The 56,535-nt window shown below is 74.8% G+C and carries 50 protein-coding genes and 1 riboswitch (2 of these 51 running past the window's edge); of the genes, 33 read left to right on the plus strand and 17 right to left on the minus strand.

The features are described 5' to 3' along the window. Both ACF1ED_RS18640 and ACF1ED_RS18645 read right to left on the minus strand, forming a co-directional pair. Positions 1–2,137: the 5' portion of a TOMM precursor leader peptide-binding protein gene (locus ACF1ED_RS18640; protein ID WP_391761689.1), read on the minus strand. Its footprint begins 47 nt before the window's first position; 2,137 of the gene's 2,184 nt are visible here — the first part of the coding sequence; it begins with the start codon at positions 2,135–2,137; the stop codon falls past the left edge of the window. Between the two features lie 48 nt (positions 2,138–2,185). Then, positions 2,186–2,440 (minus strand): hypothetical protein, encoded by a 255-nt coding sequence (locus ACF1ED_RS18645; RefSeq protein WP_391761691.1) that lies wholly within the window; start codon positions 2,438–2,440, stop codon positions 2,186–2,188. Positions 2,441–2,840: 400 nt separating this feature from the next. Here ACF1ED_RS18645 and ACF1ED_RS18650 point away from each other — a divergent pair, with 400 nt between their 5' ends. Continuing rightward, on the plus strand, positions 2,841–3,992 hold the full coding sequence (locus tag ACF1ED_RS18650; RefSeq protein WP_391761693.1) for a sensor histidine kinase: 1,152 nt from the start codon (positions 2,841–2,843) through the stop codon (positions 3,990–3,992). Between the two features lie 74 nt (positions 3,993–4,066). Continuing rightward, entirely contained in the window at positions 4,067–4,735 is a 669-nt protein-coding gene (locus ACF1ED_RS18655) for a hypothetical protein (protein ID WP_391761695.1), read from the plus strand. A 261-nt stretch (positions 4,736–4,996) separates the two neighbouring features. On the opposite strand, the gene ACF1ED_RS18660 is transcribed toward ACF1ED_RS18655, so the two are convergent. Further along, positions 4,997–5,752, minus strand: coding sequence for a BTAD domain-containing putative transcriptional regulator (locus ACF1ED_RS18660; RefSeq protein WP_391761697.1), 756 nt, complete (start codon positions 5,750–5,752; stop codon positions 4,997–4,999). A 530-nt stretch (positions 5,753–6,282) separates the two neighbouring features. Here ACF1ED_RS18660 and ACF1ED_RS18665 point away from each other — a divergent pair. Next, on the plus strand, positions 6,283–8,247 hold the full coding sequence (locus ACF1ED_RS18665) for a BTAD domain-containing putative transcriptional regulator (protein WP_391761699.1): 1,965 nt from the start codon (positions 6,283–6,285) through the stop codon (positions 8,245–8,247). Here ACF1ED_RS18665 and ACF1ED_RS18670 read toward each other — a convergent pair. Next, positions 8,237–9,544, minus strand: a complete 1,308-nt coding sequence (locus tag ACF1ED_RS18670) for a cytochrome P450 (protein WP_391761701.1) — start codon at positions 9,542–9,544, stop codon at positions 8,237–8,239. The two genes, ACF1ED_RS18665 and ACF1ED_RS18670, sit on opposite strands and share 11 nt — an antisense overlap. Positions 9,545–9,721: 177 nt before the next feature. Here ACF1ED_RS18670 and ACF1ED_RS18675 point away from each other — a divergent pair, with 177 nt between their 5' ends. Further along, the gene (locus tag ACF1ED_RS18675; RefSeq protein WP_391761703.1) at positions 9,722–11,524 is read left to right on the plus strand and encodes an FAD-dependent monooxygenase; all 1,803 of its coding nucleotides are present in this window, start codon (positions 9,722–9,724) and stop codon (positions 11,522–11,524) included. Positions 11,525–11,867: 343 nt separating this feature from the next. Here the strand turns inward: ACF1ED_RS18675 and cydC are convergent, their stop codons facing one another. Then, positions 11,868–13,730 (minus strand): thiol reductant ABC exporter subunit CydC, encoded by a 1,863-nt coding sequence (gene cydC, locus ACF1ED_RS18680; RefSeq protein ID WP_391761705.1) that lies wholly within the window; start codon positions 13,728–13,730, stop codon positions 11,868–11,870. A gap of 77 nt (positions 13,731–13,807) precedes the next feature. After that, positions 13,808–15,562, minus strand: a complete 1,755-nt coding sequence (gene cydD, locus ACF1ED_RS18685; protein WP_391761707.1) for a thiol reductant ABC exporter subunit CydD — start codon at positions 15,560–15,562, stop codon at positions 13,808–13,810. 354 nt (positions 15,563–15,916) lie between these two features. Here cydD and ACF1ED_RS18690 point away from each other — a divergent pair, with 354 nt between their 5' ends. From ACF1ED_RS18690 to ACF1ED_RS18705, 4 genes are all read left to right on the plus strand, one after another. After that, entirely contained in the window at positions 15,917–16,891 is a 975-nt protein-coding gene (locus tag ACF1ED_RS18690; protein WP_391761709.1) for a phosphotransferase enzyme family protein, read from the plus strand. 274 nt (positions 16,892–17,165) lie between these two features. After that, positions 17,166–18,602 (plus strand): glycosyltransferase 87 family protein, encoded by a 1,437-nt coding sequence (locus tag ACF1ED_RS18695; protein ID WP_391761711.1) that lies wholly within the window; start codon positions 17,166–17,168, stop codon positions 18,600–18,602. An 11-nt stretch (positions 18,603–18,613) separates the two neighbouring features. Continuing rightward, positions 18,614–19,594, plus strand: a complete 981-nt coding sequence (locus ACF1ED_RS18700) for an ATP-binding cassette domain-containing protein (RefSeq protein ID WP_391761900.1) — start codon at positions 18,614–18,616, stop codon at positions 19,592–19,594. Next, the gene (locus ACF1ED_RS18705; protein WP_391761713.1) at positions 19,591–20,496 is read left to right on the plus strand and encodes an ABC transporter permease; all 906 of its coding nucleotides are present in this window, start codon (positions 19,591–19,593) and stop codon (positions 20,494–20,496) included. Before ACF1ED_RS18700 ends, ACF1ED_RS18705 begins: the two co-directional genes overlap by 4 nt. An 80-nt stretch (positions 20,497–20,576) precedes the next feature. Here ACF1ED_RS18705 and ACF1ED_RS18710 read toward each other — a convergent pair whose 3' ends face one another. The 3 genes from ACF1ED_RS18710 to ACF1ED_RS18720 form a co-directional block, all read right to left on the minus strand. Beyond that, a complete protein-coding gene (locus tag ACF1ED_RS18710; RefSeq protein ID WP_391761715.1) occupies positions 20,577–21,755 on the minus strand; it encodes a macrolide family glycosyltransferase in 1,179 nt (392 codons plus the stop codon). Between the two features lie 216 nt (positions 21,756–21,971). Further along, positions 21,972–22,928, minus strand: a complete 957-nt coding sequence (locus ACF1ED_RS18715; protein WP_391761717.1) for a cytochrome d ubiquinol oxidase subunit II — start codon at positions 22,926–22,928, stop codon at positions 21,972–21,974. 61 nt (positions 22,929–22,989) lie between these two features. Next, positions 22,990–24,345: a cytochrome ubiquinol oxidase subunit I gene (locus ACF1ED_RS18720; protein ID WP_391761719.1), complete on the minus strand. Its 1,356-nt coding sequence runs from the start codon at positions 24,343–24,345 to the stop codon at positions 22,990–22,992. Positions 24,346–24,548: 203 nt separating this feature from the next. Between ACF1ED_RS18720 and ACF1ED_RS18725 the strand changes: the two genes are divergently transcribed. The 10 genes from ACF1ED_RS18725 to ACF1ED_RS18770 all read left to right on the plus strand — a co-directional run bounded on the left by ACF1ED_RS18725 (position 24,549) and on the right by ACF1ED_RS18770 (position 31,020). Beyond that, a complete protein-coding gene (locus tag ACF1ED_RS18725) occupies positions 24,549–25,346 on the plus strand; it encodes a hypothetical protein (protein WP_391761721.1) in 798 nt (265 codons plus the stop codon). Between the two features lie 117 nt (positions 25,347–25,463). After that, complete coding sequence (locus tag ACF1ED_RS18730) at positions 25,464–25,799, plus strand: TcmI family type II polyketide cyclase (RefSeq protein ID WP_391761723.1); 336 nt, start codon at positions 25,464–25,466, stop codon at positions 25,797–25,799. Next, entirely contained in the window at positions 25,796–26,224 is a 429-nt protein-coding gene (locus tag ACF1ED_RS18735; protein WP_391761725.1) for a cupin domain-containing protein, read from the plus strand. Before ACF1ED_RS18730 ends, ACF1ED_RS18735 begins: the two co-directional genes overlap by 4 nt. Then, complete coding sequence (locus ACF1ED_RS18740) at positions 26,221–27,489, plus strand: beta-ketoacyl-[acyl-carrier-protein] synthase family protein (protein ID WP_391761727.1); 1,269 nt, start codon at positions 26,221–26,223, stop codon at positions 27,487–27,489. The genes ACF1ED_RS18735 and ACF1ED_RS18740 overlap by 4 nt, the downstream gene beginning before the upstream one ends. Further along, on the plus strand, positions 27,486–28,751 hold the full coding sequence (locus ACF1ED_RS18745) for a ketosynthase chain-length factor (RefSeq protein ID WP_391761729.1): 1,266 nt from the start codon (positions 27,486–27,488) through the stop codon (positions 28,749–28,751). Before ACF1ED_RS18740 ends, ACF1ED_RS18745 begins: the two co-directional genes overlap by 4 nt. Before the next feature lie 68 nt (positions 28,752–28,819). Continuing rightward, entirely contained in the window at positions 28,820–29,080 is a 261-nt protein-coding gene (locus tag ACF1ED_RS18750) for an acyl carrier protein (RefSeq protein WP_043223687.1), read from the plus strand. A 1-nt stretch (position 29,081) separates the two neighbouring features. After that, the gene (locus ACF1ED_RS18755; protein ID WP_391761731.1) at positions 29,082–29,543 is read left to right on the plus strand and encodes an SRPBCC family protein; all 462 of its coding nucleotides are present in this window, start codon (positions 29,082–29,084) and stop codon (positions 29,541–29,543) included. Between the two features lie 18 nt (positions 29,544–29,561). Continuing rightward, on the plus strand, positions 29,562–30,314 hold the full coding sequence (locus ACF1ED_RS18760; RefSeq protein ID WP_391761733.1) for an SDR family NAD(P)-dependent oxidoreductase: 753 nt from the start codon (positions 29,562–29,564) through the stop codon (positions 30,312–30,314). Then, a complete protein-coding gene (locus ACF1ED_RS18765) occupies positions 30,314–30,709 on the plus strand; it encodes an antibiotic biosynthesis monooxygenase family protein (protein ID WP_391761735.1) in 396 nt (131 codons plus the stop codon). The genes ACF1ED_RS18760 and ACF1ED_RS18765 overlap by 1 nt, the downstream gene beginning before the upstream one ends. Continuing rightward, entirely contained in the window at positions 30,706–31,020 is a 315-nt protein-coding gene (locus tag ACF1ED_RS18770) for an antibiotic biosynthesis monooxygenase family protein (protein WP_391761737.1), read from the plus strand. Before ACF1ED_RS18765 ends, ACF1ED_RS18770 begins: the two co-directional genes overlap by 4 nt. A 143-nt stretch (positions 31,021–31,163) precedes the next feature. On the opposite strand, the gene ACF1ED_RS18775 is transcribed toward ACF1ED_RS18770, so the two are convergent. The 3 genes from ACF1ED_RS18775 to ACF1ED_RS18785 form a co-directional block, all read right to left on the minus strand. Further along, entirely contained in the window at positions 31,164–32,663 is a 1,500-nt protein-coding gene (locus tag ACF1ED_RS18775; protein ID WP_391761739.1) for an FAD-dependent monooxygenase, read from the minus strand. Beyond that, the gene (locus tag ACF1ED_RS18780) at positions 32,660–33,400 is read right to left on the minus strand and encodes a SchA/CurD-like domain-containing protein (protein WP_391761741.1); all 741 of its coding nucleotides are present in this window, start codon (positions 33,398–33,400) and stop codon (positions 32,660–32,662) included. Before ACF1ED_RS18780 ends, ACF1ED_RS18775 begins: the two co-directional genes overlap by 4 nt. Positions 33,401–33,485: 85 nt before the next feature. After that, positions 33,486–33,944, minus strand: a complete 459-nt coding sequence (locus ACF1ED_RS18785) for a DUF1772 domain-containing protein (RefSeq protein ID WP_391761743.1) — start codon at positions 33,942–33,944, stop codon at positions 33,486–33,488. Positions 33,945–34,132: 188 nt separating this feature from the next. Here ACF1ED_RS18785 and ACF1ED_RS18790 point away from each other — a divergent pair, with 188 nt between their 5' ends. The 8 genes from ACF1ED_RS18790 (at position 34,133) to ACF1ED_RS18825 (ending at position 40,908) form a co-directional block, all read left to right on the plus strand. Further along, positions 34,133–34,597 (plus strand): anthrone oxygenase family protein, encoded by a 465-nt coding sequence (locus ACF1ED_RS18790; RefSeq protein ID WP_391761745.1) that lies wholly within the window; start codon positions 34,133–34,135, stop codon positions 34,595–34,597. A gap of 10 nt (positions 34,598–34,607) precedes the next feature. Continuing rightward, on the plus strand, positions 34,608–35,393 hold the full coding sequence (locus ACF1ED_RS18795) for an SDR family NAD(P)-dependent oxidoreductase (protein ID WP_391761747.1): 786 nt from the start codon (positions 34,608–34,610) through the stop codon (positions 35,391–35,393). Next, positions 35,390–35,776 carry an antibiotic biosynthesis monooxygenase family protein gene (locus tag ACF1ED_RS18800; protein ID WP_391761749.1) on the plus strand — a complete coding sequence of 129 codons (387 nt, stop codon included), beginning with the start codon at positions 35,390–35,392 and terminating at the stop codon, positions 35,774–35,776. The genes ACF1ED_RS18795 and ACF1ED_RS18800 overlap by 4 nt, the downstream gene beginning before the upstream one ends. A 13-nt stretch (positions 35,777–35,789) precedes the next feature. Next, positions 35,790–36,890: a sugar phosphate nucleotidyltransferase gene (locus ACF1ED_RS18805; protein WP_391761751.1), complete on the plus strand. Its 1,101-nt coding sequence runs from the start codon at positions 35,790–35,792 to the stop codon at positions 36,888–36,890. Then, positions 36,890–37,492, plus strand: coding sequence for a GtrA family protein (locus ACF1ED_RS18810; RefSeq protein WP_391761753.1), 603 nt, complete (start codon positions 36,890–36,892; stop codon positions 37,490–37,492). The genes ACF1ED_RS18805 and ACF1ED_RS18810 overlap by 1 nt, the downstream gene beginning before the upstream one ends. Continuing rightward, positions 37,422–38,420 (plus strand): dTDP-glucose 4,6-dehydratase, encoded by a 999-nt coding sequence (rfbB, locus tag ACF1ED_RS18815; protein WP_391761755.1) that lies wholly within the window; start codon positions 37,422–37,424, stop codon positions 38,418–38,420. The genes ACF1ED_RS18810 and rfbB overlap by 71 nt, the downstream gene beginning before the upstream one ends. Continuing rightward, positions 38,417–39,277, plus strand: coding sequence for a sugar nucleotidyltransferase (locus tag ACF1ED_RS18820; RefSeq protein WP_391761757.1), 861 nt, complete (start codon positions 38,417–38,419; stop codon positions 39,275–39,277). The genes rfbB and ACF1ED_RS18820 overlap by 4 nt, the downstream gene beginning before the upstream one ends. A gap of 188 nt (positions 39,278–39,465) precedes the next feature. Beyond that, positions 39,466–40,908 (plus strand): GuaB1 family IMP dehydrogenase-related protein, encoded by a 1,443-nt coding sequence (locus ACF1ED_RS18825; RefSeq protein WP_391761759.1) that lies wholly within the window; start codon positions 39,466–39,468, stop codon positions 40,906–40,908. 84 nt (positions 40,909–40,992) lie between these two features. Here ACF1ED_RS18825 and ACF1ED_RS18830 read toward each other — a convergent pair whose 3' ends face one another. Next, the gene (locus tag ACF1ED_RS18830) at positions 40,993–41,988 is read right to left on the minus strand and encodes a GDSL-type esterase/lipase family protein (RefSeq protein WP_391761761.1); all 996 of its coding nucleotides are present in this window, start codon (positions 41,986–41,988) and stop codon (positions 40,993–40,995) included. Between the two features lie 366 nt (positions 41,989–42,354). Here ACF1ED_RS18830 and ACF1ED_RS18835 point away from each other — a divergent pair, with 366 nt between their 5' ends. The 4 genes from ACF1ED_RS18835 (at position 42,355) to ACF1ED_RS18850 (ending at position 47,207) form a co-directional block, all read left to right on the plus strand. Continuing rightward, entirely contained in the window at positions 42,355–43,821 is a 1,467-nt protein-coding gene (locus ACF1ED_RS18835) for an amino acid permease (RefSeq protein ID WP_391761763.1), read from the plus strand. Positions 43,822–43,831: 10 nt separating this feature from the next. Continuing rightward, positions 43,832–44,287, plus strand: a complete 456-nt coding sequence (locus ACF1ED_RS18840; RefSeq protein ID WP_383459568.1) for an Lrp/AsnC family transcriptional regulator — start codon at positions 43,832–43,834, stop codon at positions 44,285–44,287. 350 nt (positions 44,288–44,637) lie between these two features. Further along, positions 44,638–45,444, plus strand: coding sequence for a carbon-nitrogen hydrolase family protein (locus ACF1ED_RS18845; protein ID WP_391761765.1), 807 nt, complete (start codon positions 44,638–44,640; stop codon positions 45,442–45,444). Positions 45,445–45,506: 62 nt separating this feature from the next. Then, the gene (locus ACF1ED_RS18850) at positions 45,507–47,207 is read left to right on the plus strand and encodes a flavin monoamine oxidase family protein (protein WP_391761767.1); all 1,701 of its coding nucleotides are present in this window, start codon (positions 45,507–45,509) and stop codon (positions 47,205–47,207) included. A gap of 44 nt (positions 47,208–47,251) precedes the next feature. On the opposite strand, the gene ACF1ED_RS18855 is transcribed toward ACF1ED_RS18850, so the two are convergent. The 3 genes from ACF1ED_RS18855 to ACF1ED_RS18865 all read right to left on the minus strand — a co-directional run bounded on the left by ACF1ED_RS18855 (position 47,252) and on the right by ACF1ED_RS18865 (position 50,787). Beyond that, positions 47,252–47,959, minus strand: coding sequence for a DUF5995 family protein (locus tag ACF1ED_RS18855; protein ID WP_391761768.1), 708 nt, complete (start codon positions 47,957–47,959; stop codon positions 47,252–47,254). Between the two features lie 73 nt (positions 47,960–48,032). Further along, positions 48,033–49,454 carry a uracil-xanthine permease family protein gene (locus ACF1ED_RS18860; protein ID WP_391761770.1) on the minus strand — a complete coding sequence of 474 codons (1,422 nt, stop codon included), beginning with the start codon at positions 49,452–49,454 and terminating at the stop codon, positions 48,033–48,035. Between the two features lie 112 nt (positions 49,455–49,566). After that, positions 49,567–50,787, minus strand: a complete 1,221-nt coding sequence (locus tag ACF1ED_RS18865) for an MFS transporter (protein WP_391761772.1) — start codon at positions 50,785–50,787, stop codon at positions 49,567–49,569. Between the two features lie 129 nt (positions 50,788–50,916). Here ACF1ED_RS18865 and ACF1ED_RS18870 point away from each other — a divergent pair, with 129 nt between their 5' ends. Further along, positions 50,917–52,041 (plus strand): ROK family transcriptional regulator, encoded by a 1,125-nt coding sequence (locus tag ACF1ED_RS18870; protein WP_391761774.1) that lies wholly within the window; start codon positions 50,917–50,919, stop codon positions 52,039–52,041. A gap of 117 nt (positions 52,042–52,158) precedes the next feature. Here the strand turns inward: ACF1ED_RS18870 and ACF1ED_RS18875 are convergent, their stop codons facing one another. Continuing rightward, complete coding sequence (locus tag ACF1ED_RS18875; RefSeq protein ID WP_391761776.1) at positions 52,159–54,528, minus strand: chitinase C-terminal domain-containing protein; 2,370 nt, start codon at positions 54,526–54,528, stop codon at positions 52,159–52,161. A gap of 245 nt (positions 54,529–54,773) precedes the next feature. Beyond that, positions 54,774–54,904: riboswitch (FMN riboswitch) on the plus strand. Positions 54,905–55,077: 173 nt separating this feature from the next. Between ACF1ED_RS18875 and ribD the strand changes: the two genes are divergently transcribed. Together ribD and ACF1ED_RS18885 are read left to right on the plus strand one after the other, a co-directional pair. Next, positions 55,078–56,154: a bifunctional diaminohydroxyphosphoribosylaminopyrimidine deaminase/5-amino-6-(5-phosphoribosylamino)uracil reductase RibD gene (ribD, locus tag ACF1ED_RS18880; protein WP_391761778.1), complete on the plus strand. Its 1,077-nt coding sequence runs from the start codon at positions 55,078–55,080 to the stop codon at positions 56,152–56,154. Between the two features lie 2 nt (positions 56,155–56,156). Beyond that, a protein-coding gene (locus ACF1ED_RS18885) for a riboflavin synthase (protein WP_391761780.1) crosses the window boundary here: on the plus strand, positions 56,157–56,535 show its 5' portion. It continues 230 nt past the right edge of the window; the window shows 379 of its 609 coding nt (coding positions 1–379); the start codon lies at positions 56,157–56,159; its stop codon lies beyond the right edge, outside the window.

Raw genomic sequence — 56,535 nt, forward strand, 5'->3', positions numbered from 1 at the left:
GGGACAGCCGGCCGAGCGCCACGGGGACGTCGAAGAGGCGCCCGGGCGCCAGCCGCGCCCAGAAGTGCCGCATGCCCGGCACCAGCACCTTGACCACCGGAAGCCCGATGTCCGGCCGGGTCTGGTCGAGCACGAGCAGCTCCATCCCGCGCTCGGCGACGGCCTGCCGGGCCGCCCGCACGTCGTCCAGGAGGTCGGTGCGCTCGGGCACCGGGAAGTCGGCGGCCGTGGCGGCCGGGACGCCCTCCTGGGGGAGCAGGTAGGGGTGGTCCTCCACGGTCGCCCCGCGCCACCAGGCCAGCAGCCGCTCGTCCGGGCAGCCGTAGCCCTCGCCGTCCCGGGTGACCCCGGCGACCGCGGGCAGCATCTGGTTCACCTCGGCCAGCGCCCGGCAGAGCGCCACCCGGGCGTCGAAGTGCGCGCCGAAGCCGAGGACCACGTCCTGGGCCGGCTTGTCCGTGCGGCGGGAGACGGCGGCGAAGACCGGGATGCCGAAGTCCGAGGTGACGTCCAGGACGTGGACCTCGCGGTGCAGGGAGGCGTGCAGCGCCGCCACCTCGGCCGTCCACGGCTCGCCGAACGCCGCCGGGTCCACGGCGCGGTGCCGGGTGCGGTTGTACCACCACAGCGCCACCGCGTCGCGCTCCACCAGTTCCAGGAAGCCCTGGACGACGGCGTCCTCCAGGCTCGATCCGGCCGCGTTGCCGTTGGAGTCCGCCCGGACGTGGCCGAGACCCGGGGTGCGCGGGGCCTCGAAGTACAGCAGGGCGGTGGGCAGCAGCACCTGCCGGTTCCGGGTGAGCGACCAGACCGGCGTCCAGTCGACGGGCGCGGACGGGTCGAAGGGCACCACGCCCTGCCGGGGGTCGTACAGCGTGCACCGCTCCGGGTGGACCGCCCGGTCGGCGACCTCCGCCCAGGAGGCCCGTACGGTCGGCTCGTCGCCCTGGTACATGCCGCTGTGCCGCTCCAGCGCCTCGCACAGGGCGCCGGCGCGGGCGTCGCGCTCGGTCATGCCCTTGCCGCCGGACTCGCTGCGCAGGTGGCGGGCCGGATCGGTGAGCGAGCGGGGACCGAGGGCGTGGTTGTGCCCGGCCCGGAAGGCGTGCAGGCCGTCCGGGACCCGGTCGTCCCGCTCGACGCCCTTGACGACGCCGGTGACCGGCGAGACCAGGTGACCGTACCGGCGCAGCACCTCGGCGGCGGGCACCGCCCGGTGCCCGGAACCGGTGCGCTCCCCCTTGGGGCGGGAGCGGAGCACCACCGGTTCGCGCACCCGGCGGGCGACCAGGTCCGGACTCCCACAGCTCGGGCACTGCGGGCGGGCGCGCAGCGGATGCAGCACCGACGACAGGGTCAGCGTGTCGAGGGCGAGCACCCCGTCCTGGCCCGGATGCCGGTGTCCCGCCAGCCACTTGGCGCACTCCAGCGCCGCGAGGTGGTGCCCGAGGCCCAGGCTGGCCCCGGTCTCGGCGGCGGGGCGCGGCGCCGGCCGGCCGAGCGCGCGGCGCAGGTGCAGCTCCGGTCCGCGGTGCCCGGAGAGCCGGTGGGTCAGGCAGGTGTGGCAGACCGCCCGGCCGGGGGCGTGGACGGGACCCACCCACACGGTGGTGCCGTGCGGCTTCACCGGCAGCCAGGCGGCGTCTCGGGCCGTCAACTCCGCTGCGACATCGGCGAGTTCAGGGCTCAGGTAGTCCTCGCAGACCACCAGGGTGAGTGCCGCGGCGGCCGCCTCGTCCGGTGTCGCGATCTCCAGTCCGGCGGCGGCGCAGGCACGCTCGGCGGCACGGGCGTCACCGCCCGCGGCGCGGACCGCGACCGGGCCGGAGGGGCCCGTGCCGGGGGTGCCCGCGAGCTCCCAGTAGGCCGCCTCGGCGCGGCCTCCGGAGGGGGCCGGGCCCTGGTGGAGCAGCCCCGAGCGGTGCAGGCTGCCGACCACCGTGGCCACGTCGTCGGGGGAACAGTGCGGGGCGGCGGCGGTGACCAGGCTGCGGAAGTCGGTCGGTCGGTCGAGCAGCGGGGCCACCACGGCGACCCGGGGGTCCTCGAAGGCGGTGATGGAACGCTCCGAGAGGACGTAGGTGCCCTCGCCGGGCACCACCTCGACCCTCAGGTGCTGCTTGAGTCCCAGTTGCATGTCCGCCTCCGTGGGTGGGGGGTTGATGGCCGTCCGGTGGGGGCCGGCTCAGCGGCCCGCGGTGGTCTCCGCCTCGGCGGCGATGCACAGCGTGAGGGCGTGGTGGGCGGCCGGCCCGAGGCCGTCGAAGTCCTCCCGGACCGCCTCCAGCGCCTCGCAGCGCGCGGCCACCGCGCTGCCCGGGGCCGGGGCGACGAGCTGCATGCTCAGCAGCCGCTCGGCGCGGCGCAGGTCGGCCTCGGTGAAGGCGGGAGCAGCGGAGGCGGGGGCGCTGGAGGCGGTGAGGAGCGGGGCCTGACGCATCGTGAACTCCGTTTTCTGGAAGATGAGTTGGGGGGGGTGGCGGTGCCCAGAAGTAAACGCGGGAGCCCGGAGGCGGGACAAGTGAATGCTTCACGAATGCGACCGTGAACTCCTCACCCCCCGGCGGGCGTAGGGCCGACCACGGGATAAGTGGCCCTCCGTGTCCGGCAACTGACGTAGACATGGCTGAGGAGCTACGATCCCCGGGATGCACGCACGCTGTGTGGTTCGGCGGATGGTGCGAATGGGGGATCGAGTGCCGCAGTGGCATGTTTTCGGAGGCAAGAGACCCGTACGGACGAAACAGGGGGCCGGGGGGAGCGGGGACGCGGAAGCGTCCGAACCCTTCGGATCCGGCCCGGACCTCTGTGCCGTGAGCAACAACTCACCGAGTCCGGGCATGGCCTCGCTCATCTCCTTCGTGGTCCTGATCGGCTACTCCCTCATGCAGACGGTCAACGTCCTGGAGGCGGCCACCGGTTTAGCGGAGCTGGTGTGCAGCATCGCGGTCGTCCCCGTGGTCGCCGCCCTCCACTGGGTGCACTCCGCACCGAACCTCGCCGCACTGCGCGGCCGGATCCTGGCCCAGACGCTGTCGCTCCAGGCCCTCATCACCTTCGTCCCGTTCGTCGTCTACGGCTGGCGCTGGGGCGGCATGGGCGGCTTCCTCGCCGCCTCCGTCCTCCACACCGTGCACGGAGTGCTCGGCCGGGTCCTCTTCGTCCTCGTCGTCCTCGGGATCGTGGCGCTCTCCGCCTTCCAGCAGCTCGCCCCCGTCAACATCGTGTACATGGGCGTCTCCACCCTGCTGACCGGCCTGGTCCTCTTCGCCCTCGCCCGGCTCACCGCACTGGCCACCGCCATCCATGACACCCGCGAGGAGCTGGCCCGCATGGCGGTCGCCCGGGAGCGGCTGAGATTCGCCCGGGACCTCCACGACCTGCTCGGCTACAGCCTCTCCTCGATCGCGCTGAAGAACGAGCTGATCCAGCGGATCGTCCTGAAGAACCCCGAGCTCGCCCGGCGCGAGGTCGAGGAGGTCCTCGTCATCACCCGGCAGGCGCTCGCCGACGTGCGCGAGGTGGCCCGCGGCTACCGCGACCTGTCGCTCCTGGTCGAGGTGGAGTCCGCCTGCTCGGTGCTGCGCGCCGCCGGCATCACGGTCACCAGCGACGTCTCCGTCACCGGACTGCCCTCCGGCGCCAACACCCTGCTCGCCACGGTGCTGCGCGAGGGGCTCACCAACATCCTGCGCCACAGCCAGCCCAGCACCTGCGTGATCGCCACCCACACCGATTCCGAGGCCGGCACCGTCGAACTGCGCCTGGTCAACGACGGCGCCGACGTCGAGGGCGTCGTCTCGCCCGGCCGCGCCTCGGCCGGCACCGGCCTCGGCAACCTCACCGCCCGCGTCGGCGCGGTCGGCGGCCGGCTGAACATCCGGCGCGGCCCCGCGGACGTCTTCGAGCTCGTCGCCCGGGTGCCGCTCTCCACCGAGGCGTACGCCTCGGTCACCCGGCCCGCGGACGCGCGGCAGCCGGTCGTGCTCTAGGCACCGGGCGGCGCGTCCTGACACCACGCGGGGGTCTCGACCAGGAGTCGAGCGGCGTCCGCCAGGCTGTCGCCATGAGCACCAGTGACGAGGGTGCGGTCCTGCCGGGCACTGTCCCGGGCCCTCCGGGAAGCCCCCTCGTGATCGTCGTCGACGGCAGCCCCGCCGGACACCGCGACGGGCCGCGCCTGCTGCGCCGGCTCGCCCGCCGCGGCTACCGGGTGGCCGTGGTCGTCCCGTCCGCGGACGCCTGGCGTTCCGCGGCGGCCGGCACCTGGCTGGCCGGCCTGGCGGGACCCGGCGAACGGGCCGTCGAGGCCCACCTGCTCGGCGTCGGCGCGGCCGGCGGCCTCGCACTGCGCGCCGCCGCCCACGACCGCGCCTTCCGCACGGTCCACCTCCTCGGCACCCCGGTCGGACTGCCGCGGCTCGACCCGCGGCCCCGCTCCGGCGACCCCGAGCCGCTGTCCCTCCCCACCGGGGAGACCGTCCCGCGCCGGCCGCCGTTCGCCCCGCCGCTCACCGCCGCCGAACTGTTCGAGATCGAGGCCGCCGTCCGCTACGCCTACGCGCCGGACGACCCCCTCACCCCGCCGCGCGACGTGGCCCTGATGAAACTCGCCGTACGCCGCTGCGAACTCACCGCCCTGCCGGCCTCCGGGGGCTCGACCCCGTCCGGACCGGCCGTGCGACGCTGGGCGTCGGCGGGCTTTCCGGGGCGGCGGTTCCTGCGGGGGTTCTGAATCCCGGATCCGATCTCCTGGATCCAACCTCCTGGATCCAACCTCCTGGATCCAACCTCCTGGATCCGATCTCCTGGATCCGATCTCCTAGATCCGAAGTCTTGGGTCCGGCCTTCTGGATCCGAGGTCTCGGATCCGACCTCTGGGATCCGAAATCTTGGATCCGACCTCCTGGGTCCGACTTCCCGGATCCATGCCCCGACCAGCACGAAGAGCCGGGTGGCACAAGACCACCCGGCTCTTCCTGTCCGGTACGGGAGTTCAGGCCGCCGGCGCGGCCAGCAGCGGGGCCCGGCCCCCTTCCAGCTCGCTGGAGGAGTCCAGGACCGCCCGCTGGAGCTCGCGCAGGCGGGGCGAGGGCTCCACGCCCAGCTCGTCCACCAGGACCCGGCGCAGTACGGCGAACGCCTCCAGCGCGCGCCACTGCTGGCCGGATCGGTACAGCGCCAGCATGTACTGGGCGCACAGCCGTTCGTGGAGCGGGTGGCGGGCGGTCAGGGCGGCCAGTTCGCCGAGGAGCGCCTGGTGGCGGCCGAGGGCCAGGTCGGACTCGATCCGGTCCTCCAGCACGCTGAGCCGGGACTGTTCGAGCCGGGTCACCTCGACGGAGAGCCGCGAGCCGATCGGCACGTCCGCGAGGGCACGGCCCTGCCACAGGTCCAGCGCTCCGCTCAGTTCGCGGGCCGCCTGCGGCCAGTCGCCGATCTCCATCGCCAGCCTGCCGCGGGACGAGCGCCGCTCGAAGGTGAGGGCGTCCACCGTCTCGGCGGGCACGTCCAGGAGGTAGCCGTTGTAGCGGGTGGCCAGCACCCGCTTGGCGGCCTCCGGGCCTCCGGGCAGCGCCGCGCCGAGCAGCTTGCGGAGGTGGAGCACGTACGTCTGGAGCGTGGACTGCGCGCTGCGCGGCGGGTCGTCGCCCCACAGCTCCTCGATGAGGGCGGTGACCGGCACGAGCTGCCCGGGGTGGACGGCCAGCAGCCCGAACACCTGCCGCGGCTTGCCGGCGGTGGGAAGCACGGAACTGCCCCCCTCCGTGGCCTCGAGTGCCCCCAGAAGCCTGACGTCCATTCCGGTCTCCTCCCCGTGATCACGAACCTGACACTCCAAGAGTCGCCGAGCGGAGGTCCGGACGACAGTGCGCAGGACACCGGCCGCATGTGAATCCGCACCGCCGGACCATGAGGAATTCACGGGTGCCCCGGTCCGCCCGCTTCCCCTCCCCTCCCCTCCCCTCCCTTCCCCTCTCCTCCCTCCCTTCTCCTTCCTTCTCCTTCCTTCTCCTCTCTTTTCCGGTCCTTTCTTCTCCCTTCTCCGCACCGGAACCGCCGTGCGGCGGGGCGGGGCTACCAAAGGGGCGTCGAGGCCGGATCGAGGCCGGATCGGGGGAAGAGCGGGAAGAGAGCGGGAGGACAGCGGGGGGAGAGTGGGAATCCAGATCGGCTCGACCGGACGTCTACCGAACCCCTTTAGCCTCGCCGAACGAGAATTCGATCGGTGATGATTCGGAAGGGGGAGCAGTGGAAATCAAGGTTCTGGGTCCTTTTCAGGTGCTTCAGAGGAGCGCGATCGCCACACCGACGGCGCCCAAGCTCCGCACCGTCATGGCGCTGCTCGCGATGAACGCGGGATCGGTCGTCGGCACGCACCAACTGGTGGAGGAGCTCTGGGGGGAGAACCCGCCGCCGAGCTCCACCACGACCCTCCAGACCTACATCTACCAGCTCCGCAAGACACTCGGACTCGGGGGCTCCGGCACCCCGGCCCAACTGCCCGGCGATCCCGCGGCGGCCGGCCGTGACCCCGTCCTGCACACCATGATGAACGGCTACCTCCTGGGGCTGCCGGAGAAATCCCTGGATTCCCAGGAATTCGTCGCCCGGGCCCGCAGGGGCCGGGCGGAAATGGCCGCCGGCGAATTGGAGAAGGCCGCCGTCACCTTCCGGTCCGCCCTCGCGCTGTGGTCGGGCGCGGCCATGACCGGCGTCACCGCGGGCCCCATTCTCCAGGCGGAGGAGGTCCGTCTCGAAGAACTGCGCAAGACCGTACTGGAACAGCGCATCGACATCGATCTGCGGCTCGGCAGGCACCGCGAGGTGATCGGCGAACTCATCGCCATCGTCGCCCAGCAGCCGATTCACGAGGGATTCCACGCCAAACTGATGCTCGCCCTCTACCAGGCCGGCCGCCGCTCCGAGGCACTGCTCGCCTACCAGGGCGCCCGCACCGCCCTGGCTCGTGAACTCGGCCTGGAGCCCTCGGCGGAACTCCGCCGCCTCCAGCAGAAGATGATCGCGGGCGAACCCGTCATCGAGAATCCCGCCCGCGCCTCCGCCTTCCCCGCCTCCCGCACCGACCCGGTGACCCGGCTGCCCCCGGGCCTGCCCCGGCTGGTCGGCCGCGACGCGGAACTGGACCAGGTCGGCGCGGCGGTGGCCGACCGGCTCGCCTCCGCGCCCGCCGTGCTGGTCCTCGGCCCGCCCGGCAGCGGCAAGTCCGCCTTCCTCACCTACACCGCCCACCGCCTGCGCTCCGCCTATCCCGACGGGGACCTGTACGCGCGGCTGCTCGGCCCCGACGGCACCCCCGTGCCCCCGGAGACCGTCCTCAACGACTTCCTCGGCGCGATCGGCGTCCGCCCGGAGCGGATCCCGGCCACCCTGGAGGAGCGGGCCAGGATGTTCCGGAGCTGGGCCGACGGCCGCAAGGTCCTCATCGTCCTGGACGACGCCACCGACACCACCCAGCTGCGGCCGCTGCTCACGGCGGGCCCCGGCAGCGCCGTCCTGGTCGCCTCGCGGCGGCGGCTGGTCGACCCGGGGCTCACCGCCACCGTCGAACTGCCCCCGCTCTCCCCGGACGCGGCCCGCCGGATGCTCGCCGACGCCTGCGGCGACCACCGGCTGTCCGCCGACGCCGCCGCCACCCAGGGCCTGCTCGACCTGTGCGCCCGGCTGCCCGTCGCGCTCCGCGTCGTCGCGGACCGGGGGCGGCTCCGGCCGCACTGGCCGATGGCCCGGCTGCTGCGCTCGTACCGCACGGCCCCCGACCGGGAGGCGGGTCCCGAGGGCCCCGCCCTCGCCGAACTGGGGCTGCTGGGCAGCGTCGACCTGACCCGGAGCCTGCTCGGCGCGGAGGAGCGGCGGGCGCTGCACCGCCTCGCGGCGGCGGCGGACGCCACCGTCACCCCCGAGGACGCGGCCGGCATCCTCGGCGTCGTGCCGGGGGACGCCGAGTCGTTCCTGGAGCACCTCGTCGAGCACTATCTGATGCGCCCGGACCCCGATCCGGCCCCCGGGCAGCCGTCCGGCTCCGGCGCGGGAACGGACGACCGCTACCGGTACCGCTTCTCCCCGGCGGTCCGCGCCGCCCTCGCCGCCCTCGCGGACCCGGCCGGGCCCCCCGGCCACGGACCGGCGGCGCGCGGCCACGGGACCGGGACCGGGCCGTCGGTTCCCGCGCCCCGGAGCGGGGCCCCGGCGCTCTCCGGCGGCCCGGTGCTCGTCACCAGGTGACCGGCAGGGCCAGCGGCCCGCGGATCATCTTGCGCTCCTCCCAGCGGAGCCGCTCCGGCGGCTCCGCCGGGGCGAGCCCGGGGAAGCGGTCCAGCAACGCCTCGAAGGCGGCCGTGAGTTCGAGCCGGGCCAGATTGGCGCCCAGGCAGTAGTGCACCCCGTGCCCGAAGGCCAGGTGCGGATTGTGCGCCCGCTCCAGGTCCAGGACGTCCGGGTCGTCGAAGACCCGCGGGTCGCGGTTGGCGGCGGTCGTCGCCGGCTGCACCGCGATGCCCGACGGGACCGTGCCGCCGGGCAGTCCGACCTCCTCCACCGTCACCCGCAGGGTGCCGCCGCCCACCGAGATCGCGGTGTACCGCAGCAGTTCCTCCACCGCCCGCGGCGACAGCCCGCCCGCGGTCCGCACCGCCGCCCACTGTTCCGGATGCGTGAAGAGCGCCACCGCGGCGTTCGCGATCAGGGCCGCCGTCGTCTCGTAGCCGGCCACCAGCAGGGTCGTCCCGAAGGTCACGATCTCCGCGTCGGACAGCGCGGTCGCGCCCCCGTCGGCCGCCAGCACGCCCAGCACGTCGTCCGTGGGCTCCGCCCGGCGCCGCGCCACGACCTCGCCGAGCAGCTCCTTCAGCCCCGCCACCGCCCGCAGCATCTCCTCCGGCGTGTGCCCGTCGACGCTCAGGTACGCCTCCGTCATCGCCCGGAAGGCCGGCAGATCGGGCACCGAGACGCCCAGCAGGCCGCCGATCACCCCGAGCGAGAACGGCCGGGTGAACCCCGCCACCAGGTCGGCGGGCCGGCCGGCCCGCGCGAGGCCCGCCGCCCACCGGTCCGCCTCGGCCCGCACCACCGGCGCCAGCGCCTTCACCCGCCGGTGGGTGAAGGCCCGCGCCACGGCCGAGCGCAGCCGCGCGTGCTCCGCGCCGTCCAGCGTCGTCAGCGAGGTCGAGTCGAGCGGGATGCGGCGCGCCCGGGGCGCGCCCGCGCGGGCCGCCGCCGCCCGGCTGAACCGCTCGTCGGCGAGGAGCGCCCGGTTGTCCGCGTATCCGGTGACGAGCACCGCGTCGCTGCCGGTCGGCAGCCGCACGGGGCACAGCGGCCGCTCCTCGCGCAGCGGGGCGAAACCGGGGGCGGGTAGCCACGGCGTGGTGTTGGGGAGGGGGAACCGCGGCGGCTCCCCGGCGCCGCCCCCGGAAGGACCGGGGAGCCCGGGGGAGTCAGGGGCCTCGGAGCGCCCGGGGGCCTCGGGGTCCCCGGGGCGCTCGGAGCGGCCGCGGTGGTCGGGCACGGTGGTCTGGGGCACGGGCGTCCTCCTGGGCCTCGTCCTGGCGCGGCTCCTCCGCGACGCCGCCCAGCGTCACGAGCCGCGCTCGACACCGGCTGGGGCCCCGGTGGTGCGGACGGGACAACTCCCGCTCTCCCTGCCTACGTTCACCGGCGGGGGCCGACCCGGGCCCCTCTCGGCCGAGGGAGAGACCACATGGGACAGGCGACACCGGAGACCACCCCGCACGACAGCAGCGCCCCGGGGTCGCCGGGCCTGCCGGACGGGACCGAGCGGGCCGACGTGCTGATCGTCGGCGGCGGGCTGGTCGGCCTGGCCACCGCCGTCTTCCTGGCCCGCCAGGGCGTACGGGCGGTGCTGGCGGAGCGGCACCGCTCGCTGGCGGTCCACCCCCGTGCCCGCGGCGTCAACCCGCGCAGCATGGAACTGCTCCGCGGCGTCGGGCTGGAGGAGGCCGTGCGCGACACGGTCTCCGCCCGCGCGCTCGCCGACAACGCCGGCGTCATCGCCGTGGAGAGCCTGGCCGGCCGCCACCTGGGCGAGCTGCGGCAGTCGTACCACCAGGACAGCGGCGCCGACTACAGCGTCCTCAGCCCCTCCCCGTGGAGCCTGTGCCACCAGGACGAGCTGGAGCCGCTGCTCCACGACAAGGCCCTGGAACTCGGCGCCGACCTCCGCTTCGGCCGCGAGGTGTCCTCCTTCACCCAGGACGCGGACGGCGTCACGGCCGTCCTGCGGGACCTCGACGGAGCCGAGGGCGACGGCGCCGCCGAACACCGCGTCCGGGCCCGCTACATGATCGCCGCCGACGGCGCGGGCAGCCGCGTCCGGAGCGCGCTGGGCATCCCCACCCACGGGCCGGGCACCATGGCCCGCTTCGTCAACATCCGCTTCGACGCCGACCTGCGCGAGGTGCTGGGGGACCGGCGGTTCATCATCTGCTACACCACCGCCGCCGGCGCCCGCTGCGCCCTGCTCCCGATCGACAACGCCGACCGCTGGCTGCTGCACGTCATCGACGACCGGGAGGCCGGCTCGCCCCGGCTGTCCGAGGAGCGCTGCGTCGAACTCGTCCGCGCCGCCGCCGGTCTGCCCGACCTCGACGTCACCGTGCACGACGCCCTGCCCTGGGACGCGGCCGGGCTCCTCGCCGGACGGTTCCGGCAGGGCCGGGTGTTCCTCGTCGGCGACGCCGCCCATCTGATGCCGCCCAGCGGGGCGTTCGGCTCCAACACCGGGCTCGCCGACGCCCACAACCTCGCCTGGAAGCTGGCCGCCGTCCTGCGCGGCCAGGCCGGCGAGGCCCTGCTGGACAGCTACGACGCCGAGCGGCGGCCGGTGGCCCGCGCCACCGTGGAACAGGCCGTGCTGCGCTCGAAGGACCGCCCCCGCCTGGTCGGCCAGGGCACCGCCGAACCCGACCCGAGGCTCCGTCCCGACCCCGCCGTGATGTTCCACTACCGCTACCGCTCGGAGGCCGTCGTCGCGCCCGCGCCCGTGGCCACGGACCCCGGAGCGGGCGCGGACGGCGCCCCGGACCTGTGGGAGGACGACCCCCGGGCCGTGCCGGGCACCCGCGCGCCCCACGTCGAGGTGGAGCTGGACGGCGAGAAGCTGTCCACGGTCGACCTCTTCGGCGACGGCTTCGTACTGCTGGCCGCGCCCGGCGCGGACTGGACGACCCCGGCCCGGGCCGCCGCCGAGGCCACCGGCGCCGCCGTGCGCGCCCTCACCGTCACCGACGCCGCCACCGCCGGACCCGGCGAGGCACGGGCCGTCTCCGCCTCCTGGAGCGAGCGCTACGCCGCCGCCCCCGGCCAGGCCGTGCTCGTCCGCCCCGACGGCTTCGTGGCCTGGCGCTCGGACACCGCGGCGGACGCCCCGGCCCCGGAGGGCACCGGCGCCCGGACCGCCCGCCTCACCGCGGCGCTCCTGCGCGTCCTCGCCCGCGACGGCGGGCAGGGGGCGGAGCCCGCGCAGGACGCGCGCGCGGCGTGACGGCTCGGCGGGCGTCGTGACGGCCGGCCGGGCGGAAGGAGCCGGGCGGAAGGAGCCGGACGGAAGGAGCCGGACGGAAGGAGCCGGACGGTCGTATGAGCTCGGGCGGGCGGACGTGAGGGCTCGGACGTGAGGGCTCGGGCGGCCGGGAGCGGGGTCCGTACGGCGACGGCGAGGCCCGCCCCCTCCGTTCCGTACCCCGTCCAGCGGTTCTGGACGGGGCCTGGAGGGGGCGGGGCCATCGTGGAGCCGTGCGGGTCCGAGTCCCGCCGGGGCGGCGCGCCATCCCCCGTCGCGCCGCCCCGCCCCGCTCGCCCTCCGCTCCGTCACCCCTCCGGCCGGTTCAGGCCCGCTGGGCAGCCGCCCCCGCGAGGCCGCCGGCGAGGAGTTCGCACTCCCATGCGTCCCGGTAGTAGCCGGGCCCCGCGACCAGTTCGTCGTGGGTCCCGTGCTGGGTGACACGGCCCCCCTCCAGGACCACGATCTCGTCCGCCGCCGCGAGTCCGCTCAGCCGGTGGGTCACCCACACCGTCGTACGGTCCCCGGCCGGGCGCGCCAGCAGCCGCGCGGTGACGGCGTCCGCCGTCTCCGGGTCCAGCGCCTCGGTCGGCTCGTCGAGCAGCAGCACCGGCGGGTTCCGCAGCACCGCGCGGGCCAGCGCCACCCGCTGGAGCTGGCCGCCGGAGACCGAACCGCCGTCCTCCCGCAGCACGGTGTCCCAGCCGGTGCGGCCGGCCCATTCCGTCAGCCCCGCGACCGCCAGCGCCTCCGCCACCTCCGCTTCGTCCGCGTCCGGCCGCGCCAGCACCAGGTTGTCGCGGAGCGAGGCCTGGAAGACGTACGGCTCTGTGACCAGACCGGTCATCACCCGGCGCACCGCCTCCCCCTCCGGACCTGCGCCGGCCCGGTGGTCCCGCCCGTCCCCGCCGGTCAGGATCACCCCGCCGCGCTCCGCCGTCACGAGTCCCGCCAGGGCACCCAGCAGCGTGCTCTTCCCCGAGCCGCTCGGCCCGACGACCGCGATCCGGCGGCCGGGCCGCAGCATCAGGCCGACGCCGTCGAGCGCCGGCGCGGCGCCCGGCCGGTACCGGACCGTCAGGTCCTCGACCCGGACCGTGCAGGGCCCCTCCGGCACCGCCCCGGGCACGGCCGGGAGACCGCCGTACGAGGACTTCGAGGACCGCGGGGTTTTCGCGGATTGCGGGGACTCCGGTGTCTCCAGGGTCTCCAGGGACTCCAGGGAGTTCGGCGAGGTCGGCTCGGGGGCCGCCGCGCCCGTGCCCCGCAGCCTGCGCAGCGCGGCCCGGGCCGTCACCCAGTCCTCCGCGGCGCGGGGGAGGGGCAGGACCGGCTCGAAGCCGACCAGCGTCGCCAGGGCGAGGACCGCCGTGGTGACCTGCCCCGCGTCGTGCCGCCGCGCGAGCAGGACGACCGCGAGCACCGTCAGCCCCTGGACGAGGACGGCCACCGCGGTGGCCGCCGCCTGCGCCCGGGCCCGGCGGCGTTCGAGCGCCGTGAGGCGCTCCGCGGCCCCGGCCGCCGCCGCCAGGGCCCGCCCGGTCGCGCCGTACGCGGCGAGGTCGTCGGCCCCGTGGGCCAGGTCGGCGGTGCGGGCGGCGAGTTCGGCGCGGGCCGGAGCGGTGCGCCGCGCCCAGCGGCGGGCGGTCGCCGCCGCGACGGCCGGCACCAGCAGCGCGGCCGTCAGCAGCCCCGCCGCCACCAGCGGCACGGCGGCCGGCAGCAGCCACACGGCGACGGCCAGCGCCCCGGTCACGCCCGCCGCCGCGCCCACCGCCGGCAGCAGGCACCGCACCAGCAGGTCCTGCACCGCGTCGCTGTCACTGACCATCCGGCTCAGCAGGTCGCCGCCGCGGCGGACCGGTCCGGCGGGGGCCAGCGCCGCGAAGAGCCGCCCGCGCTCGGCGGCCTGGGCCCGCAGCGCCACGTCGTGTCCGGCCAGCCGCTCGCCGTACCGGAAGACGCCCTTGAGCGTGGCGCAGGCGCGGACGGCGACGATCGCCAGGCTGAGCGCGGACAGCGGGGGCTGCCCGGCCGCCCGGGTGATCAGCCAGGCCGCCGCCGCGGTCAGTCCGAGCCCGGTCCACGTGGCGAGCACCCCGCACGCCACCGCCCAGACGGTACGCCCCCGGTATCCCGGGCCCGCGTGCCTCACGTCCGCCGTGCCGGGCCTCTTCGTCCGTACCATGCTGCCGGCCTCCGCCGTGGGGGTCGTGGTCGTGGTCGCGCCAGGGATGGGACCGGGGCCGGGGTCCTGGTGCCGGTTCACCGTGCCGCCTCCGCCGTCCGGGCTCCTGCCGTTCGGGCCTCCGCCGTGAGGGCTTCCGCCGTGAGGGCTTCCGCCGTTCGGGCCTCCGCCGGCCGCGCTCCGGCCGTTCGCGTTCCGGCCGGGGGCGGGTTCCCGTGCGGCGCGGTCCGCGTGCGGGTGTCGGACACGACGCGGCCCTCGTGGAGCCGGATCACGCGGTCGGCGAGGGCGATCATCGCCGGGCGGTGCGCCACGATCACCGCGGTGCGGCCGGCGGTCAGGGCGCGGGCCGCGGCGACCACGGCCCGTTCCGTACCGGCGTCGAGCCGCGCCGTGGGCTCGTCGAGCAGCACCAGCCCGGCCGGCGGGGCGCAGAACGCCCGGGCGAGGGCGACGCGTTGGCGCTGCCCGGCGGAGAGTTCGGTGCCGCCCTCGCCGAGCCGCGTCCCGTGGCCCTCCGGCAGACGGGACAGGAACTCCTCCGCCTGCGCGGCGCGGACCGCCGCCCGGACCTCCGCCTCGCTCGCGTCCGGCGCCCCCAGCCGTACGTTGTCGGCCACGGAGCCCGCGAAGAGGTGGGGCCGCTGCGGCACGTACAGCGGGCGCTCCCGCCCCGCCACGCGCACGCTCCCCCGCTCCGGCGTCACGAATCCCATGAGCAGGCGCAGCAGGGTGCTCTTGCCCGCGCCGCTCTCCCCGACGAGCGCCACCCGCTCGCCCGGCGCGATCTCCAGGCTCAGCCCATCCAGCACGGCGGGCCCGTCAGGGTGGTGGCGCACCGTCACCTCCGTCAGCGAGACGGCCGACGGCCGGTCCGCGGAGCGCGTCGGCGCCCCGTCCTGCGCCCCCTCGCGCCCGTCCTCCTCGTCCCGGTCCAGCACCTCGAACACCGCGTCCGCCGCCGCCACGCCCTCCATCGCCGCGTGGAACTGGGCGCCGAGCTGGCGCAGCGGCAGATACGCCTCGGGGGCGAGCAGCAGCACGAGGAGCGCCGTCGACAGGTCGAGCGTCCCCGACATCAGCCGCAGCCCGACCGGCACGGCGACCAGGGCCAGCGACAGCGACGCCGCCAGCTCCAGGACCAGGGAGGAGAGGAAGGCGACGCGCAGCGCCCGCATGGTCGCCGTCCGGTGCCCGTCCGCCATCCGGCCGATCACCTCGGCCTGGTGCCGGACCCGGCCGAAGGCCCGCAGCGTCGGCAGTCCGCGCACCACGTCGAGGAAGTGCCCGCCCAGCCGGGTCATCTCGCGCAGCTGCCGCTCGGTGGTCGCCTTGGTGTGCATGCCGACCAGCGCCCCGAAGAGCGGGATCAGCGGCAGCGTCACCAGGACCACCAGCGCGCTCGTCCAGTCGGCGCCCGCCAGCCGGATCAGCACGGCCACGGGGACGACCGCGGCCACGGCCGCCGCCGGGAGGTAGCCCGTGAGGTAGGCGTCCAGCGCGTCCAGGCCCCGCCCGGACAGCGCCACCAGCTCGCCCGAGCGCTCCTCGCCGCGGGCCGCCGCGCCCGGCCGGGCCAGCCGGGCGGCGAGCCGGGCCCGCAGCCCGTTCTTCACCGCCGAGGCGGTGCGCGCGGCGGCGGCCGACTGCCCCCACCCGAGGGCTGCCCGGACGGCGACGACACCGGCGAGCACGGCCCACACGGCCTCCGCGTGGCGTCCGGAGAGCAGCCCGGCGAGGAGCTCGGCCTGGACGAGCACGAGCAGCCCGGCGAGGGCCGCGGCGGCCAGGCAGAGGGAGAGGTGGCGCAGCACGATGGGGGCGGAACGCACCGACCCGAGCAGTCCTTTATGCATAGTGCGGCCACTCTCGCGCCCCCGGGTCGAGCGTGACCCCAGCGCCGCTTGAGCGCCCCGTGCCGGATCCCGCCCGCTCTCCGTCCGCGCCCCGTGCCGGATCACGCCCGCTCTCCGTCCGCGCCCCGTGCCGGATCCCGCCCGCTCCCCGTCCGCGCCCCGTGCCGGATCCCGCCCGCTCTCCGTCCGCTCCCGTGCGGGAGGGGTACGGCCGGCCGGCCCGCGTACGCCTCCCCGCCGGCCCCAGCCCGCCTCCACGCCGGGTCCAGCGGCCCCCGGCAGGCTGCCGCCCCACGCGCGGGGCCCGCCCGTACCACCGGGGAGAGACACATGAACACCAGCCGAGCCACCTCCGCACCCACCATCTCCATCTCCGCCTCCGTCCCGACCGCCACACCCACGCCCACCGCCGGACTCACCGAGGCGGCGGCCCGCGCCACGCTCCGGGCCGCCTGCGCGGCGGCCGGCCTGGACCCGGACGGCGCCCGTCTGCTCCGGCTCGGCGAGAACGCGGTCTTCGCCCTGGCCGGGCGGCCGGTCGTGGTCCGGGTCTCCCGGGCCGCCGCCCTGCCGCGCGCCCGCCGCGAACTGGCCGTCGCCCGCTGGCTGGAGAGGGCCGGGTTCCCCGCCGTACGGGCGCTCCCCGAGGTGCCGGGGCCGTCCCTCCTCGACGGCCGGGTGGTCACCTTCTGGCGGGAGCTGCCGGACCACGGCGGCACGGCCGGGTTCCCCGCGCTCGCCGGGGCCTTGCGCGCTCTGCACGAGCTGCCCGCCGAGGAGGCGCCGCGGCTGCCCGCCCTCGACCCGCTCGCCGAGGCGGCCGGTCACCTGGCGCAGGCGCCGGGCGTCCCGGTGCCGGACGCCGACCTGGAGTTCCTGCGGGAGCGGGTGACGGAGCTGCGCGAGGAGGCCGCCGCGCTGCGCCCCCAGCTGCCGGCCGGGCCCGTGCACGGTGACGCGCACAAGGGCAACTACCTCCGGGCGGCGGACGGTTCGGCGGTGATGATCGACCTGGAGCACGTCGCCCACGGGCCGCGCGAGTGGGATCTCGCCACCGCCTTCGGCATCCCGTACCGCGGCTTCGGCTGGCTCGGCGAGGACGTCTACCGGCAGGCGGTCCGCGCGGTGGGCTTCGACGTCGTCGCGTGGCCGGGCTTCGACGTCCTGCTGCGGCTGCGCCTGACGGCCATGACGACCGCGCTGCTGCGCGACACGCCCCACGACCCGTCCGCGCGCGCGGAGTTCGCGCGCCGGATCGCGACCCTCCGGGGCGGGGCGGACGCCTCCGGCTGGCGCCGGGGCTGAGCGGGCTCCGGCCGCCGCGCGCGCCGCCCGTCCGGTTCCGCGGCGGGCCCGCCCCCGACTCCGGTTCCAGCGATCTTCCAGGGGCTGCCGAGGCACCGCTGGGACGGTCGGGGTGACAGCACCGCAGACCCACAACACCGCAGACCCACAGCACCTCAGCACCGCAGACCTACAGCACTTCAGCACCGCAGACCCACAGCACCGCAGCACCACCACACCGATCACACCGATCACACAGACCAGGCGAGAACCGGAACCGGAAAGGGGAGCCGACGTGACCGCGGTCATCACCGACGAGGGCGTGCAGAGCGGCAAGGGAGGGGGTGGCGCGGCCGGCGGCGGCCGGTTCGCCGGACGCGCCGGGCTGGTGCTCGGCGTCATGCTGGGCGTCGCCCTCCTCAAGCTGGCCTGGCACGCCACCACCAGTTACGTGCTCCAGCCCCAGCTCGCCGAGTACTTCCTCGTCGACCTGGACATCTACCTCGACGCCACCGACCAGATGCTGGGCGGCGGCGAGCTGTACGACGCCGACCCGCCCTTCAACTACCCGCCGTTCGCGGCCTACTTGTTCGCCCCCTTCGCCGTGGTGCCGCAGTGGCTGGCGGCGGGCGTCTGGTACGTCGGCAAGATGCTCTGCCTGCAGCTCCTGATCTTCTGGTACCTGGGCCGCCGGGGCACCCCGCTGCGCCGCCGGCTGACGCTCGCCGCGGTCTGGGCCTTCCTGCTGTCGCTCGTCTTCGACGCGCTCCAGCACGACTTCTCGGCCGGTCAGGTCAACCTGCTGCTGATGGGCCTGGTCCTGTGGGACCTGTTCCGCGATCCGGGCGACACGGGCAGGGCCGCCCGCTGGCGCGGCGTCGGCACCGGACTGGCCGCCGCGGTGAAGGTGGTGCCGGCGCTGTTCATCGTCCACCTCTTCCTGACCCGCCAGTACCGCACCGCCGCCGTCGCCACCGGCACCTTCCTCGCCACCGTGGCCATCGGCTTCGCCACCCTGCCGCACTCCGCCTGGCGGTACTGGACGGAGGTGCTGTGGGCCTCGGAGCGCGTGCACGAGTTCCCCAGCAACGTCCTCAACCAGTCGCTGCGCGGCGTCGTCACCCGGGCCGCCGGACTCGACTCGGACCCCCTGTGGCTGGCCTCCGCCGCCCTGGTCGCCGCCGGCGGCCTCGCCCTCGCCGTCGGTCTGCACCGGCGCGGGCTGACGCTGGAGGCGCTGTGCGCCATCGGCGTGGTCATCCCGCTGGTCACGCCGCTGGCCTGGACGCACCACTGGGTCTGGTCGTTCCCGGCCACCCTCCTCGTCTACACCTGGGCGCGCGGCTCCTGGAAGCGCGTCACGGTCGCCGTCGTCGTCACCCTGCTGCTCCACGGCAAGGTCTACTTCCTCGCCAACATCGGGGCGAGGGACGACGACGACCTGTGGACGCACGTCGGTTCGCTCGAACTCGGCCCGGGGAAGCAGCTGCTGGCCTCCAGCGTCGTCGCCGGCGGCCTGGTGCTGCTCCTGCTGGGCGCCCTGGCCCTGCGCGCGGCGGCCCGGCGTCCCTCGCCGGAGCCGGTGGCCGGCTCGCCGCGGCCCGCGCTCGTGGAGGAGAAGCCCCGCAAGGAGCGGACCCCGGACGAGAAGCCCCGCAAGGAGCGGGCCCAGGACGAGGAGCCCCGGGGGGAGCGGGCCCGGGACGAGAAGGCCCGGGAGGAGCGGGTGTGAGCGCGGACCCGATGATCGAGGCCGACGGCCTCGGCGTGACCTTCGACGGCCGCCCGGCCCTGGACGGCGTCACCCTGGAGGTGCCCCGCGGCGGGGTGCTGGGCCTGCTCGGCCACAACGGCGCCGGCAAGACCACCCTCGTCCGCACCCTCACCACCGTCCTGGCCCCCACCTCGGGCAGCGCCCGGGTGGCCGGACTCGACGTGGTGCGGGACGCGGCCGCCGTACGGCACCGGATCGGCGTCACCGGCCAGTTCGCCGGCGTCGACGACCGGCTCACCGGCACCGAGAACCTGGTCCTGGTGGCCCGGCTGCTCGGCGCCGGCCGGGCCGAGGCCCGCTCCCGGGCCGAGGAGCTGCTCCACGCCTTCGGGCTCACCGAGGCCGCCGGGCGCCGGGCCCGCACCTACTCCGGCGGCATGCGCCGCCGGCTCGACCTGGCGTGCAGTCTGCTCGGCCACCCCGAGGTCGTCTTCCTCGACGAGCCGACCACCGGCCTCGACCCGGCCGCCCGGCAGGCGCTGTGGGACCTGGTGGACGACCTCACCAGGGACGGCACGACCGTGCTGCTCACCACGCAGTACCTGGAGGAGGCCGACCGCCTCGCCGACCAGGTGACGGTGCTCTCGCGGGGCTCGGTCGTGGCGTCCGGCACGGCCGCCGCGCTCAAGGCCGAACTCGGCCACCGCACCGCCACGCTCACCCTCTCCCGCCCCCACGAGCTGCCCGAGGCCGTGGCGGCGGTGCGGCGGGCCGGGCTGCGGCCGGTCGCCGAGGACGGCCGGATCACCGCGCCGATCGGCGACACCTCCGAGTTCTTCGCCCTGGTACGGGCGCTGGACGCGGCCGGGGTCGCCCCGGACGGCCTCACCCTGCACGAGCCCTCGCTCGACGACGTGTACCTGGCCCTGGTCGGCCCGGACGCGCGTCCCCCGGCCGCGCCCGACGCGACCGGGAAGCCCGCGCCGCTGAAGGAGGCCGCACCGGCATGACCACCCCCACCGCCGCCGGCCACACCCCCACAGCCGGCCACACCGCCCCCACAGCCGGCCACACCCCCGCCGGCCACACCACCACCATCGGCCACGCCCCCGCCGGGCGCCGGGCCACCCCGCTCTGGACGGGCTCCTCGCTCCTCACCCAGGTGACCGTGCTCACCGGGCGGCTGCTGCGCTCGCTGCGGGACCCGCGGATGCTGGTGGTCAGCGTCATCCAGCCGCTGATCATGCTGGCGCTGTTCAGCCAGATGTTCCGCACCCTCGCCGACTCCCCGCACTTCCCCCAGGGCGTCCGCTACATCGACTACCTGCTCCCCGCGATCCTCGTCACCAGCACCGCCCAGGCCACCGTCTGGGCCGGGGTGGCGCTCGCCGACGACCTGCGCGAGGGCCTGGTGGGCCGGCTGCGCACGATGCCGGTCGACCTGCTCGCGCTGCTCGCCGCCCGCAGCCTGTACGCCGCCGTCCGCAACGGGCTCCAGCTGGTGGTCCTGGTGCTGGTGGGCGTCGCGCTCTTCGGCTACCGGCCGGCCGGCGGCCCGCTGGGGGCCTTCGCCGCGCTGCTGGTCGCCCTGATCGTCAGCTGGGGGCTCTCCTGGGTCTTCCTCGGCCTCGGCGCGCGGGTGCGCAACCCCGAACTGCTCCAGACCATCGGCATGGTGGTGATCTTCCCGCTCGCCTTCGTCTCCAGCGCGTTCGTCCCGCTGGCGGGGCTCCCGGCCGCCGCCCGCGCGGTGGCCACGGCCAATCCGCTGACCCAGGCCGTGGAGGCGGCCCGCGGACTGTCGCTCGGCGAGCCCAGCGCCGGCTGGATCGCCGCCGTCCTGCTGGCCAGCGCCCTGCTCGCCGTCGTCGGCGGCGCCTGGGCCTCGTACGAGGTGCGCCGCGTGAGCTGACCCCCCGTCCGGTACGCGAAAGGTCCCGGCCCCCTCTCCAGGAGAGGGGGCCGGGACCTTTCGCCGTGCGCCCGCCGGCCTCAGCCCGCGACCAGCTTCTCCAGCTCGTCCGCGGCGGCGGCGGCGCCCCCGGCCTCACGGGCCGCCCGGCCCATCTCGGCGAGCGCCCGCCGCACCGCCGGGTCCCCGGCCGCGGTCTCCACCGCGGTCCGCAGGCCCTCCGCGTCGAGGGTGTCGGGGTCGACCCGGGTGCCGAGGCCCAGCAGTTCCACCTGGTCGGCCGTGATGGCGTGTTCCGGCGCGCGGGCCGCGACCACCATCGGCACCTCGTGCACCAGGGCCTCCATCACGCTGTTGGTGCCGCCGTGGGTGACGAAGACGTCCGCCCGGCGCAGCACCTCCAGCTGCGGCACCGACTTGCGTACGACGAAGTGGTCGGGCAGCGCGGCGGCCGGCACCTCGCGCTCGCCGGTGGCCAGCAGCACCTGCCAGCCCGCCCCGGAGAACGCCTCCCGGAGCGCCGCGAGCACGGCGTCCGTCAGCTCGACGACGGTGCCGAAGGAGACGTAGGCGAGCCGGCGGCCGTGCGGGACGGGCGGGCAGGGCGCGCCCGCGGCCTCCTCGCGCAGCGAGGCGCCGATGAACCGGAACGGTTCGCCGAAGGTCTCGCCGGCCGGGTGGAAGGCGCGGGGCATGACGACGAGCACGACCTGCTCGTCGCGGGCGAACAGGTCCTGCGGGCGGACGTCCAGACCGTGGCGGGCGTTGATCCGCGCGATGACCTCGCCGGTCTCCCGGAAGCCCGCCGCCAGGTGGTCCTTCATCGCCGCGTAGTGCCGGGTGCGCACCGGCGAGAAGTGCTCGTTGCCGACGTAGCTGCCGACCACCATCGCCGCCGGTCCGGGCCGCAGTCTGGCCAGCAGCCGGCCCCACACGCACGTCATGTCGTAGAGCACCGCGTCCGGCCGGTCCTCGTCGACCGCCGCGAGGACCTGCGGCAGCACGTCCTCGGCCTCGGCCGCCAGCCACATCGGGACCTTGGCGAAGCGGGCGACCGGGTCGGGCTCCCTGCGGTAGCCGTGCGCCTCGCGCAGCCGTATCGGCGCCAGCCGGGCGCCCACGGACTCGACCTGCGCCCGGAACTCCTCCGGCAGGTGGTACGTCACGTGGTGGCCGCGGCCGATCAGCTCGGCGGCCATCGGAAGGGTCGGGTTGACGTGGCCCGCCATCGGGGACGGGAACATCGCGTACCTGGCCATGGGGCAACTCTCCTCGGGGTGGGACGGAAGGAAGGGAAAGGGGGAAGCGGGAAGAGGGGGAGAGGGGACGAGGGAGGGGACGGGGAAGGGGGCGCGGGAAGCGGGAAAGAGGGAGGGGGAGGGGGAGACGCGGGAACGACGAGGGCCGCCCCTCGCACTGGGCGCGGGGCGGCCCTAGAAGGGGTCCGGGACGGCGTACGGTCGGGGCGTGGCCCGTCAGAAGAAGGCGACGCTCCGCTGGTCGACCCGGCGGCGGAACAGCCACAGCACCCACGCCTGCGCCAGCAGCACCACGGCCAGCGCGGGCAGCAGCAGCGAGGACAGCTGGTCGAGGACGCCGGCCGGGGCCGCCAGCCCGGTCAGGGCCGGGGCCGCGCCCGCGCCGACGGCCAGCAGGGGAGCGGGGGCGGCGAGCGCGGTGAGCGCGAAGCCCGGGCCGTGCGCGCCGCGGCCCAGGAGCGGACCCGCGCAGAGGGCGGCGCCCGCTCCGGCGGCGGCGAGGAGCAGCGCGACCACCGGCGAGGTCACCCCGTCGGCGAAGGGCACGCCCGCCGCCGCGGCGGCCAGCAGCAGCCCGGCCGCCGCCGGCGCCAGCCGCTTGGCCTCGGCGGCGGCCCGCCGGGACGGCTCGCCGGTGGTGCGGGCGGCGGTGAACGCGGCGCCGTGCAGCGCCAGCAGCGCCACCATGGCGACCGCGCCGAGCAGCGGCAGGACTCCGAAGAGGGTGCCGGGCGAGACCTGGCCGGACGTGGCCGGCAGTCCCTGCGCCAGGTTGCCCAGGAGCAGGCCCCAGCAGGCGGCGAAGCCCGCGGAGGCGCCGGCGAGGAGCCGCTCCCAGCGGCGCTGCGTCGCCTCCTCGGGGCGCCGGGCGCGGAACCAGATCGAGGCGCTGCGCAGCACCCAGCAGCACACCAGCACCACCACGACCGGCCGGAAGGCGGTGAAGGCGCTCTTCTCCAGGTCCGGGTAGGCGGCGATGAGCACGCCCGCCGAGACCACCAGCCAGACCTCGCCGGCCAGGAAGTAGGGGCCGACGGCGGCCATCACAGTCCGGCGCTCGTCCGGGGTGCGGGCGACGCGGCGCAGGAGCATGCCGGTGCCGATCACGAAGCCGTCGAGCACGAACCATCCGCCGAGCATGAGCCCGAGCACGCAGAGCCAGAGGACGTCCATCGTCATTCCTTCTTGTTTCCGGGGCGGTGCGGCCGGGCCGCGCGCGGGTCGGGGCCGGGGGTCACAGCGGGGGCAGCGGGGAGAGCGCGTCGTCGCGCGCGGCGGTCCGCCGCGCGGACCCGTCCGGGTCCCCGTCCGCCGCGCCGCCCTCGGTGTCCCGGCCGGTGCCCGCCGGGTCGTCGCCGAGGGTCAGGCCCAGGAACATCCGGCCGGTGCCGCGCCGGACGGTGCGGGCGATCAGCACCCAGTCCACGACGGCCAGCGCCGCGAAGACGGTGACGAAGGCGATCAGCGAGAAGAGCATCCCGCCGGCCGAGACGTCCGACAGGGCGTCCTTGACGGCCACCTCGCCGTAGACGGCCCACGGCTGACGGCCCATCTCCCGGATCAGCCAGCCGCACAGCACGGCCACGAACGGCACCGGGATCGTCCACACCAGGAGGCGCAGCATCGTCTTCGTCCGCTCGATGCGGCGGCGGATGAAGAAGCAGGCGGCGACGAAGCCGATCGTCCAGGCCAGGTAGCCGGCCATCTGCATGGTCGTGAAGGCGGTGCTCAGCCACTCCGGCGGCGCCCAGTCGCCCGGCCCGAGGAGCTCGGTCATCTCGGCCTGGTACGCGGCCAGCGCCTCGGCGTCGCCGTTGATCGCGGCCGACTTGCCCTCCTGGTCGCCGACGACGGACAGCTGCGGGAAGCCGTTCAGGACGGCCATCCAGACGCCGCCCAGACCGAGCGCGACGCCGCCGTGCAGCGAGCGCCGGAAGACCTCGGGGTCGGTGGTGCCGCGCAGGAAGTGCCAGGCGCTCGCGCCGGCGATCAGGAAGCCGCCGACGCCGATCGAGGCGGCCGCCAGGTGGTACAGGGCGGGCAGCGCGCCGTCGTTGGTGAGCAGCGCCCCCAGGTCGGTGAGGTACATCGTGCCGTCCTCGCGCTTGGCGAAGCCGACGGGGTTCTGGAGGAAGCCGTTGGTGACCATGATCCAGTACGCGGAGGCGTAGGCGGTGGCCGTCACGACGTAGAACGACAGCATGTGGGCCCAGCGCGGCAGCAGGTGCCAGCCGAAGATCCACACGCCGAGGAAGGTGGACTCGACGAAGAAGGCGACGATCGTCTCCATCGCGAGCGTGGTGCCGAACACGTCGCCCGTCAGCCGGGACAGGCCGGTCCAGCTCAGTCCGAACTGGAACTCCATCACCAGGCCGGTGACGATGCCCAGCGCGTAGTTGATGACGTACACCTGGCCCCAGAAGCGGGTCATCCGGTCGAAGACCGGGCGCAGGGCCGGTTTCCGGGTGAACACCGCCCGGCTGTTGATGTAGGCGAGGAAGGGCGCCAGGCCCAACGTCACCACGACGAAAGAGAAATGAAGGAACGCGGTCAGCGCGAACTGAAGCCGGCCCAGGTCTACGGCGGTCAAGGTCGCTCTCCTACAGGGCTTCGGAGGACGCCTCGGCGGTCGGCGCCCGGGCCATGATCGCCCCCGGTGGTCGAGTCCGGCTGGAGAACGGATGGATCCGCTTCCGTCCGCCGCCTGACGCCCCTTCCACCGCGCTCCCCCCTACTGGACGGGCACCGGCGGCCGCGCCGGACGGCACGCCTGGACGAGGGGAGCCGCACCACATGGAAGACCACCGCCCGGACCGCCCCGGCGGCCCGCAGGTCCCGCCCCGGGCACGGCCGGCCGGGCCGTACGCCCCCCGGTGGGCCCGGCTCGCCGCCTCCCGCGACGAGGAGGCCGACGCCTGCCGGCCGCTCGCCGCGCTCGCCGCCGCCAGCAGTGCCGCGGCCGTGCCCGTGACCCGCTGGACGGAGTTCGCGCCCCGGGACCGGGACCTGCCCCCGCTCGACGGGCGGCGCTGCGGCGCCCCCGTGCCCGTCTCGGTGCGCGGCTGGCTCGTCGCGCCCGACGGCACCGCCCAGCGCCTCGGCCCCACCTTCAACAACCTGTCCCGCGCCACCGTGGGGGCCGCGGTCGCCGAGCTGGCCGGCCGGGTCGACCGGCTCGCGCCCGCCGGCAGCCGCTGCGTCGTCGCCGCCCAGCGCTTCGTGCCCGCCGGGGCCACCGTCCTCGCCCACACGCTCCCCGACGCCCGGACGGTACGGCTGCGCATGTGCTGGGGACTGGCCGAACCCCTCGGCGACGGGCTGCACTTCGACACCTGCACCGTGCGCGACGGGCGGCCGCCCGAGGACTACCGGGTCGCCCTCAAGCCGACCGCCACCGCCGCCATGCCCGGCGGCACCGGCACGGTCGGCGTGCCGCCCCGGCTGCGCGGCCGCCCCGTCCTCTCCCCGGCCGCCGCCCTCGACTGCGCCCGGGCCGCGCTCGCCGTGGCCGGGGCCGTCGGCGGCCCCTGCGACCTGGTCTTCTCGCTGACGGGCCGGGTCCGCACGCTGCTGGACTGCCGTCCCCTGTGAGGCCCGGCCGGCGCTCAGCCGAGGCTCCAGCGCGGCGTCCAGGGACCTTCGAGCCGTCCTCCAGACCCCCTTGCGACGGTTGCCACCACCGACGACCACCCATCCAGGAGGCTCGCGTTGCACCGCACTCTGATCGTCGCCCGACTCGCCGGTGACACCACCGGCGAGATCGGCGACGTGTTCGCCGAGTCCGACTCCACGGACCTGCCCCACATGATCGGGGTCTCCCGGCGGACCCTCTTCTCCTTCCACGACCTCTACTTCCACCTCGTCGAGGCCGACCAGGACATCACGCCGAACCTGTACAAGGCCCGCAGCCACCCGCTGTACGAGGACATCAACGCCCGCCTCGCCAAGCTGGTCTCGCCGTACGACCCGAACTGGCGGGAGCCCAAGGACGCCATGGCGTCCGCCTTCTACACGTGGACCCCGCAGGAGGGTGTACAGCGATGACGACCGCACTGCCCGCGAAGATCAACGTCTCGGACGCCGACCCCAACACCAAGCGCGGCGGCGACATCCGGGTCACGCTCAGCCCCAGGACCACCGGTTGCGGTTCCGGCTTCGGCGGCGTGCTGTGGCTGGAGCCCGGCGAGTGGATCACCGAGCACTACCACCCGTACTCCGAGGAGTTCCTGCACGTCGTCACCGGCGAGCTGGAGATCGCGCTGGACGGCCGCAAGGTCCCGCTCGGCCCCGGCGACTCGATCATGGTGCCGATCGACGTCCGGCACCGCCTCGTCAACACCGGGACCGAGAAGGCGCACCTCGTCTTCCACCTCTCCCCGCTCGCCCCCCGGCCGGAACTCGGCCACGTCGACACCGAGCAGCCGCTGAACCCGGGCGCCGCCAACCCGGACGTGGGCGGGACGCGATGACCCGGCGCGCCGTCATCACCGGCATCGGCGTCGTCGCCCCCGCGGCGGTGGGCCGTGAGGCGTTCTGGGACCTGCTGTCCTCGGGCCGCACCGCCACCCGGCCGATCAGCCTCTTCGACGCCAGCGCGTTCCGTTCCCGGATCGCCGCCGAGGTCGACTTCGACGCGGTGGCGGCCGGCCTGTCCCCGCAGGAGATCCGGCGGATGGACCGGGCCGGCCAGTTCGCGGTGGTCTCGGCGCGCGAGGCACTCGCCGACAGCGGCCTGGACATCGGCGGCGTCGACCCCGGCCGCCTCTCGGTGAGCCTGGGCAGCGCCGTCGGGTGCACCACCGGTCTGGAGGAGGAGTACCGCGTGCTCTCCGACGACGGCCGGCTGCACCACGTCGACCACCGCTACGGCGTTCCCCACCTCTACGGCCACATGGTGCCCAGCACCCTGGCCGTGGAGGTGGCCAGGACGGCCGGCGCCGAAGGCCCGGTCGCCCTCGTCTCCACCGGCTGCACCTCCGGGCTGGACGCCGTCGCGCACGGCGCCCAGCTCATCGAGGAGGGCTCCGCGGACATCGTCCTGGCCGGGGCCACCGACGCCCCCATCTCGCCGATCACCAGCGCCTGCTTCGACGCCATCAAGGCGACCTCGCCCAACAACGACGAAGCCGGCCACGCCTCCCGCCCCTTCGACGCCCGGCGGGACGGCTTCGTCCTGGGCGAGGGCGCGGCGGTCATGGTGCTGGAGTCCGAGGAGTCGGCCCTCGCCCGCGGCGCCCGGATCTACGCCGAGGTGTCGGGCTTCGCCAACCGCAGCAACGCGTACCACATGACCGGCCTCAAGCCGGACGGCCGCGAGATGGCCGAGGCGATCTCGCTCGCCCTCGACCGGGCCCGGCTCGACCCGTCGGCGGTGGACTACATCAACGCCCACGGCTCCGGCACCAAGCAGAACGACCGGCACGAGACCGCCGCCTTCAAGCGGAGCCTCGGGGCCCGCGCCCACGAGGTGCCGGTCTCCTCCATCAAGTCGATGATCGGGCACTCGCTCGGCGCCATCGGCTCCCTGGAGGTCGCCGCCTGCGCCCTGGCGCTCCAGCGGCAGGTCGTCCCGCCGACGGCCAACCTCCACCACCGCGACCCCGAGTGCGACCTGGACTACGTGCCGCTCGTCGCCCGCGACCACGTCATGGACACCGTCCTGACGGTCGGCAGCGGATTCGGCGGCTTCCAGAGCGCCATGGTGCTCACCCGGACCCTGCAGGAGGCGGCGTGAGCACCGCGGACCGTCCCGGCGGGCGGATCCTGGTCACCGGACTCGGCGTCGTCGCCCCCACCGGCCCGACCGTCGAGGACCACTGGCAGGCCGTGCTGGCCGGCAAGTCCGGACTCGGCCGCATCACCGCCTTCGACCCGTCCGGCTACCCCGTCACCGTCGCCGGGGAGGTCTCGGGCTTCGAGGCGCGGGGCCGCGTCCCCGGCCGGGTCGTCCCGCAGACCGACCGCTGGACCCACCTGGCGCTGGTCGCCACGGACGCCGCCCTCGCGGACGCCGGGGCCGACCCGGCCGAGCTGGACGAGTACGAGATGGCCGTGGTCACCTCCAGCTCCTCCGGCGGCACCGCCTTCGGCCAGAACGAGATGGAGAACCTCTACCGGCAGGGCCCCTCCTGGGTCGGCGCCTACCAGTCCATCGCCTGGTTCTACGCCGCCACCACCGGCCAGATCTCCATCCGGCACGGCATGCGCGGCCCCTGCGGCGTCGTCTGCGCCGAGCAGGCCGGCGGCCTGGACGCCATCGCCCAGGCCCGCCGCCTGCTGCGGACCGGTTCCCGGCTCGTCGTCACCGGCGGCACCGACTCCTCGCTCTGCCCGTACGGCGTCGTGGCGCAGCTGGCCGACGGCCGGCTGTCGACCCTCGACGACCCGGCCCGCGCCTACACGCCCTTCGCCATCGACGCCCCCGGCCACGTGCCGGGGGAGGGCGGCGCGATCCTCGTCACCGAGACCGAGGAGTCGGCCCGCGCCCGCGGCCGCACCCGCTCCTGGGGCGCGGTCGAGGGCTGGGCGGCCGGCTTCGACCCGTACGACGACGCGGCCCGCACGGAGGGCGGGACCGAGGGGCGGACCCGTCCGCCGGTGCTCGCCGGAGCGATCCGCCGCGCCCTCGCCGACGCCGGCCTCGCCCCCGGCGACATCGGCGCCGTCTTCGCCGACGGCGCGGGCAGCCCGGAGCGGGACGCCGCCGAGGCCCGCGCGCTCGCCGAGGTCTTCGGCCCGCGCGGCGTCCCGGTCACCGCCCCCAAGTCCCTCACCGGCCGGCTGTACGGCGGCGGCGCGCCGCTCGACGTCGCCACCGCCCTGCTGGCCCTGCGGGACGGCGTCGTCCCGCACACCGCAGGCACGGCGCGCCCCGACCCCGACTACGCCCTCGACCTGGTCGTCGACCGGCCCCGCGAACTCCCGCTGCGCCACGCCCTCGTGGTCGCCCGCGGGCACGGCGGCTTCGTCTCGGCCCTCGTCGTCGGCGCGGCATGACCCGCCGCCCCACCCCGCACTCCACCCCCCACCCCTCACCCCACCCGCTCCCGGAAGGACGGACAGCTGTGAGCAGTCTCGAACTGAACGACCTGTACACGATGATGATCGAGGCCGCGGGCGTCGACGACGGCGTGGTGCTCGACGCCGACGCCGCCGAGCGGGGCTTCGAGGACCTCGGCTACGACTCGCTCGCCGTGCTCGAACTGTTCGGCCGGATCGAGCGGGTGACCGGGATCTCGATCCCCGAGGAGGCGGCCCACGACCTGCTCTCCCCGGCGGCCGTGATCGCCTACGTCAACGGCAGCCTGACCCCGGCGGGGGCGTGACATGGCCGGCCACACCGACAACGCGATCGTCATCGACGCCCCCCTGGAGACCGTCTGGGAGCTGACGAACGACGTCGCGAACTGGCCCTCGCTGTTCAGCGAGTACGCCTCCGCCGACATCCTCGCCCGCGAGGGCGACACCGTCCGCTTCCGCCTCGCCCTCCACCCGGACGAGAACGGCACGGTCTGGAGCTGGGTCTCCGAGCGGACCGCGGACGCCGCGACCCGCACCGTCCGCGCCCACCGCGTCGAGACCGGCGTCTTCAAGTACATGTCCCTCTTCTGGGAGTACACCGAGGTGCCGGGCGGCGTGCGGATGCGCTGGGTGCAGGACTTCGAGATGAAGCCCCAGGCCCCGATCGACGACGAGGCCATGACGAACCGCCTCAACACCAACAGCGCCGGCCAGATGGCGCTCATCAAGCAGAAGGTCGAGGCGGCCGCGCTCGCGGCAGCCTCCTGAACCGAAGGACCCACCACCATGGACCTCAGCCTGAACGGCCGCAAGGCCCTCGTCACCGGCGGCAGCCGCGGCGTCGGCCGCGGCATCGTCCTCGCCCTCGCCCGCGCCGGCGTCGACGTCGTCACCTGCTACCGGCAGGAGAGCGAGGCCGTCGAGTCGCTCCGCGCCGAGCTGAAGGAGATCGGCGGCGACCACCACGTGCTGCGCGCCGACCTCACCGACCCCGCCGAGATCGAGGGCCTGCTCGCCGAGTGCGCCACCCGCCTCGGCAGCCTCGACCTCGTCGTCAACAACGCCGGCGCGATCAGCCACATCCCCTTCGGCGAGCTCCCGCTCGACGAGTGGCACCGGGTCATCGACACCAACGTGACGGCCTCGTACCTGATCGTCCAGCACGCCCTGCCGCTGCTGAGCGAGGGCTCGTCGATCGTCTCCATCGGCTCCAAGTCCGCCGAGGTCGGCATCCCGACCCGCGCGCACTACACCGCCTCCAAGGCCGCCCTCATCGGCCTGACCCGCTCGCTCGCCAAGGAGCTCGGCCCGCGCGGCATCCGCGCCAACGTGGTCGCCCTCGGCGTCATCGAGACCGAGGCCATGGCGGCCCTCCCGGACGACGTCCGCACCCAGATGCGCGAGCGCTACGAGGCCAAGACGGCGCTCGGCCGGCTCGGCACCCCGGCCGAGGTCGGCCAGGCCATCCTCTTCCTGGCCAGCCCGCTCTCCTCGTACGTCACCGGCGCCACCCTCTACGTCGACGGAGGCATCTCCTGATGACCGCGACCACCGACACCACCGCCCCCGCGCCGGCCGGGACCGCGGCCCCGGGCCCGTACCGCGTCATGCTCCGCATGGAGATCCGCCCGGGCATGACCGAGGACTTCGAGAAGGTCTGGCTCGCGATCGGCGACTCGGTCACCTCGCACCCCGCCAGCCTGGGCCAGACCCTCGCCCGCGCCACGGGCGAGGAGAACGTCTACTACATCGTCAGCGACTGGACCGACGAGCCGAGCTTCCGGCTCTTCGAGACCAGCGACCGGCACCTGGAGCACCGTCAGCAGCTGCACCCGTTCCGCAGCCAGGGCTCCATGGTGACGATGGAGGTCACCGCCAGGGTCGACCCGTCCGGCGAGCACACCACGCACGCCGCGTGGGAGGCGGCGCGTTGAGCGTCGCCCCGGCCGGCGAGGTGCGCGTCCTCGTCTACCACGCCACGACGGACGAGCAGGGGGTCGAGGCCGCCTACCACCGGGTGAGCCTGGAGATGGCGAAGGTCGACGGGATGCTCGGCAACGAGCTCCTGCACTCCCTGCCCGACCCCCAGGGGTTCCTCGTGCTCAGCCGCTGGCGCGACGAGGAGGCGTTCCACGCCTGGGAGCGCGGCGCCTCCCACCAGGACAGCACCTCGCCGCTGCGCCCCTTCCGGGACACCCGGATGAGCGTCCCGTTCGGGATCTACCGGGTGCGCGCCGCGTACTGACCGTCCTCCGCACCACAAGGGCCTGGCCCCGGTCTCCGAGAAGGAGAACCGGGGCCAGGCCCTTGTGCGGCTCCATCGCCCCGCCGCCTTCCCGCTCCACCGCCTTCCCGCCGGTCCGCCCGCGCACGCGCGGGCGGACCGGTTCACAGGAAGCGGCGCACGCCCTCCAGGTGCCGTTCCAGCTCCGCCGGCTCGCCCGGCGCGCCGTCGAAGGAGACGTGCCCGTCCGGACGGACCAGCAGCAGCCGCGCCCCCGCGTCCGGTACGCCCTCCGGGGCGGGCGCGGCGGGGCAGGCCACCAGCGGCAGCCCGAACCGCGCGGCGACCCCGGCGGCCGCGCGGCCCGCCTCCGCGCCCGGGCGGTCCGGACGGGCCGGGTCCGTGCCGGGCAGCAGGGCGACGTACCAGCCGGGGCCAGCGGCGCGGGCCACGCCCTCGGGCGCCCGGTGCCCCGCGAGGGCGCCCCCGGCCGCCGTGAGCGGACCCGGCGCGTGGACGGTGTCCGGCTCCGTGCGCAGCTCGAAGACGCGGGCGAGCAGCCGGTCGCGGATCACCTCCAGCGGCACGGTCGAGCCGTAGCCGAGCACCCGCTCGGCCCGGTCCCGGATCCGCTCCGCCGCCGCCCGCCGCTCGGCGTCGTAGGTGGCGAGCAGCTCCGCGCCCGTCCCGGCCGGGGCGGAGGCCGCCGCGGCCAGCTTCCAGCCGAGCCCGGCGGCCTCCTGGAGGCCCGTGTTGAGTCCGTGCACCGGCATCGGGAAGGACCGGGCCGCGTCGCCCAGCAGCACCACCGGGCCGTCCACGAAGGCCGGGGCCACCCAGCTCCGCGGCCGTACCGCCCAGATCGCCCCGGGCTCCCCGGTCAGGCGCACCCCGACCGAGCGCCGGGCCGCCTCGACCACCTCGGCCGGCGACGGCCGCCGGTCCGCTCCGGCCGGATCGTCCGGCAGGGCCAGGAAGAGCCGGTGGCCGCCGCCCGGCAGGGGCACCAGACCGCCGTGGCCGGCCCGGTCGCGCAGGATGTGCTCGACGCCGGGCGCGGGCGCGTCCTCCGGGGCCACCTCGACGTCGGCGAGCAGCCAGCGCATGCCGACCGGCGCCACGTCGGCCGGACCGGCCACCCCGGCCACCCGGCCGGCCGCGCCGGTGGCGCACACCACCCGGTCGGCCGGGGCCTCCTCGACCCCGTCGGGGCCCCGCAGCACGGCGACGGCGGGGGCCCCGGCACCGTGCCGGGACGCCCCGCCGCCGTCGCGCCGGACCTCCAGGAGCTCCACTCCGTACTCCACGGCGCCGCCGAGGGCGCGCAGCCGTTCCAGGAGCAGGTGTTCCAGGTCCTCCTGGCGGACCAGCAGCGGAGCGTCGAACGGGCCGTCGCCGGACCGCAGGTCGACCTCCGCGTCGGCGCCCGCGATGAGGAACCGCTTGCGCTCCAGCGCCGTGCCGGCCCGGCGCAGCGCCTCCACGGACACCCCCGCCGAGGCCAGCACCCGCAGACTGCGCTGCCACAGCGTCGGGCAGCGCGAGCCGCCCGCCGGGCCGGGCCGCCGGTCCACCACCCGGCACGGCACGCCGCGCGCCGCCAGTTCGACGGCGCACAGCAGACCGCTCGGCCCGGCCCCCGCGATCAGGATCCGCCCGGTCACGGGCGGACGGCCGCGGCGGGGGAGGGCGCGGACCCGGCGCCCACCGGGACGGACAGAGCACGCCGCTCCATGGACCGCCGTTCGAAGACGGCGACGAAGCCCTCGGGGGTGCTGGTGTCGCCGTACTCCTCCAGATGGGGCGTCAGCCGGGCCTCGATCTGCGGCCGGCCGGGCCGGTGCGCCATGTAGCGGGCGACGTCGGCGACCTCGCCGTCGTAGGCGACGACCCGGACCATGTGGGGGCCGGAGACGAAGACCGCGACGCCGTGCAGGCTGCCGCTGGTGTCGCCCTGCTCGTCGCGGAGCATCGGCCTGGCCTGCGGCCGTACGGCGGTGAAGATCGTGGTGAGTTCGTCGGCGGCGCCCGGCCGGACCGGGTAGTGGATCGCCGACAGGGCGGCCGGCACCGCGTTCACCACGCGCTGCTGCACCCGGCGCATCAGCCGCCCGCGCAGCGCGTCCGCGAACCCGGCGGACGGGTCCCAGGGCGTCTCCAGGAACGGCGCGACGTGCTCCGCCCAGCGCACCACCGCGGGCAGCCCGGCCAGCACGGCGGCCGGGTCGTCGTGCTCCTCGCGCAGGTGGAAGGCGAGCAGCAGCAGCTCCTCGCGGACGAAGACGGCGGCGGACAGCACCGGGCCGTCCGCGTCGAGCAGCGGCGACGGCGGCGGGGGCGCCGCGGCGAACCGGCGGACGGCGTCGGGCGCGAGAGGGGCGCCCAGGGCGACGAAGGACATGCGGAGAACCTCCGGGAGGGGAAGAAAGAGGGGGAAGGGGAAGGGAAGGGGGAAGCAGCGGGCGAGGGGAGGGGCGGGCGGGGCGCTACGGCAGCAGGACCGCGGCCGCCGAGGTCAGGCCCAGCGCGCCGAAGGCGCACGAGGTGCGCAGCACGTGCCACCGGCGCCACCGCGGCCGCGGGTCCGGCCAGTCGGCGCCGAGCGCGCCCGGCCGCATGGTCGCCACCACCTTGTTGATGGGGACGTTCCCGAACTGCGACACCACCTGCACGCCGACGAGCAGCAGCGCGGAGGCCGCGAACAGCAGCCGCAGCCCGGTGGTCGGCGCCGTGACGACCAGCGCCACGTCGGCCAGCAGCGCCGCCGTCACGATGATCGGCATGTACGGGTGGTAGCCCTTGCCGAGCAGCTGGTGGGTGACCACGTAGTCGTCCGGCTCCAGCGCGAAGAGGGTGGGCAGCACGCTCACCGCGACGGCGAAGAACACGCCCGCGACGAGTCCGGTGCCCAGCAGGGTGACGCCCCCCAGGATCTGTGTGAACACGGTCGGTACCGACTTCCTTCCGGCAGGGCCGGGACGGGACGGGCCCGCGCCCCGGCATGTAGGCCCGCCACCCTGTCGCAGCCGCCTCGCGCGCCGGTCCAGGCACTCTCCAGCCCCGGCCCCAACGCCCCTCGACCCCTCGTCGAGCAGCGCCCCGGACGCTGTGGCCGACCGAGGAGGAGAACCCCGTGACCGAACTGCTGATGGCCCTGGTCCTGGCGGGCAACGGCGTCGCCGCCGGCGTCTTCGCCGGCACCGTGCTGGGCGGCGTCCCGCTGCTGATGTCGCTGCCGCCCCAGGGCTACGTCCACGCCCACCGCTTCCTGGCGACCCGTTACGACCCCTTCATGCCGGTGACGCTGGCCGCCAGCGCCCTCATCGACATCGTGCTCGCCTTCAACGCCCCCACGGGCACCGCCCGCACGCTGTACGGCGTGGCGGCCGTGGTCCTGCTGAGCGTGATGACCGTGTCGGTGACCAAGACCGTCCCGATCAACCGCTGGGTCGTCACCCTCACCCCGGAGTCCATGCCGGACGACTGGGAGAACGTCGACCCGCGCCGCGACTGGCAGCGCTGGAACGCCGTCCGCAGCTCCCTGTGCGTGCTCGGCCTGTTCGTCAACCTGGCCGCGCTGACGACCGCCTGGAGCTGAGGGGAACCCCATGCACCGCCGTACCGCGCTCGTCACCGGCGCCTCCAGCGGGCTCGGCGAGGTCTTCGCCCGCGAGCTCGCCGCCCGCGGCCAGGACCTGGTCCTGGTGGCCCGCCGCGCCGACCGGCTGCACGCCCTGGCCGGCGAACTCACCACCGCGCACGGCGTCGTCGCGGAGGTGCTGCCCGCCGACCTGACCCGGCCCGAGGAGCTCGCCGAGGTCACCCGGCGGCTGGCCGCAGGACCCGCCGAGGTGGGCCTCCTGGTCAACAACGCGGGCGTCCTCGGCAGGATCGCCCCGCTCGCCGACCAGGACCCCGACGACCAGGCCGCCCTCGTCGACCTCGACGTCCAGGCGGCCGTCCGGCTCACCGCCGCCGCGGCCCGCGCCATGACCCGCCGGGGCGACGGACGCATCGTCAACGTCTCGTCGATGACCGGCTTCCTGCCCGTCCCGCGCGGCGCGGTCTACGGCGCGTCCAAGGCGTTCCTCACCGCCTTCAGCGAGAACGTCCACTGCGAGACCGCCCACCTGGGCGTCCACGTCACCGCCGTCTGCCCCGGTTCGGTCCGCACCGGACTGCACCAGGGCTCCGGCACCAAGGGCCGGCTCGGCCGGAACCTCGACCCGCTCGACGTCGTCCGCGACGCGCTCGCCGCCGTCGAGGCGGGCCGCCCGCTGTGCGTACCCGGCCGCGACTACCGGCTCAAGGCCGGGCTCGCCACCGCCCTGCCCCGCGCCCTGGTACGGCGCGCCGTGCTGCGCCTCTGGCAGCAGGAGAGGAGATCCCGATGAGTACCGAGCCCGCCGCCGGCCCCGCCGAGCCGCTGCACGTGCACGTCCGCCACCGCACCCCCGACGCGGACGCCCTGCGCGCCGCCTACGCCGTCTCGCGCCGGGACCTGGCCGGCACCCCCGGCCTCACCGGCCTCGCCCTGCTGCGGCAGACGGCGGCCCCGGACGCCTGGCTCCTGGTGATGAGCTGGACCGGCCGGGCGGCCTACGAGGCGTGGGAGTCCGGGCCCGACCACAAGGCGTACCGGTCCCCGATGCGTCCCTTCCAGGACCGCGCCCACCCCGACGGCCACTACACGGTCTACGAGGGCCGGTCCGCCGCCGTCGCCGTCCCCGGCGCGGACGCCCCCACGCCCGGCGCCGCCCCCGCCCCCGCCGGATGAGGAGTCAGCCCCGATGACGATGAAAGCGCTCGTGACGGCCGGTCACAGCAGCCGCGGCCTGCGGCCGGTGACCGCCGGCACCCCCACCCAGCTGGTGCCGCTCGCCAACGAACCCCTGCTCCACCACACCCTGCGGGAGATCGCCGCGGCCGGCGTCACCGACGTCGGCGTGGTCACCGGACCCGACGGGGGAGCCGTCCACCGGGCCCTCGGCGACGGCCACCGGTTCGGCGTCCGGATCACCTATCTGCACCAGCCGGTGCGCCGCGGCCTCGCGCACGCGGTGATCGACGCCCGGGGCTGGCTGGGCGACGACGACTTCCTGCTCCACCCCGGCCACACCGTCTCGCACGGCGCGCTGCCGGCCCTCGTCGAGGACTTCCGGGAGGGCCGCGCGGACGCGCTGGTGATGGTCGACGCCGGCGGCGACGGACCGGTGGACCTCGACGCCCTCGCCCGGCTCGGCAGCATGGAGCCGGGCCCGCCCGGCGCCGCCCCCCGCGTGCTGGATCCGGCCGAGGGCCCCGGCGGCCCGGGCGCCGGGGCCCTGACCGGCCTCTGCCTCTTCACGCCCGCCGTCCACCAGGCGGTGTCCGCGCTGCGGCCCTCGTGGCGCAGGACCCTGGAGTTCACCGACGCCCTGTTCTGGCTGGGCGAGCACGGCTACGAGGTGCGCGGCCACACCGCCCGCGGCTACTGCGGCGACGCCTCCCGCCCCGAGGGGCTGCTGGCCTGCAACCGGTACCTGCTGTCCGGCCGGCGGACCCTGATCGAGGGCACCGTCGACGAGGCCACCCGGATCAGCGGTCCCGTGGTCGTCGCGCCCGGCGCGGACGTCACCCGCTGCCGGATCACCGGACCGGTCGTCATCGGCCACAACGCCGTGGTCGCCGACAGCGTCATCGGACCCGACGTGTCGATCGGCCCGGACTGCGTCGTCCAGGACGCCTCCGTCCACGGCACGGTCCTGTTCGACGGCGCCTGGGTGTCCGGCGTGCACGGCCTGCGGGACTCCGTGATCGGCCGGGACGCGCGGGTGGTCCGCCGGCCGGAGCGGACCGACGGCCACCAGCTCGTCCTCGGCGACCGGGCCACGGCCCGGCTGAGCGCCTGATGGCCACCGCCGAGGCCGGCCGTCCGGCGGCCGGGTTACGCGCCCGGCCGGCGCGCCGGCACCGGCTCACCGGCCGGCTGCCCGGCCGGCTGGGCGAGGTGACCCGGTTCGCCGCCGTCGGCGGCACCGCCTTCGTCATCGACGCGGGCGGCGCCAACCTCCTGTGGTGGCTGCTCGGCGACGGCGGCCACCTCACCGGGAAGGTGCTGTCGGTGCTGGCCGCCACCGCCTTCTCCTTCGCCGCCAACCGGCACTGGACCTTCGACGACCGCCCCCGCCGGGGGCGGACCCGGGAGTTCGGGCTGTTCGTCCTGACGAACGCCCTCGCGGCCGGTGCCTCGCTGCTCTGCCTGGGCTTCACCGTCTACGTGCTCGGTCTCGAGTCGCTGGCGGCCAAGAACGTCTCCGCCAACGTCGTCGGCGTCGCCCTGGGCACCGTCTTCCGCTACTGGGCCTACCAGCGGTGGGTCTTCCCGAGCGGTCACCGGGTTCAGGACCGTCCGAACCCTGAGGAAAGGAACGTCGATTCCGATGCGCATTCTGGTCACGGGGGGAGCGGGGTTCATCGGCTCCCGGTACGTCCGAGGAGTACTGGGGGGTGAGTACCCCGGAGCCGCGGACGCGCAGGTCACCGTCCTCGACGCGTTCACCTACGCCGGCCGCCCGGAGAACCTCGACCCCTACCGGGGCGATCCCCGGCTGCGGGTGGTCCACGGCCGGGTCGAGGACCCGGAGGCCGTCGACCGCGCGATGCGCGGCCAGGACGCGGTGGTGCACTTCGCCGCCGAGTCCCACGTCGACCGCTCGATCGCCGACGGCGCCGCCTTCGTCCGCACCAACGTCCAGGGCACCCAGACCCTCGCCGAGGCCGCCCACCGGCACGGCGTCGGCGTCTTCGTGCACGTCTCGACCGACGAGACCTACGGCTCCCTGGCCACCGGCAGCGCCGACGAGGACCATCCGCTGCGCCCCAACTCGCCCTACGCGGCGTCCAAGGCGGCCAGCGACCTCGTCGCGCTCGCCTGCCACCGCACCCACGGCCTGGACGTCCGGGTCACCCGGTGCACCAACAACTACGGGCCGTACCAGTTCCCCGAGAAGATCGTCCCGCTGTTCGTCACCCGCCTCCTGGAGGGCCGCACGGTCCCGCTGTACGGAGACGGCCTCAACATCCGCGACTGGCTGCACGTCGACGACCACTGCCGGGGCGTCCAGCTCGTCCTCGAACGCGGCAGGGCCGGCGAGGTCTACAACATCGGCGGCGGCACCGGCCTGACCAACCGCGCCCTCACGGAGCGCCTCCTCGGCCTCTTCGGCGCGGGCCCGGAGCGCATCGAGTACGTCGAGGACCGCAAGGGCCACGACCGCCGCTACGCCCTGGACTGGAGCAAGATCCGCGACGAGCTGGGCTACCGCCCGCGCTGGGACCTCGCCGAGGGGCTGGCCGCCACCACCCGGTGGTACGCCGAGAACCGCGCCTGGTGGGAGCCGCTGCGCTCCGCCCCGGCCGACACCGTGGCCGCCTCGTGAACGGTCGCGGCGGCATCGGGCCGAACCCCCCGTCCGACATGTGCGGCATCGTCCTGGCCGGCGGCTCCGGCAGCCGCCTGTACCCCCTGACCGCCGTCACGTCCAAGCAGCTCCTGCCCGTCTACGACCGCCCGCTGATCCACTACCCGCTGTCCGTCCTGATCGCCGCCGGCATCGGGGACATCCTCGTCGTCACCGGCCCCGGGCACCTGCCCGGCTACCGCGCCCTCCTCGGCGACGGCGGCCACCTCGGCGTCCGGCTGTCGTACGCGGTGCAGACCGTCCCGCGCGGCCTCGCCGACGCCCTGCTGGTCGCCGCGGACTTCATCGGCGGCCGGCGCGTCGCCCTGGTCCTCGGCGACAACGTCTTCCACGCCCCCGGGCTGCCGGAGCTGATGCGCCGCGAGATCGCGGGCCTCGACGGCTGCACCCTCTTCGGCAGCCGCGTCCCCGACCCGCACCGCTACGGCGTCGCCGCGCTGGCCCCGGACGGCAGCCTCCTCGACCTGGAGGAGAAGCCCGCGGTCCCGCGCAGCGACCTCGCCGTCACCGGCCTCTACCTCTACGACAACGAGGCCGTGCGGTACGCGGCCGGGCTCACCCCCTCGGCCCGCGGCGAACTGGAGATCACCGATCTCAACCGGCGCTTCCTCGCCGAGGGCAGGGCCCGGCTGGTCCCGGTGGGTCCCGACGCCACGTGGATGGACGCGGGCACGCCGGACAGCCTCCTGGACGCGGGCATCTTCGCCCGCCGGGCCCACCGGCGCGGCGTCCCGTTCCCCACCCTGGAGGACGCGGCGCGCCGCTCCGGCTTCCTGCCCGAGGAGCTGCCGGTGGCGGCCGGCGCGCGCGTCTGACCGCCGCCGGACGGGCCGTCGGAGCCCACCGGCCGAAAACTCTCGTGCGATCCTCCGAAGGCCCGGTCGCGAGCCTCGGAGGATTCGCCCGGGAGTGGTATGCGTACCGGCGTGGGACAATGAACTACGTGCTTTTTCCCCTGGCTGAAATGCCTAGGGGCCGATCCGAACGACTGGGATGTCAGCACGTGCGTTTCCTCAATGACGTCAAGCCGCCGTACGACCTCACGTACGACGATGTGTTCATGGTGCCGAGCCGCTCGGCCGTCGGCTCCCGCCAGGCCGTGGACCTCTCCGCGCCGGACGGCACCGGCACGACGATCCCCCTGGTCGTCGCCAACATGACCGCGATCGCCGGCCGCCGCATGGCCGAGACGGTGGCCCGCCGGGGCGGCCTCGTCGTCATCCCCCAGGACATCCCGATCGAGGTCGTCACCGAGGTCATCTCCTGGGTCAAGAGCCGCCACCTGGTCCTCGACACCCCCATCGTCCTGGAGCCGCACCAGACCGTCGCCGACGCCCTCGCGCTGCTGCCCAAGCGGGCCCACGAGGCCGGCGTGGTCGTCGACGAGCACCGCCGCCCCGTCGGCGTCGTCACCGACGCGGACCTCACCGGCGTCGACCGCTTCACCCAGCTCTCCGAGGTCATGGCGAAGGACCTCCTCCTGCTGGACGCGGACATCGACCCCCGCGAGGCCTTCAACGTCCTCGACGGCGCCAACCGCCGCTACGCCCCCGCCGTGGACGCGGACGGCAAGCTGGTCGGCATCCTCACCCGCAAGGGCGCCCTGCGCGCCACCCTGTACACCCCGGCCGTGGACGCGGACGGCAAGCTGCGGATCGCCGCCGCCGTCGGCATCAACGGCGACGTGGCCGGCAAGGCCAAGCTGCTCCTCGACGCGGGCGTCGACACGCTCGTCATCGACACCGCCCACGGGCACCAGGAGTCGATGATCTCCGCCATCCGGACCGTCCGCGCGCTCGACCCGCGGGTCCCGATCGTCGCGGGCAACATCGTCGCCGCCGAGGGCGTCAAGGACCTCATCGAGGCCGGCGCCGACATCATCAAGGTCGGCGTGGGCCCCGGCGCCATGTGCACCACCCGCATGATGACCGGTGTCGGCCGCCCGCAGTTCTCGGCCGTCCTGGAGTGCGCCGCCGAGGCGAAGAAGTACGGCAAGCACGTCTGGGCCGACGGTGGCGTCCGCCACCCGCGCGACGTCGCCATGGCGCTCGCCGCCGGCGCGTCCAACGTGATGATCGGCTCCTGGTTCGCCGGGACGTACGAGTCCCCCGGCGACCTCCACGAGGACGCCCAGGGCCGCGCCTACAAGGAGTCCTTCGGCATGGCGTCCGCCCGCGCGGTGCGCAACCGGACCTCCGACGAGTCCTCCTACGACCGCGCCCGCAAGGCGCTCTTCGAGGAGGGCATCTCGACCTCGCGGATGTTCCTCGACCCGGCCCGCCCGGGCGTCGAGGACCTGATCGACTCGATCATCGCGGGCGTCCGCTCCTCCTGCACCTACGCGGGCGCGAGCACCCTGGCGGAGTTCGAGGACAAGGCCGTCGTGGGCATCCAGTCCGCCGCCGGCTACGCCGAGGGCAAGCCCCTCCACGCCAGCTGGAGCTGACCCTCCCGCGGGCCCGGCCCCTGCCGCGCCCGGACCTTCCGCGCCCGAGCCCGCACCCCGTACGCCTCCGTACGGGGTGCGGGCTCAGGCGTTCTCCGCGACGGAGCCGCGCAGCGCCCCCGCGACCGCCCGCCCCAGCACCGCGTGCCCCGCGTCGTTGGGGTGGAGCCCGTCCGCCAGGTGCTCGGGCCGCAGCAGGGGCCGGCCCGGCAGCACGAGGAGCCGGTCGTCGCCCGCGGCCACCAGCTCCCGCCCCGCCCGCTCCATCGCCCGCCGCAGCTCCGTCAGCGTCGCCCCCAGGGCGTTGCGGGTGTGCTCGGCCGCCGGGCGCAGCACGGGGGAGACGAGGAGCAGCGGGGTGCGCGGGTGCCCCCGCCGGATCAGCCGCACGTAGGCCAGCACCGTCGCGTGCAGCCACTCGGGCGTGGCGGGCGCCCGGTCCCAGCAGTTGGTGCCGAAGGCCAGGGTGATCAGCTCGCCGGGCAGCCGGGACAGCTGCTCCGCCAGCGGCAGCTCGCCGCGCGCCCCGCCCGCGTACCCCAGGTTCACCGGGTCGAGCCCCAGCGCGCGCCCCGCCGCCGCCGGCCAGGAGTGGGCCGGCCGGGTGGACCACCAGCCCTCGGTGATGGAGTCGCCGTGGACCAGCCAGCGCGGCCGGGGGGCCGCGGGCGCCAGGGCCCCGCCGACGGCCCGCACGCCGCGCACGACGGGCGCCTGGGCCTCCGGCAGGTGGACGGTGAACTCCCCTCCGCCGGGCGGGAGCCGGAGCCGTACCGTGGCCTCCTCCGCCGGCTCCGCGAAGACCTCGGTGACGCACCGGTCGTCCTGCCAGAGCGCGAACGCGTGCCGCAGCGACCGCAGTTCGTCCCCGGCCGCCGGGACGGCCGCCCGGTAGCGCAGTTCCACCGCCGAGGTGCCGGGCCGCGCGCGGAACTCCACCCGCACCCCGATCGGCAGCGCGGCCCGCTCCGCGATGTCCCAGGGCAGCCGCTCCAGGTCGGCGGGGTCGGCGCGGACCGGCCGGTCGCCGTCCCGCCAGGCGGTGCCGCGCAGGAAGGGTTCGGGCTCCAGCCAGCTCACACGGCACCTCCGGTCGGCCGGGTGCAGGGTGGTCCACGCGGACCGAGGAGTCAAGGCACGCGCACCGGGTCCGGCCCCCGCTCCGCGCACACCCGTCCTGTACCCGGATGTGTCGATTCATGCGGGGGCGCGCAATGTTTCCCCGCCCGGGCCCGAAGTGCGCAATGATCATCCGCCGTTGCGCAAGAACACTGCGTTACGGATGCGAATCCGGACGCTAGGCTCATCCCTCGTACCAGGAGTGGCGGGGACCGCCTGCTCGGCGGTCTCCCTGCCCCCGCGGGCTGCTTCGGCGTGCCCACGGACCCGGCACGCGTCCGTCGCGGTCCCCGTCGTACCGACAGGCAGCGATAAGGAGCCTCCGCAGTGCTGGATCACGGCGCAGCCCCACCGGTCGAGGACACGACCGCCCGCAAGACCACCGTCCTGACCGCCCTCACCCGCCGCAAGCCGGTGGAACGCCTGGTCGCGGAGGGTGGGCAGGGCGAGGGCGGCACTCTCCGCCGCTCGCTCTCCATGTGGCAGCTGACCATGATCAGCATCGGCGCCACCCTCGGCACCGGCATCTTCGTCGTCCTCGGCGAGGCGGTCCCCGAGGCCGGCCCGGCCGTGACGCTCGCCTTCGTCTTCGCCGGCCTCACCGCGCTCTTCTCGGCCCTCTCGTACGCGGAGCTGGCCGGCACCATCCCGGTCGCCGGCTCCTCCTACTCGTATGCGTACGCAACGCTGGGCGAGCTCGTCGCCTGGGTCTGCGGCTGGTGCCTGATGCTCGAGTACGGCGTCTCGGTCGCCGCCGTGGCCGTCGGCTGGGGCGAGTACCTGAACGAGCTGCTCGACGGCACGATCGGCGTCACGCTCCCGGACGCGCTCAGCGCGCCGCCCGGTGACGGCGGCGTCTTCAACCTCCCGGCGCTGATAGTCGTCGTCCTCGCGATGCTCTTCCTGCTCGGCGGCGCCAAGGAGTCGGCCCGCGCGAACACGATCATGGTCATGGTGAAGATCGCCGCTCTGGTGCTCTTCTGCGCCGTCGGCTTCATGGGCTTCAAGTCGGGCAACTACTCCGACTTCATGCCGCTCGGCATCGGCAGCGTCGGCGCCGCCGGCGCCATCCTCTTCTTCTCGTACATCGGCTTCGACGCCGCCTCCACGGCCGGCGAGGAGGCCAAGAACCCCAAGCGCGACCTGCCCCGGGCGATCATGCTCTCGCTCGTCATCGTCACCGCGCTGTACGTCCTCGTCGCGGCCGTCGCCGTCGGCGCCTGGGACTGGAAGAAGTTCGCGGGCACCGACGCCACCCTCGCCGCGATCATGAACGACGTCACCGGACAGAGCTTCTGGGGCACCCTGCTCGCCGCCGGCGCCGTGATCTCCATCGCCAGCGTGGTCCTCACCGTCCTCTACGGCCAGACCCGCATCCTCTTCGCGATGTCCCGCGACGGCCTCGTGCCGAAGGTCTTCGGCAAGGTCGACGCGAAGACCGGCACCCCGCGCACCAACACCCTCATCGTCTCGCTGCTCTGCGGCGGCCTCGCGGCCGTCGTCCCGCTCGGCGAGCTGGTGAACGCCACCAGCATCGGCACCCTCTTCGCCTTCGCGCTGGTCAACATCGCCGTCGTGGTGCTCCGCTTCACCCGCCCCGACATGGAGCGCTCCTTCAAGGTGCCCTTCGGCCCGGTCTTCGCCGTGCTCGGCTTCCTCTGCTGCGGGTACAGCATGTACAGCCTCGACCTGATCACCTGGGTGTACTTCGGTGCCTGGATGGCCGTGGGCCTCGTGTTCTACTTCGTGTACGGCATGCGCCGCTCCCGACTGGCCACACACGCAGAGAAGTGATCCACCCGTAGTGCGACTCAACGACCTCGACGAACGCATCGTCCACGCCCTCGCGGAGGACGCCCGCCGCAGCTACGCCGACATCGGCTCGCTCGTCGGGCTCTCCGCCCCCGCCGTGAAGCGGCGCGTGGACCGGCTCCGGGCCGAGGGCGCCATCACCGGCTTCACCGTGCGGGTGGATCCGGCGGCGCTCGGCTGGGAGACGGAGGGGTTCGTCGAGATCTTCTGCCGCCACAACACCTCGCCCAACGACATCCGGCGAGGTCTGGAGCGGTACCCGGAGGTGGTGTCCGCGTCGACCGTCACCGGTGACGCGGACGCCGTCGTCCAGGTCTTCGCCTCCGACATGCGCCACTTCGAGCGCGTCCTGGAGCGGATCGCGGGCGAGCCCTTCGTGGAGCGCACCAAGTCCGTCCTGGTGCTCTCCCCGCTGCTGCGGCGCTTCTCCTCGGGCTCACCCGCCTGACCGGTGGCCACCGCCGGTACGGGGGCTCCCGAGGCACCGCGCCGGAGCCGCCCGCCCCGGCCGTGGCCCTTCGTCCCCGACGCGCCGGAGGGCCGCTGGGGCGCCGGGCCGGCGCCACGGTGCCCGGCCTCGGGGAACGGCCCGCCCGGGGGTGCGCCGCCGGTCGCGGAGCGCGTGCGCCCCCGGGCCGGTCGCCGCGCAACGAATCGCCGCCCAGCTCGTACATCGCGCAACGGTTCGACGGTCGGTCCGCAACGGTCCCGTCTTGTCCCGGCCGAGCCCGGAACCGTACCGTTTTGGACGTCTCCCGCAGACGCCCCTCCCTTCCCTCCGCCCCCACGAGGTTCAGCATGCCCACGGTGCGCACCGCCCTGCTCCAGAGCTCCGGCCGGCTCGGCGACGTGACCGCCAACCTGCGGATCCTCGACGAGGCCGCCGGACGGGCCGCCGCCGCGGGGGCGGACGTGCTGCTCGCCCCCGAGCTCTTCCTCACCGGCTACGCCATCGGCGCCGACATCGCCCGCCTGGCCGAGCCGTCCGACGGCCCCTCGGCCCGCGCGGTCGCGGAGACCGCCGCCCGCCACGGCCTCGCCGTCGGCTACGGCTACCCGGAGCGGGACACCGAGCGGCACGGCGTGATCTACAACGCCGCAGCGCTCTTCGGCGCCGACGGCGCCCCGCTCGCGCACTACCGCAAGACCCACCTCTTCGGCGACTTCGAGCTGAAGTGGTTCACCCCCGGCGACCAGCCCCTCGTCCAGGCCCGCATCGGCGACCTCACCGTCGGCCTGATGATCTGCTACGACGTCGAGTTCCCCGAGAACGTCCGCGCGCAGGCGCTGGCCGGCACGGACCTCCTCCTCGTGCCGACCGCCCTCATGCACCCGGCCGAGATCGTGCCGCTGTCCGTGGTCCCGGTGCGCGCCTTCGAGAGCCAGCTGTACATCGCGTACGCCAACCGCGCCGGCGCCGAGGGCGACTTCGAGTTCGTCGGCCTCTCGGTGCTCGCCGGCCCCGACGGCACCGCCCGCGCCCGGGCGGGCCGGGGCGAGGACCTGGTCGTCGGCGACGTCGACACCGAGGCCCTGGCGGCCTCCCGCGCGGAGAACCCGTACCTCCGCGACCGCAGGCCGGGCCTGTACGGCTCCCTCGTCTGAGCGGCCCCCGCCCCGCCCCCCTCCACCTCCCGCCCCACCCCCGTGCAAGGAGTCCGTACCCCATGACGTCCACCGTGCCCAACGCCGTCGAGCACGCCGACGAGCAGCAGCCGCCGATCACCATGTTCGGCCCGGACTTCCCGTACGCCTACGACGACTTCCTGGCCCACCCGGCCGGTCTCGGCCAGATACCCGCGACCGAGCACGGCGCCGAGGTCGCGGTCGTCGGCGGCGGCCTGTCCGGGATCATCGCCGCGTACGAGCTGATGAAGATGGGCCTCAAGCCCGTCGTCTACGAGGCCGACCAGATCGGCGGACGGCTGCGCACGGTCGGCTTCGAGGGCCCGGAGACCGAGGGGCTGACGGCGGAGATGGGCGCGATGCGCTTCCCGCCCTCCTCCACCGCGCTCCAGCACTACATCGACCTGGTCGGCCTGGAGACCACGCCGTTCCCGAACCCGCTGGCCGAGGCCACCCCCTCGACCGTCGTCGACCTCAAGGGCGAGTCGCACTACGCCGAGACCGTCGACGACCTGCCGCAGGTCTACCGCGACGTCGCCGCCGCGTGGAACAAGTGCCTGGACGAGGGCGCCGACTTCTCCGACATGAACCGCGCCATGCGCGAGCGCGACGTCCCGCGCATCCGCGAGATCTGGGCGAAGCTCGTCGAGAAGCTCGACAACCAGACCTTCTACGGCTTCCTCTGCGAGTCCGAGGCCTTCAAGTCCTTCCGGCACCGCGAGATCTTCGGCCAGGTCGGCTTCGGCACCGGCGGCTGGGACACCGACTTCCCCAACTCCATCCTGGAGATCCTCCGGGTCGTCTACACCGAGGCCGACGACCACCACCGCGGCATCGTCGGCGGCTCGCAGCAGCTGCCGCTGCGCCTGTGGGAGCGCGAGCCGGAGAAGATCGTCCACTGGGCGCAGGGCACCTCGCTGGCCTCGCTGCACGACGGCGGGCAGCCGAAGCCGGCCGTCACCCGGCTGAACCGCACCGCGGGCAACCGGATCACCGTCACGGACGCCTCCGGCGACATCCGCACCTACCAGGCGGCGATCTTCACCGCCCAGTCCTGGATGCTGCTCTCCAAGATCGCCTGCGACGACTCGCTCTTCCCGATCGACCACTGGACGGCGATCGAGCGCACCCACTACATGGAGTCGTCGAAGCTGTTCGTCCCCGTCGACCGGCCGTTCTGGCTGGACAAGGACGAGGAGACCGGGCGGGACGTCATGTCGATGACGCTCACCGACCGGATGACCCGCGGCACCTACCTCCTGGACGACGGCCCGGACAAGCCGGCCGTCATCTGCCTCTCGTACACGTGGTGCGACGACAGCCTGAAGTGGCTGCCGCTCTCCGCGAACGAGCGGATGGAGGTCATGCTGAAGTCGCTCGGCGAGATCTACCCGAAGGTCGACATCCGGAAGCACATCATCGGCAACCCGGTGACGGTCTCCTGGGAGAACGAGCCCTACTTCATGGGCGCCTTCAAGGCCAACCTGCCGGGCCACTACCGCTACCAGCGGCGCCTGTTCACCCACTTCATGCAGGACCGCCTGCCCGAGGACAAGCGCGGCATCTTCCTCGCCGGCGACGACATCTCCTGGACGGCCGGCTGGGCCGAGGGCGCGGTGCAGACGGCGCTGAACGCGGTGTGGGGCGTGATGCACCACTTCGGCGGCGCCACCGACGGCACCAACCCGGGCCCGGGCGACGTCTACGACGAGATCGCCCCGGTCGAGCTGCCGGAGGACTGAGTCCGTAGGGGGCCGAGCCCTCGGGGGCCGGTTCCGTACGGCGGTCAGGGCCTGGCCAGGGGCGTGAGCAGCATCCGCCCCACCAGGCCCACCGAGCGGTCGAGCCGTTCGGTGAACTCGCCCGCGATCCCGGGCAGCGCCCGCAGCTGCCACAGCGAGCGGGCGGCCAGCCAGGCCCCGTCGCGGGCCCGGTCCAGGCTCCAGCAGCCGAGCAGGTGCGTCAGCGGGTCCGCGATCTCCAGGAGGTCCGGGCCCGGCATCAGTTCCTCGCGGATCCGCTCCTCCAGGAGGACGAGGACGTCGCCGACCCGGTCGAACTCGTCCTCCAGGTCCGCCGGCGCGCACTCCAGGGCGGCGCAGGCGTCGACGACGGCGAGCGCCAGGTCGTGCCCGATGTGGGCGTTGATCCCGGCGAGCGCGAACTGCAGCGGGGTCACGCCGGGGTGGCGGCGGTAGTGGAAGAGGGGCCGCCAGCAGGCCGGCCCCGGGCGGCCCGACGCGTGGGCGTCGACGGCGGCGAGGTAGCGCTCGGCGAAGCGCACGTCCAGGGTGGCCGCCGCCCGCCGGTCCTCGAAGGCGCCCGCCTCGATGGCGTGGCCGATCTCCTCGGTGACGGTGAGGTACACCCGGTTGAAGACGGCGACCCCGTCGGCCGGGTGCCAGCCCGCCCGCAGCGACCGCATCCGGTCCACCACGGGGTCGACCGCCACGAACTGCCCGATCCGCTCTTCCGCCCACTGGGTCTGCGCCATGGGGGCAGACTTCCAGCCGCCGGGCCAGGGAGGGAGCCTCCCGGGCCCGGCTTCGCCGGAACGGGCGAATACCTCAGCTCTTCGCCGTGTCGCCGGAGCCGTTCTCGTACGGCTCCTTCTCGTACGAGCTGGTGCCGGAGTCGAGGAGCGGCTCCTGCTCCGTCGGCGCGGCCTTCAGGTGGGCCGGGGCGAAGGCCCGCAGCACGTGGTAGCCGGTGATGACGACGATCGTGCCGAGCGCGATGCCGCCCAGCTCGAAGGTGTCGGTGAAGGTCAGCTTCACGCCGCCGACGCCGATGATGATGCCGGCGGCGGCCGGGACCAGGTTGAGCGGGTTGCGCAGGTCGACCTTGGCGTTGATCCAGATCTGGGCGCCGAGCAGGCCGATCATGCCGTAGAGGATGACGGTGATGCCGCCGAGGACCCCGCCGGGGATGGCGGCGACGACCGCGCCGAACTTGGGGCAGAGCCCGAAGAGGAGCGCGAAGCCGGCGGCGGCCCAGTAGGCGGCCGTGGAGTAGACGCGGGTGGCGGCCATGACGCCGATGTTCTCGGAGTACGTGGTGTTCGGCGGGCCGCCGACGGCGGTCGACAGCACGGACGCGGCGCCGTCGGCGGCGATCGCGGTGCCCAGCTTGTCGTCGAGGTCGTCGCCGGTCATCTCGCCGACGGCCTTGACGTGGCCGGCGTTCTCGGCGATCAGGGCGATGACGACGGGGAGCGCGACCAGGATCGCCGACCACTCGAAGCTGGGGCCGTGGAAGGACGGCAGGCCGATCCAGTCGGCCTCGCCGACGCCGGAGAGGTCGAGCCGCCAGTGGTCGGTGACCTGGCCGGACGGCGACATCGAGTGGATCTTCCCGAAGACCAGGTCGAGCACCCAGGAGAGGGCGTAGCCGAAGACCAGGCCGAGGAAGATCGCGATCCGGGACCAGAAGCCGCGCAGGCAGACCACGGCGAGACCGGTGAAGAGCATCACCAGGAGCGCCGTCCACTGGTCCTGCGGCCAGTACGTGGAGGCGGTGACCGGCGCCAGGTTGAAGCCGATCAGCATGACGACGGCTCCGGTGACCACCGGCGGCATCGCCGCGTGGATGATGCGGGCGCCGAACCTCCGCACCGCGAGACCGGCGAGGAAGAGCACCGCGCCGACCACGAGGACCGCGCCGGTCACGGTGGCGCTGCTGCCGCCGGAGGCCCGGATCGCGGCGGCGACGCCCACGAAGGAGAGCGAGCAGCCGAGGTACGAGGGGACGGTGCCGCGCGTCGCGAGGAGGAAGATGACGGTGGCGACACCGGACATCATGATCGCGAGGTTCGGGTCGAGGCCCATCAGCACCGGTGCGACGAAACTCGCCCCGAACATGGCCACCACGTGCTGTGCGCCGAGACCGGCCGTACGGGGCCAGGACAGCCGCTCGTCGGGGCGGACGACGGCCCCGGGGGCGGGCGTTCTCCCGTCCCCGTGCAGGGTCCAGCGCACGCCGAGTTTCATGAGGTCGCTCCCGTTCTCCGGTTCCGGCGGCCGTGTCGGGGCCGCAGAAGATCAGCCACATGGTATGCGCCGGAACCGGCCGGGGCGGGGGCGCCGGCGCCCCCGGGCGGGCTCAGCCCACCGGGCCCGCGCTCTTCGCCGCGTCCGTCCCCGCCGGCGCGGCCGTGGCGGTCCGGGAAGCGCTCCGCAGCACGCCCGCGCCGAGGACCAGGCCGAAGGAGAGGGCCGTGACCAGGCCGAACGAGAAGACCAGCGAGGTGGCGTCGGCGATCCCGCCGATCGCGGACGGGGCGACGAGCCCCGAGGTGTAGGTGATGGTGGCGACGCCCGCGATGGCCTGGCTCGGGTTCGGGCCGCTGCGCGCGGCGGCGGCGAAGGCGAGCGGGACGACGACCGCGACCCCGAGGCCCACCAGCCCGAATCCGGCCATCGCCGTGGCGGCGTTCGGGGCGAGGACGACCAGCACTCCGCCGAGGGTGGCGGCCACGCCCCCGACCCGTACCGTGCGGACCGCGCCGAAGCGGTCCACGACCCGGTCGCCGACGAGCCGGGCCACGGCCATGGTCAGCGCGAAGGCGGTGGTGGAGGCGGCGGCGAGACCGGCCGAGCCGCCCAGCTCGTCGCGGAGGTAGACGGCCGACCAGTCGAGGCTGGCGCCCTCGGCGAAGACCGCGCAGAAGCCGATCGCGCCGATCACCAGGGCGGACCTGGGGGGCAGCGCGAAGCGCGGCGGGGCCTCTTCCTCCTCGGCGGGCGCCGGGTCGAGGACGCCCTGGCAGAAGGCGAGGCCGAGGACGGTGAGGACGAGCGCGGCGATCAGGTGGTGGAGCCGGGCGTCGCCGCCGAGGTGGGCGGCGACGGTGCCGGCCGCCGAGCCGAGCAGCGCCCCCACGCTCCACATGCCGTGCAGGCTGGACATGATGGAGCGGCCGAGCCGGTTCTCGGTCTCGACGCCGAGCGCGTTCATCGCCACGTCGGACATGCCGGCCGTGGCGCCGTAGACGAAGAGCGCCGCGCACAGGCCCCAGACGTTCGGCGCGAGCGAGGGCAGGGTGAGCGCGAGCGTCCACAGCGCGAGCAGCCCGCGCAGCGCGGTGCGGGCGCCGAAGCGGTGGCTGATCCGGCCGGCCAGCGGCATCGAGAGCGAGGCGCCGAGGGCGGGGAAGGCGAGCGCGAGGCCGAGCTGGCCGGCGCTCACCCCGGCGTGCTCCTGGATCCAGGGGATCCGGGTGGCGAAGCTGCCGGTCACGGCGCCGTGGACGCAGAAGACGGCGGCGACGGCGAAGCGGGCCCGTCGGAGCCGTTCGGAGCTGAGGACGGTCTCCGCCGCCATGGGTCCTCCCCGGGATGATGGAATCTGAGTTCTGTCAGCTGATGACGGCCCGTAAACTATCAGGAACCCTGCCTGATAAATAGTGGTCCGGAGGGACGGCGGCGGGGAAGCGTCTGAGAGGATCCCCGCATGGCCGCATCCCCGAGCACCGCCCGGGCCATCAACGACCGGCTCGCCCTGCGCCTGCTCCAGGACGAGGGCCCGTTGACGGCAGCCCAGCTCAAGACCCTCACCGGGCTCTCCCGGCCCACCGTCGCCGACCTCGTCGAGCGGCTCAGCGGCTCGGGCCTCGTGCACGTCGTCGGCGAGGCCGGCGCCGAGCGCCGCGGCCCCAACGCCAAGCTGTACGGACTGGTCGCCGACCGCGCCCACCTCGCCGCGCTCGACGTCCGCACCCGCTCGGTCACCGTCACCGTCACCGACCTGCTCGGCGCCCCGCTCGCCGAGGCCGCCGTCCCGGTCGGCGAGGACGCCGGCACCGGCCCCGCCGTCGAGAAGGCCGTCGCCCTCCTGGAGCTGACCGCCCGGGAGGCCGGCGTCGAGCGGCTGCACTCCGTGGCCGTCGGCGCCCCCGGCCTCATCGACCCCGCCACCGGGGAGCTCCGCGACTCCACCGGCCTGCCCGCCTGGCACCGCCGGCTCGTCGCCGTCCTCCAGGAGCGGCTCCCCGCCCACGTGCTCGTCGAGAACGAGACCAACCTCGCCGCCGTCGCCGAACTGCGCGAGGGCGCGGCCCTGGGCCGCGAGGACTTCGTGCTGCTCTGGCTCGGCCAGGGCGTGGGCGCCGCCGTGGTCCTCGGCGGACGGCTGCGCCGGGGCGCCTCGGGCGGCGCCGGCGAGATCGGCTTCCTGCCCGTGCCCGGCACCTCCGGGCTGCCCTCGGCCACCGGCTGCGACGGCGGCTTCCACGAGCTGGCCTGCGTGGCCGCCGTCGAGGCCCTCGCGGCCGAGCACGGACTCGACCCGGCCGGGGCCCTCGGCTCCGGCCACGGTCCCTTCCTCGACGCCCTCGCCCGCCGGCTCGCGGTCGGCGCGGCGGCGATCGCGGCCGTCCTCGACCCCGGCTGCGTGGTCCTCGCCGGCGAGACCGGCCACCAGGGGGGCCCGGAGCTGGCCGCCCGCGTCGAGGCCGAGCTCGCCGCGCTCTCCCCGCTGCGCACCGAGGTCCGCGCCACCACCCTGGGCGACGCGGCCGTCCTGCGCGGCGCGCTGCTGCGGGCCCGGGACGCGGCCCAGGAGGCCCTCTTCCCGTAGGGCCCCGCACGCACGACCGCGCCGCGCCCCGGACAGGGGGGCGCGGCGCGGAGGGTGCGGCCCGGCGGCGGCCAAGGGCCGTGAGTCCGCCGCCGGGGGTTCTTCAGGGGTGGCGCGTCAGCAGGTGCCGAGGTCCTTCCAGACCCCCCACTCGCCGGTCGTGCCCGGCTCCTCGTTCTGGGTCCACCACTGGGCCTTCCACTTGTGGCCCTTGTGGGAGACCTCGTTGCCCGCGTTGTAAACCGTGCCGGCCGCGTACGCCGGGGCGGTGCAGCCCGTGGGCGGCGTCGTCGGCGGGGTGGTCGGGGGAGTGGTCGGCGGGGTCGTCGGAGGCGTGGTGGGCGGGGTGGTCGGCGGCGTGGTGCCCGTGCCGGGCTCCACGGTCGTCGTGCCGCGCGCCAGGTCGCCGGCGAGGGCGTACGTGGTGCCGTTGATGTTCACCGTCCAGTTGGAGGGGGTGGACACCGGCAGGTAGTAGTTGAAGGACAGCTCGACCGTGGCGCCGGGGGCGAGGGTCTGCCAGGCCGGGAGCTTCAGCGAGACCCGGTGGAAGTCGCCCTTCAGGCCGCCGACGTTGGAGCCCGTGTGGTCGCTGCTGACGACCTTGGTGCCGAAGCCGGACTGGTCGGAGGCGTTGGCCGGGGCCGAGGTGCCGTAGTCGAACTGGAACTCCGTGCCGCCGGGCAGCGTGGTGTTCGTCCGGTTGGTGATCTTCACCTTGGGGGTGATCGGGTAGTTCGAGTCGCCCAGCTTGAACTCGGTGAAGGCGGTCTCGATGTTCACGGCCTGCGCCGGCAGCGCCTTGTTCGACTTCTTGGCGCCGTAGGGGGTGGCGGCCTTGAACTTGTCGTACATCAGCGAGGTGAGCGTGGAGCCCATCTCGTACTGGCCCTTGGCGGCGTTCCAGGAGTAGTCGCCGGCCATCTCCCAGACCATGGTGCCGCCGATGCCGCGGCCGACCACGTAGTCGGCCTTGGCGGCCACGGACTGCTCGTCCTCGGTGGAGAGGAAGACCTTCTTCTCGGCGTTCCACAGCCACGGCGCGACCAGGGTCGAGTCGTACTTGCGGGCGTAGGTGCCGGTCAGGGTGGTGTTCGCGGGGAAGCCGTACTTGGTGACGTAGTCGCCGACGATCCCCTTCTCCAGGTTCTTGGCGTGCCACATCGGGTTGGAGCCGGCGGGCGACTCCTTGCCCGCGGTGTCCTTGTCGTGCCACAGGTTGTCGATGCCGACGGCGCCGTCGCCGCACTTGGTCAGACCGGCGCCGGCCGGGCAGGTGGCCGCGGTGGCCTTGCCCCACAGGCCGTCGGTGCCGCCCTGCACGTTCTTGTGGCCGCGGGTGTAGTAGGGCAGGCCGATGTTGATCCGGCCGGCCGGCATGGAGCCGCGGAAGTAGTGGTAGGCCCAGTCGGTGTTGAGGTAGCCGATGCCGCCGTACTGGGAGGAGCCGTAGACGTTGGCGGCGGCGAGCTCGCCGTCCTTGCCGTCGTCGAAGAGCGAGGCGTTCGGGCCGACGTACTCGTTCCAGGCGCCGTGCAGGTCGTACGACATGATGTTGACGTAGTCCAGGTACTTCTGGACCTGGAAGGTCTCCATGCCGCGCAGCAGGTAGCCGGAGGACGGGGCGGCGACGGTCAGCAGGTAGTGCTTGCCGTCGGCGGCGCCGGCCCTGTCCAGCTTCTCGCGCAGGGACTTCATGAGGGCCGCGTAGCCCTGGACCAGGCCGGCGCGGCGCGCGTTGGCGAAGGTCCAGTCGAGCGGGTTGCCCGCGTCCTTCATGGTCGTCGGGTACTCGTAGTCGATGTCGACGCCGTTGAAGCCGTACGTGCGGATGAAGTCGACCGCCGAGGTGGCGAAGGTGTCGATGCCGGCCTGGTTGACCGAGCCGTCGGCGTTGGTGGCCATCGAGTAGAAGCCGCCGGAGTTCACCCGGTCGCCGTTGTCGGCGAAGTAGCCGCCGGTCTCGGCCCAGCCGCCGACCGAGATCAGCGTCTTCACGTCGGGGTGCTGCTTCTTGAACTTGTTCAGCAGGTTGAAGTGGCCCTTGTAGGGGAGGGCCGGGTCCATCTCGGCGCCCGCCACGCCGGGCCAGGTCATGCCGGTGGCCGCGTTGTCCGGGCCGTCGGTGCCGACCGAGAGCTTGTTGTCGCCGCCGATGTGGCCGAAGGCGTAGTTGATGTGGGTGATCTTGTCCCACGGGATGTTGTTGGCGAGGTAGGCGGGCTCGCCGTTCTTTCCGGTGCGCCAGCCCGTGAAGTAGCCGATGACGCGGCGCTGGTGGTCGGCGCCCATCTTCTCGCGGCCCTCGGTGTCGTAGACCGAGCAGTAGGGGACGTCGACGCCGGGCGTCTTGTACAGGCCGTCGGGGCGACAGCTCTCGTTGTCGGCGGCGTACGAGACGCCTCCGGCGAGCGAGCTGAGCAGCAGGCCGGCGACGGCGGCACCGGACGCGAGCAGCGACGCTCTCTTGGTCGTGGGGGACAGCACGATCTGGTCCTCCTCGGGGAGGGTGAAGAAACACGCAACGAACAAGGGGGTGGTACGTGTTGGGCCCGGGGCGTGCGCACACCGGCGGGCCGTTCCTCGGAGGTGACACGGACATTAAGAGGACTAGACCAGTGCGTCAATAGGTCTGGACCAAAAGGGAATTCCGTGGGAACGTGTGAGCCATCGCACAGGAGTCGTGTGCATGCCCGTTGACAGGGCGTGGCACACTGGCCCTGTATCAGCAGCAGCGCACTCCGGGGTCGGTGTAATTCCGAACCGGCGGTATAGTCCGCGACCCGTCCGCAAGCCAGCGGTCGGTTGACCAGGTGAGATTCCTGGACCGACGGTGAAAGTCCGGATGGGAGGCAGTGCGCGGCGGGCGACCCCCGACAGGGGTGTGCCGGCCGTACGTCCGCTGGTGGCCGCGTTCCGTCGGGGCACCCGTGGACCTCCGGCCGTACCGGCATACCCCCTGCGCGGCGGCCTACCCGCTCCTCTGTCGTCATCGACAGGCCCCGGAGTCCGTGCCCGAAGAGGCAGGAGGACCCGGTGGACCGGCAGGCCGACATCACCGCCATGCGACGCGCCGTGGAGCTCGCCGCCCGCGGACTCGGCGCCACCAGCCCCAACCCCGTCGTCGGCTGCGTCGTCACCGACGCCTCCGGCCACGTCGTCGGCGAGGGCTGGCACCAGCGCGCCGGAGGCCCCCACGCCGAGGTGCACGCCCTGCGCGCGGCGGGCGTCCTCGCCCGCGGCGGCACCGCGTACGTCACCCTCGAACCCTGCGCCCACACGGGCCGCACCGGCCCCTGCGCCCAGGCCCTGATCGAGGCCGGCGTCGCCCGCGTCGTCCACGCCGTCGCCGACCCGAATCCGCAGGCCGCGGGCGGCGCCGAGACCCTGCGCGCGGCCGGCGTCGCGGTGGAGCGGGGCCTCCTGGAGGCCGAGGCCGAGGCCGGCAACCTCGCCTGGCTCACCTCCGTCCGCACCGGCCGCCCCTTCGTCCGCTGGAAGTACGCCGCCACCCTCGACGGCCGGATCGCCGCCGCCGACGGCACCTCCCGCTGGATCAGCTCCGCCGAGTCCCGCGCCGACGTCCACCGGCTGCGCGCCGAGGCCGACGCCGTCGTCGTCGGCTCCGGCACCGCCCGCGCCGACGACCCCCACCTGGCCGTGCGCGGCGTCGAGGGGGCCGTCCAGCCGCTCCGGGTCGTCGTCGACACCGAGGCCGCCGCCGTGAAGCCCGGCGCCCGCGTCCTCGACGACGCCGCCCCCACCCTGATCGCCGTCGCCGAGGACGCGCCGACCGCGCTCCCCGACGTCGTCCGCCTCCCCAGGGCCGAGGCCGGCGGCCTCTCGGTCCCCGCCCTCCTGGACGCCCTCCACGCGCGCGGCGTCCGCTCCGTCCTCCTCGAAGGCGGCCCCACCCTCGCGGCCGCCTTCCTCGCCGCGGGCGCCGTCGACCAGGTCGTCGGCTACCTCGCCCCGGTCCTCCTCGGCGCGGGCCCGAACGCCCTCGCCGACGCCGGGATCACCACCCTCACCGACGCGTTGCGGCTCGACGTCACCGAGACCGCCCGCATCGGCACCGACCTCCGCATCACCGCCACCATCCAGGGAGCCTGACCGTGTTCACCGGAATCGTCGAAGAGCTGGGCGAGGTCGTCGCCGTCGAGCAGCTGCCGGACGCCTCGCGCTTCCGCCTCCGCGGCCCCCTGGTCACCGAGGGAGCCCGCCACGGCGACTCGATCGCCGTCAACGGCGTCTGCCTGACCGTGGTCGAGACCGCTGGCGGCGAGTTCACCGCCGACGTCATGGCCGAGACCCTCAAGCGGTCCTCCCTCGGTGCCCTGGAGCCCGGCTCCCGGGTCAACCTGGAGCGCCCCATGGCCGTCGGCGGCCGCCTCGGCGGCCACATCGTCCAGGGCCACGTGGACGGCACCGGCACCGTCCTGGAGCGGACCCCCTCCGAGCACTGGGAGCTGGTCAGGGTCGGCCTCCCGGCCC

Origin of the sequence: Streptomyces sp. NPDC014656, from assembly GCF_043084305.1 — a bacterium.
In the GTDB taxonomy this organism is placed as follows: Bacteria; Actinomycetota; Actinomycetes; order Streptomycetales; family Streptomycetaceae; genus Streptomyces.

Bases quoted from the DNA above. Each gene is read 5' to 3' on its own strand.
- rfbB (WP_391761755.1), top strand. From the start codon at position 37,422: ATGCGCATTCTGGTCACGGGGGGAGCGGGGTTCATCGGCTCCCGGTAC.
- ACF1ED_RS18655 (WP_391761695.1), top strand. From the start codon at position 4,067: ATGAGCACCAGTGACGAGGGTGCGGTCCTGCCGGGCACTGTCCCGGGC.
- ACF1ED_RS18710 (WP_391761715.1), bottom strand. From the start codon at position 21,755: ATGGCCAGGTACGCGATGTTCCCGTCCCCGATGGCGGGCCACGTCAAC.
- ACF1ED_RS18735 (WP_391761725.1), top strand. From the start codon at position 25,796: ATGACGACCGCACTGCCCGCGAAGATCAACGTCTCGGACGCCGACCCC.
- ACF1ED_RS18675 (WP_391761703.1), top strand. From the start codon at position 9,722: ATGGGACAGGCGACACCGGAGACCACCCCGCACGACAGCAGCGCCCCG.
- ACF1ED_RS18800 (WP_391761749.1), top strand. From the start codon at position 35,390: ATGAGTACCGAGCCCGCCGCCGGCCCCGCCGAGCCGCTGCACGTGCAC.
- ACF1ED_RS18740 (WP_391761727.1), top strand. From the start codon at position 26,221: ATGACCCGGCGCGCCGTCATCACCGGCATCGGCGTCGTCGCCCCCGCG.
- ACF1ED_RS18700 (WP_391761900.1), top strand. From the start codon at position 18,614: ATGATCGAGGCCGACGGCCTCGGCGTGACCTTCGACGGCCGCCCGGCC.
- ACF1ED_RS18860 (WP_391761770.1), bottom strand. From the start codon at position 49,454: ATGAAACTCGGCGTGCGCTGGACCCTGCACGGGGACGGGAGAACGCCC.
- ACF1ED_RS18865 (WP_391761772.1), bottom strand. From the start codon at position 50,787: ATGGCGGCGGAGACCGTCCTCAGCTCCGAACGGCTCCGACGGGCCCGC.
- ACF1ED_RS18755 (WP_391761731.1), top strand. From the start codon at position 29,082: ATGGCCGGCCACACCGACAACGCGATCGTCATCGACGCCCCCCTGGAG.
- cydC (WP_391761705.1), bottom strand. From the start codon at position 13,730: ATGGTACGGACGAAGAGGCCCGGCACGGCGGACGTGAGGCACGCGGGC.
- ACF1ED_RS18795 (WP_391761747.1), top strand. From the start codon at position 34,608: ATGCACCGCCGTACCGCGCTCGTCACCGGCGCCTCCAGCGGGCTCGGC.
- ACF1ED_RS18650 (WP_391761693.1), top strand. From the start codon at position 2,841: ATGGCCTCGCTCATCTCCTTCGTGGTCCTGATCGGCTACTCCCTCATG.
- ACF1ED_RS18780 (WP_391761741.1), bottom strand. From the start codon at position 33,400: ATGTCCTTCGTCGCCCTGGGCGCCCCTCTCGCGCCCGACGCCGTCCGC.
- ACF1ED_RS18715 (WP_391761717.1), bottom strand. From the start codon at position 22,928: ATGGACGTCCTCTGGCTCTGCGTGCTCGGGCTCATGCTCGGCGGATGG.
- ACF1ED_RS18765 (WP_391761735.1), top strand. From the start codon at position 30,314: ATGACCGCGACCACCGACACCACCGCCCCCGCGCCGGCCGGGACCGCG.
- ACF1ED_RS18725 (WP_391761721.1), top strand. From the start codon at position 24,549: ATGGAAGACCACCGCCCGGACCGCCCCGGCGGCCCGCAGGTCCCGCCC.
- ACF1ED_RS18705 (WP_391761713.1), top strand. From the start codon at position 19,591: ATGACCACCCCCACCGCCGCCGGCCACACCCCCACAGCCGGCCACACC.
- ACF1ED_RS18870 (WP_391761774.1), top strand. From the start codon at position 50,917: ATGGCCGCATCCCCGAGCACCGCCCGGGCCATCAACGACCGGCTCGCC.
- ACF1ED_RS18845 (WP_391761765.1), top strand. From the start codon at position 44,638: ATGCCCACGGTGCGCACCGCCCTGCTCCAGAGCTCCGGCCGGCTCGGC.
- ACF1ED_RS18805 (WP_391761751.1), top strand. From the start codon at position 35,790: ATGACGATGAAAGCGCTCGTGACGGCCGGTCACAGCAGCCGCGGCCTG.
- ACF1ED_RS18855 (WP_391761768.1), bottom strand. From the start codon at position 47,959: ATGGCGCAGACCCAGTGGGCGGAAGAGCGGATCGGGCAGTTCGTGGCG.
- ACF1ED_RS18690 (WP_391761709.1), top strand. From the start codon at position 15,917: ATGAACACCAGCCGAGCCACCTCCGCACCCACCATCTCCATCTCCGCC.
- ACF1ED_RS18810 (WP_391761753.1), top strand. From the start codon at position 36,890: ATGGCCACCGCCGAGGCCGGCCGTCCGGCGGCCGGGTTACGCGCCCGG.
- ACF1ED_RS18645 (WP_391761691.1), bottom strand. From the start codon at position 2,440: ATGCGTCAGGCCCCGCTCCTCACCGCCTCCAGCGCCCCCGCCTCCGCT.
- ACF1ED_RS18850 (WP_391761767.1), top strand. From the start codon at position 45,507: ATGACGTCCACCGTGCCCAACGCCGTCGAGCACGCCGACGAGCAGCAG.
- ACF1ED_RS18760 (WP_391761733.1), top strand. From the start codon at position 29,562: ATGGACCTCAGCCTGAACGGCCGCAAGGCCCTCGTCACCGGCGGCAGC.